This is a genomic window from Mesorhizobium norvegicum, from assembly GCF_004919685.1.
Classification (GTDB): Bacteria; Pseudomonadota; Alphaproteobacteria; order Rhizobiales; family Rhizobiaceae; genus Mesorhizobium; species Mesorhizobium norvegicum.
In genome coordinates, this window is record NZ_SMYZ01000041.1 from 114,588 (window position 1) to 172,258 (window position 57,671).

Here is a 57,671-nt window from a genome sequence, read left to right on the forward strand (position 1 = left end):
GTGACGCGCAAACAGGCGATGGCGCGCGCGGTGGAGTTGCTCCATCTGGTGGCGATCCCGCAGCCCGAGCGCCGGGTCAACCAGTACCCACACGAATTCTCCGGCGGCATGCGCCAGCGCGCCGTGATCGCCATGGCCGTCGCCAACGATCCAGACCTGTTGATCGCCGACGAGCCGACCACGGCGCTCGATGTCACGGTGCAGGCGCAGATCCTGTCGGTGCTGCGCTCGCTGCAAGAACGGCTCGGCCTTGGCCTTGTGCTGATCACCCATGATCTTGGCGTCGTCGCCGGTCACGCCGACCGCGTCGCGGTCGTCTATTCCGGCCGCGTCGTCGAACAGGCTGGCGTGTCCGAGCTGTTCGCCGATCCGCGCCACCCCTATACGCGCGGCCTCATCGCCTCGATCCCCAATCTCGAGGAAAGCCGTGAGCGGCTGTTCTCGATCGATGGCTCGCCGCCCGCACTTGGCCGCTTGCCGGGTGGCTGCGCCTTCCATCCGCGCTGCATCTATGCCGAGGCACGCTGCCGGACCGAGGATCCGCCTTTGCATGATATCGGCGGCCGGTTCTCGGCCTGCCATTTCGCGACGACCTTGCCGCCCTTCCACAGCGCCGCGCTGGCGGCGGCAAGCCTGGACAGTGGAAGCGTGGCCCCATGAGCGCAGCGGAGCAACTCCAGGCAGAAACCAAACCGGCGCCGGCATTGTCGGTTCGCCATCTCGTCAAGGATTTTCCGGTTCGCGGCGGTCTCGTCTTCGACCGCGCCGTTGCCCATGTCCGTGCGGTCGCCGATGTCTCGTTCGACGTAGCACCCGGCGAAACGCTGGGCCTCGTCGGCGAGTCCGGTTGCGGCAAGTCGACCCTCGGACGCTGCCTGATGCGGCTGATCGAGCCGACCAGCGGCGAAAGCTGGTTTCGTGGCCAGAACCTGCTCGCGCTCAACCACGAGGACATGCGCCTGATGCGGCGCTACATCCAGCTCGTCTTCCAGGATCCCTACGGTTCGCTGCATCCGCGCATGCGCATTGCCGACAACATTGCCGAGCCGCTGCGCATGAGCGACATGTCGGCGGCCGACCGCAGCGCGCGCGTCGCCGAACTGCTCGACCTGGTGCGGCTCAATCCCGAGCATGGCAAGCGCTATCCGCACGAACTGTCCGGCGGCCAGCGCCAGCGCGTCGTCATCGCCCGCGCGCTTGCGCTGAACCCGCAAGTGGTGATCCTCGACGAGCCGGTTTCGGCCCTCGACGTTTCGGTGCAGGCCGGCGTGCTCAATTTGCTCAGGGATATCCAGCAATCCTTCGGCACCTCCTATCTGTTCATCGCCCATGACCTCTCGGTCGTGCGCCACATCTCGCACCAGGTCGCGGTGATGTATCTCGGCAAGATTGTCGAGATCGCGCCGGCGGCCGAACTCTATTCGAGGGCGCTGCATCCCTACACCCAGGCGCTGCTGTCGGCGGTGCCGCTCGCCAACCCCGAGAAGGAGCGCAAGCGCGAGCGGATCGTGCTGACCGGCGATGTGCCGAGCCCGCTCAACCCGCCCTCCGGCTGCCGCTTCCGCACGCGCTGCTTCAAGGCGCAGGCGATCTGCGCGGCCGTCGAACCGCCGCTCGATCCCGCTGGCGGTTCGCATCGCGTCGCCTGTCATTTCCCGGAGTCGGTCAACACTTTCAAGGCTGTCTGACAACCTGCGAGACAACAGCCGAATTTACCCGTGAAGGATTCTGATTTGACCGAAAACCAACCCGAAAATGCTGGTACGGCAGGTCGCGCCCGCCTGCCGCTCGAAGGCATCAAGGTTCTCGATCTCTCGCGCGTGCTGGCCGGACCGTGGGCGACGATGAGCCTTGCCGATCTCGGCGCCGAAGTCTGGAAGATCGAGAACATCGACGGCGGCGACGACACCCGCGCGTGGTCGGTGCCGAGCTACAAGGGTGTCTCGACCTACTATCTCTGCGCCAATCGCGGCAAGCAGAGCATCGCACTCGACATGAAGAGCCCGCAGGGGCTGGCGATCGTGCGTGAGCTGGCGGCGAAGGCCGACATCGTCGTAGAGAATTTCCGCTCCGGCACCGCCGACCGCCTCGGCGTCGGTTTCAAGGAACTCAGTGCGTCAAACCCACGGCTGATCTACTGTTCGATCTCCGGCTACGGCCAGACCGGCCCCGATGCCGGACGGCCCGGCTATGATTTCGTCATGCAGGCCGAAAGCGGCCTCATGGCCATCACCGGCGAGAGCAATGGCGAGCCGATGCGTGTCGGCGTCGCCATCACCGATATCGTCTGCGGCATGGTCGCGACGCAGTCGATCCTGGCGGCACTTTTTGAACGCGCGACGACCGGCAAGGGCCAGTTCCTCGACCTGTCGCTGATCGACTGCGCGCTCAGCCTGTTGATCAATGTCGGCAGCGGTTATCTCAACACCGGCCGCGAGGCCGCCCGCTACGGCAACGCCCATCCGACGGTCGTTCCCTACCAGATCTTCGAAGCCGCCGATGGCGGCTTCGCGTTGGCCGTCGGCAACGATCGTCAGTTCGCGGCGCTGTGCGAGCAGGTCGTGCACCTGCCGCATCTCACCAAGGATCAGCGCTTTATCAAAGCAGGGGCGCGTGCCACCAACCGCGAGGCGCTGATCTCGCAGTTGGCGGCTGCCTTCAAGACCAAGCCACGTGACCACTGGATGGCCACCTGCGCCGCGGCAAGCGTGCCGGCCGGCACGGTAAAATCGATACCGGAAGTCTTCGACAGTCCCAATGTGCGCGAGCGTGGCCTTGTCCAGACCTTGCCGCATCCGCATCTCGGTTCCGTAGCCATGGTGCGCCCGGCGCAGGGACTGGCCGCGCAATTGACCGCCGACTTCACCGCGCCGCCGATGCTGGGCCAGGACACGCAAGCCGTGCTGGCCGACGTACTCGGCTATAGCGCCGAGACCATCGACCAGTTGATCGGCACCGGCGCCATAGGCGTCTATAGGCCGGCCGCCGAGCCCGTTCCCGCCTGATTTTCCACGGAGCCTGACATGTACAAAACCGTGCTGCTGCACATCGACGGCGCATGGCGCCCGGCCCGAGATGGCCGCACCATGGCAATCGTCAATCCGTCGACCGAGGCCGAACTCGGCTCGCTCGCCCATGCCGGCATCGGCGATCTCGACGAAGCGCTGGCGGCCGCCGCCAAAGGGTTCGAGACCTGGCGCCGCGTGTCGCCCTTCGATCGCTCCAAACTGATGCGCAAGGCCGCCGTCATCCTGCGCGAGCGCAACGAGCACATCGCCACGTTGATGACGTTGGAACAGGGCAAGCCGATTGCCGAATCGCGCATGGAGGCCTTTGCCGCCGCCGACATCATCGACTGGTTCGCCGAGGAAGCGCGCCGCAGCTACGGCCGCATCGTGCCGGCGCGCTTGGATGGTGTCAGCCAGTCGGTGGTCAAGGAACCTGTCGGCCCTGTGGCCGCCTTCACACCGTGGAATTTTCCGCTCAACCAGGCGGTGCGCAAATTGTCGGCGGCATTGGCCGCCGGCTGCTCGATCATCATCAAGGGCCCTGAAGAAACGCCCGCCTCGCCCGCCGAACTGGTGCGCGCCTTTGTCGACGCCGGCCTGCCCGACGGTGCCTTGAACCTCGTCTACGGCACGCCGTCCGAAATCTCCGCCTATCTCATTCCGCATCCGGTGATCCGCAAGATTTCCTTCACCGGCTCGACGCCAGTCGGCAAGCAACTGGCGTCGCTTGCCGGGCTGCACATGAAGCGGGCGACGATGGAACTTGGCGGCCATGCGCCGGTCATTGTGCTGCCCGACGCCGATCTCGACCGCGCCGCACGCTCGATGGTCGCATCCAAATTCCGCAATGCCGGCCAGATCTGCGTCGCGCCGACGCGCTTCCTCATCGACAATGCGGTCTATGACGATTTCGTCGGCCGCTTCGTTGAGGCAACCCGCCAGATCAAGGTCGGTGACGGTCTTGCCGAAGGCACCACCATGGGACCGCTCGCCAATCCGCGCCGCGTGCAGGCGATGGAGGAACTGGTCCACGACGCCGTGCAGAAAGGCGCTGAACTCGTCACCGGCGGCAAGCGCATCGGCAATTCAGGCTATTTCTTCGAGCCGACCATCCTGTCGGGTGTCGGGACCGACGCCCGCGCCATGAATGAGGAGCCGTTCGGCCCGCTGGCGCTGATGACCCCGGTGAGTGGCCTGGATGAAGCGCTGGCCGAAGCCAACCGGTTGAACTACGGCCTTGCCGCCTATGGCTTCACCCGCTCGGCGGCGAGTGCCGCGAAAATGTCGTCCGGCATCGCCAGCGGCATGGTGTCGATCAACCATTATGGTCTGGCGCTGCCGGAGGTGCCGTTTGGCGGCATCAACGATTCCGGCAACGGCACCGAAGGTGGCGCCGACGCGCTGGAGAGCTATCTCAACAGCAAATTCGTCTCGCACCTGCAGGTCGACTGAGCAGGCCGCTGTCGGGCGACATGCACTACTTCTGCTGACCGTAATTCTTGTAGCGCCCGCGAATGGCGGCAAGCTCGCTGCCCTCGATCAGCACCGGCGTGCCAGCGCTGCGCGCCAACAGATATTGCCGCGCCAGGGTTTCCAGCTTGATGGTGCGGATGAGTGCCGTGTCGAGATCCGCGCCGAAGGCGATCATGCCATGATTGGCGAGCAGGCAGGCCGTGCGGTCCTCGAGCGCCACGACGGCAACCCTGGCCAGCTCGCTTGATGCGAACAGCGCATAGTCCGAGCAGCGCACATCATCGCCGCCGAAACCGGCGACCATGTAGTGGAACAGCGGCAGCGGTTCGCGCAGGCACGATAGCGCCACGCAATGGTCGGGATGGGCATGCACGACGGCGCCGGCCTCGGGAAACGCCTTGTAGATTTCGGCATGCATTTCCCATTCGCTCGACGGCCGGAATGCACCATCCCAGCTGCCATCGAGTTGCATTGCCACCATCTGCTCCGGCCGCAAGGCGCTCGTGGCTATTCCCGTCGGCGTGATCAGCATGCCGCTTGTCGTGCGCACGCTGATATTGCCGGTGGTGCCGACATTCATCCCGCTGGCGTCCAGCGTCTCAGTCGCGGCGATCAGCCGGGCGCAAGCGGTCTCGGTATCCATCACGATGCTTTCCCTGTCGTGGCCTTTGCCGGGGGCCATGTGTCGATTGCCGGCGCAATGGTGCTCGGCCGTGTCATGTCTTGCAAAACGTCGGTGAAGATATCGGGGCCGCCGAGCTTTCCCGATTTCAGCATCAGCGCCAGCGGATCGGAGGGCAGGCCGGGGAGGTGGGCGATGGCGCGCGACAATCCCGGGCCTTCATAGGCGCCCATGGCGATCCGGTCGATGCCGAGCGCCTTGACCACCGAACCGGCGGTCTCGCCGCCGGCGACGACGAGCCGGCGTACGCCGAGTTCGCGCACCAGTATCCGGGCAATCACGGCCAGGGTCTCTTCCGCCTTTGCCGCCATCACATCGCGGCCATGCGCCTGCTGCAGCGCTTCGACCGTCGCTTGCGGCGCCGTCGTGGCAATCGCCATCATCGCGCCGGGCAAATGCCGCCGGGCGAAGGCACGCGCTTCGGCCACGACATCGGCGCCGGCAAAGGCGCTGGCAAGATCGATCGTCAGCATTGGATTGTGTTGAGCAAAACGTTCGAGCTGTTCGATGGTGCGGTCGGCGACGCTGCCGGCCAGCACCGCCGCCGGTCCGTTTACGGCCGGTAGGCTGGCGGCAACGAGCTCGCTGGATGTCAGCAGCCCATGCGCCAGCCAGGCCGGCGGCAAATGCGCCCCAACCGAGGAATTACCGGTCATCAGCGGCAGGTCGAAGGCGGCTTCCGCGATCGCCGCCAGGTCGCGCTCGCGGATCGTGTCGGTGACCAGAAGCGTCTCGCCTCGCGCGCTGTGCTCTCGAATGGCGTCGCGAATGGCCCCGGCTCCGGCGTCGACAGTGAGATAAGGCACCAACCCGACCTTGCCCTTGCTCTGCGCCTGCAGCACGCGAACCAGATTGGAATCGGTCATCGGCGTCAGCGGATCGAAGCGCTTGGGCGACTCTGCCAGCAACTGGGCGCCGCCGAACATATGCCCCTGATAGACGGTACGGCCGGTCTCACACAGCGCAGGGGCGAACAGCGTGACGCCGCCGCCAAGCCGCTCGAGCAGCGCTTCGGCGCAAGGACCGATATTGCCGGCGGGCGTCGAATCGAAGGTGGCGCAGTATTTGAAGAAAATCTGCCGCGCGCCCGCTTCCACCAGCCGGTCCGCAGCCTCCAGCACCTGGCGCACCGCATCGCTGGCCGCGATGACGCGGGTCTTCAGCAGGATAACATGGGCAAGATTGCCTGATGGGATCGGGGCGTTCAGCCCGACCGTGCATCCCGTCGGGATGCCGCGCGCGACCAGCATAGACGCCAGCTCGGTGCCGCCGGTCAGATCGTCGGCTATGGCGCCAAACAGCAGGGAAGGCATCGACGCGGTCATGCGGCCCGTCTCACATCTGCCCGTTTCATGTCGGCTTGTCTCATGTCGATGGTCAGGCCATTCGTGGTATCATATACACAGGCCACGCGACGCAGGCGACGCCTGCGCGACTGCAAGAACGGAGAGCGGATGTGACTGCTTCTATCGCGCCGATCGCGCGCGACAATCTGACGACGCGTGTCTACGAGGAGCTTCGCCGCGCTATGATGGAAGGCCGTTTCTGGCCGGGCCATCGCTTCAAGATCCGCGACCTCGCCGCCAGCCTTCAGGTCTCCGAGACGCCGGTGCGCGAGGCGTTGATGCAGCTGGTCCGCGAAAAGGGCCTGGAGATGGAGGCCGGTCGTTCGATCACCGTCGCCCAGCTGTCGCTGGCCCAGTATCTGGAACTGCGCAGCATCCGGCTGCATCTCGAAGGCATGGCCGGTGCCGCGGCGACGACACGCATCGAGCCGCGCGAGATCGACCGCCTGGCGGCGGTGCATGACAGGCTGATCGCCGACGAGGACAACGGCCGCTGGTTCGAAGCCGTCCGCGACAATTGGGAATTCCATCACTCGATCTACCAGGCGGCGCAAATGCCGGAGCTGCTGGCCATCATCGAGGGCATCTGGCTGCGCAACGGTCCGCTGGTGAACTATCAATACCCGCACGCCAGGCCGACCTATGACGGTCGCCACCGTCATCTCGACATCCTCGACGCGCTGCGGGCGCGTGACGAGAACGGCGTGCGCAAGGGCATTCAGCAGGACATGATCGAAGGCGGCCGCTTGCTGGTCAAGGTGCTCGAACGGCTCAACGATGGCGCGGTCACGCCGGAGGAACTGCGCCGCGCGGCGCAGAACGGCCGCCTGGTGTCGGCTGCCGGCTGAACGATTTGTTCTTTCCCACCGCATCGGCGCCGGTTCACGCCACCTGCGCCGCAGCGGCCATGCCGGCATCGGCAGCCTGCAGGGCGAGATCTATGTCTTTTGCGGTATGCGCGGCGCTCAGGAACATGTTGTGCCGGGGGTGGAAATAGGCGCCTTCGCGCAACGCAGCAGAGCAGAAGGCGTTGGCCAGCTTGAATTCGGCATCGTCGTCGAACAACACCATCGGCATCGACACCGGGCCGGTCTGGCGCAGTGACAGTCCATGCTTCTTCGCGGCCGCGTCGAGGCCTGAGCGCAGCCTGTCGCCGGCCTGCGTCATGCGGGCAATCGCATCGGTATCGCGCAGCGTGTTGATGGTGGCGATCGCGGCGGCCATGGCGACGGCGCCGTACCAGAACGACCCCGTCACATAGACCTTGGTCGCCGCTTCGCGAAAACGGTCGGTGCCGGTGATCGCGGCAAGCGGATAGCCATTGGCGATCGCCTTCGAGAAGGCAGACAGGTCCGGCCGTACGCCGAGCGGCTCCCAGCTGCCGGCGAGGTCGATGCGGAAGCCGGCCCTGACATCATCGACGATCAGAGCCGCATCGGCGGCGGTGGTGAGCTCGCGCGCTCGTCTGGCGAAGGCGGCGGTCGGCAGTTCCTGGTCGCGGGCTATGTCGTGCCGGAAGGCGGTGACGACGACCGCGGCAAGATCACCCCCGGCCTGCTCGACCGCAGCCTCCAGGCTGGCAATGTCGTTGTAGTCGAAATGGATCAGATGGGCGCGGTCCTCGGCGGTGACGCCGGCCAGTGATGGCGTGCACCACGGCACAGCGCCATGATAGGAGCCGCGCGCGACCAGCACCTTGCGCCTGCCGGTGCCGGCGCGTGCGATCGTCACGCATGCCGTGGTGGCGTCGGTGCCGTTCTTCTGCAGCATCGCCCAGTCGGCATGCGCGACCGTCTTGACCAGCAACTCCGCCAGTTCGACCAGCACCTCGCCCGGGCCGTTCATCGCATCGCCCAGGCGACGCTGCCGCTCGGCTGCGGCCTCGACCGCCTGGTGATGATGGCCGAGGATGTTGGGGCCCCAGCTGCACATCAGGTCGATATATTCGCGCCCATCGACGTCCCAGACCCGGCAGCCGTCGGCGCGCTCGAAGAACTGCGGATAGGCGGAGCCGAGATAGCGCGTCGCCATGTGTCCCCACATGCCGCCCGGAATGACCGAGGCCGCACGCTCGCGCAGCAACTGGTCCTTGGAGTTGATCAGGGAAGGCATAGCGAGGTCTCCGCTCATTGATATATCATATATTGAATTTGGTGCTGGAGGAACAGGATTTGCTGATCCAGGATGAGGAAGCGGGGGGCGGCTGGCCGCCTCCCGCATCTTTCGCTCAGTGGCTGAGTTCCGCCAGCGGCAGGTTGCAGCAGGCGCTGTAGCGCACGCCCTTGACGTCCGACTTGTAGGCCAGGATCAGGTTCGGGCTGATCAACGGCAGGATGATCCTGTCCTTGATCATTTCCTCGCCGGCCTGGTGCCACAGCTTGGCGGCCTCGTCGCCGCTTGCCGCAAGGGCTGCCTTGTAGATATCCGCTTCCTTCGGATTGAGCACCGACGGGTCGCGCTCCGCGCCGGCGCGGCGCGACCACGGGCTGCCCTTGGTCATGGCGAAATAGTCGATGTATTGCGAGGTGCCGTAATAGTCCGGCGCGTAGAACACCGCCGTCATCGGGATGCCGTCGCCATTGACGCGTTCGCGCCAATTGGCGAAGGGGATCGGCTGCAGGTCGAGCTTGATGTTGATCTTGGCCAGATCCTGCTGGACCTTCTGCATCAAGAGCGACAGGTCGACGCCATAGACATTCATGCCGGGGAACGCCGCTTCCATCTCGAAGCCGTCGGCATGGCCGGCCTTGGCCAGAAGTTCCTTTGCCTTGGCAACGTCATAGGGCTGCGCCTCGAAGCCCGAACCGCCGGGGAAGCCGAGCGGGATCGGAGCGCTGATCAGCTGGCCCTCGGAGCCGATGGTGAAATCGAGGATGCTTGGACGGTCGAGGCCGAGCGAGATGGCCTCGCGCACTTCGGGCGTCAGCGGAACCTTGTTGGCCTTGGCGCCCGGCGACAGCGCCACATAGATGAAGTTGTAGGATGGCACGGTCTCGATCTTCACGTCGCTGCCGGTCATCGTCTTGGCCGTGTCCGGGTCGATCTGCATGGCGATGTCGGCGGTGCCGCTCTGCAGCATCTGCGCCTGCGCCACCGCATCCTTGGTCTGGCGGATGACGACTTCGCTCAGCGCCGGCGCCGTGCGCCAGTACTTGTCGTTGCGCGCCAGCCGCAGTTCCGAATTCGGCTCATAGGATTTCAGCACGAACGGCGCGCTGCCGGCCGAATGCGCCAGGAACCAGGCCTCGGCATTGTCCGTCGTCGAAGCGTCCGCATCGGCCTTGGCGCCGGCTTCGGAAGCGACCTTGCTGTTGACGACCGCGGCGTAGGGCGCCGCCGCGATGTTGAGGAATTCGGAGCTTGGCGCGACCATCTTGACGACGACCGTATGCGCGTCCGGGGTCTCGATCGAGGCGACATTGTCCATCAGGAACGAAGCGCTGCCCTTGAGGTTCTTCAGCCGCTCCCAGGACCATTTGACGTCCTTGGCTTCGACCGGCGAACCGTCCGAGAATTTGGCGGCCGGGTCGAGCGTGAAGGTGAAGCTGCTCTGGTCGGCATTGCCTTCCCACTTCGAGGCGAGCAACGGGATCAGCTTGTTGTCCTTGTCCAGCGTCAGCAGCGATTCATAGACGCTGGAATTGTAGATCTGGCAGGTGTCGCAGAAGGCGCGGTGCGGATCGAGCGAGTTGAGGTCGATATTGCGCGCGATGACCAGCGGCTTGCTGTCCTGCGCGAAGGTGGCCGGTGCCCAGAAGGCGCTGGTGGCCAGCAGCACGGCTGCCAGCATCGTGGCCCTGGTCTTGTGTCTCGGTAGGATGGTCATGTCAGTTCTCCCATTTTCTTGTCGGATCTTTGTGGCAATGCGTTCGCTCTATCCACCCACGGCAGTGAGGGATTGAAGCGCGGCCTTGAGCTTTTCAGCGCCGCCCAGTGCGGCGCGGTTGAGCGGGGCCGATACGACGGGAGCCGAGAGGCTTCCCGTCACATGCAGGATCTCGTGATCGAGATAGTCGAACACGCGATCCTGAATCTCTTGTGTCAGTCGTCCGCCAAGCGACAGCCCACGCTGCACCTGTTCGACGATGGCCACCCGGTTGGTCTTGCGGATCGAGGCTTCCACCAGCGGCCAGTCGAGCCCGGTCGGATCGAGGCTGCGCAGGTCGATGATCTCGGCATCGACGCCGGTCTCCTCGACCACCTGGCTGGCGACAGCAACCATGCTGGCGCTGGTGAGCAATGTGCAGGCGCGGCCCGGCCTGACGATCTTCGCCTTGCCGAGCCTCACGCAATAGTCGCGGTCATCCGCAGGCACAGGGCCTTCGCTCGGGAACAGTTCGACATGCTCGATGACGACGACCGGATCGTCGCATTTCAGCGCCGAATTCATCAGGCCGATATAGTCGAAGGGCGTCGTCGGGGCGACGATGCGCCAGCCGGGGAACAGGGCGAACAGGCCGGACGGATCGCCCGAATGCTGCGAGCCGTAGCCGGTGTGCGGCGAAACGCGCACCCTGACCACGATCGGCACCGGAAAGCCGCCGCCGAACATGTGGCGCACCTTGCTGACCGCGTTGAACAGCTGGTCGGCGGCAACCAGGCAGAAGTCGCCGAACATGATCTCGACGATCGGCCGCAGGCCGCAAAGCGCTGCACCCAGCGCCACGCCGACAAAACCGTTCTCGGCGATCGGCATTGCCAGCACACGCTCCGGCCAACGCTCCAGCGCGCCCTTTGTGGCGCCCGAAACGCCGCCGCGCAGCCGGTGCACATCCTCGCCCATGATGATGATGCGCGCATCCCTTTCCATGGCGCGCGCAATCACCTCGGACGCGGCAACCATGAACTTGACCGGCTTGGTCTCGGCCGGCGGCACATCCTCGATCTCGAGGAAGCGCTCGTCCTTCAATTCCGACAGATCGCCGCGGATCTGGTTATCGACGTCACTTGGGTTCGGCCACAGATTGTCGGGAATGCGCAGCGCGTTGCCGCTCATTTCGGTCAGCGAATCGGCAGCACTGTTGACCACCTCCATGACGCGCTGGTCGAGTGTGCCGAGATCGGAAGCGTTCAGAATGCCCATCGTCTTCAGGCGAGCCGCCATCGTGGCAAGTGGGTCGCGCGCTTTCCAGGCATCCTCTTCGGCGCGTGTGCGGTAGCCGAATTCGCTGCCCGGGCGGGCGCCGCTCTGGTGCAGGAAACGGTAGCAGAGCGCCTCGACCAGCACCGGGCCGCCGTCTTCCTCGATCACCCGGCGCGCCTCACGCATGGCGTGATGGACCGCCACCACATCCATGCCGTCGCATTCGATGCCGCGAAAGCCGAGCATGGGTCCGCGCGAGGCCAGCCGCGTCTCGCGCGTCTGCTCATTGATGTGCGTCGAGACGGCATAGAGATTGTTTTCGGCGAAAAAGATCACCGGCAACCGGTAGAGCGCGGCGATGTTCATCGCCTCATAGGCCGGCCCCGCCATCATCGTGCCGTCGCCGAAGAAGGCGACCGAGACGGTGCCGGTGCCAAGCAGCTTGTCGGCCAGCGCATAGCCGGCGGCATGCGGCAGGTTGCCACCGATAATGGCGCTGGTGCCTGGGATGCCGGAGGCGTCGTCACGCATATGCATCGAGCCGCCACGGCCGCCACAATAGCCGACGTTAAGCCCCATGATCTCGGCCATCAGGCCGCGCACCGAGCCCTGCATGTTCGGGTTGAAGGCGTCATGCAGCGGGTCGTATCTCCCGGGCATCTGCGCGTTGACCAGCTTGGCCAACACCTGGTGATGGGCGCGGTGGGTGCCGTTGATGCGGTCACCGGTGCCGAGCACGGACATCGCGCCGACCGCCGTCGCCTCTTGTCCGATGCTGGCATGCGCCGGACCATGCACCAGCCCGGCATTGGCGAGATCGAGCGCTTTTTCCTCGAAGCGGCGGATGAGCAGCATCTGATGATACCAGCGCACCAGGCTAGACACCTCGGCGTCATTCCAGTCCGAATCGTCGACGTCTAGCCGCAACCAGGGCGCCGATGGCTGGATCGATGTCTGCTGGACCATGTCAGCTAATTCCGTTCTGGTAGATGATATATCAAATATTTTCTCAGTCGATTGCGGCCGGTCATTTTTCCTAGGCATGGCGCTTGCTGGGGGTGCTACACAAATGGAATTAAATTTCATTTTCTGCACGAAGCCGAGACTAAGCCGGGACGGCGGCGTTCCGCAAGAGGAATTTTGAGGCCCGCATTCGGGTCATTCCGGCGACAAAGCCGGAGCACCAATTCACGGAGGGAACGGCTCTGCGAGTCAGGCATTCGGCTGGCGGATCGGCAGGGTAGGCGAGCGGCTAGCGATCGGCCCGATGCTGGAAGAACTGCAAAAACAATTCTCGCTCCGTGGTGATGTCGAGCTTCTCGTAGATGCGCCGGCGATGGTTCTTGACCGTGCCGACGGTGATGCCGAGGCGCTCGGCGATGTTCGCCGTCGGATGGCCGGCAAGGATCAGCTGGACAAGTTCCCGCTCCCGCAGCGACAGCTCCGGCCACAGGCTGGCTGGAATGGTCGGCTCCTGCCGGGGCGAGGCGCCGGGGCCTGTCGGCGCCGACGTGCGGGAGAATTCGGTTCCGCGCGCCTTGATGTCGAGCGCGTGCAGCGCCTCGAACACCGGCAGCCGCTCATCCAGCAGGGCGATCTCGCTATCCTTGAATGTGGTGGTCGAGCGGTCGAGGAAGATGCCGAGGCAGCAGTCGCCGCCATCGGCCAGCATGATGCCGACCTCGTCGCAGATTTCCGACTGCGCCAGGAAGCCGGCTATGTACTGGCCGCGCTTGGCCTCGTCGTCGGCGAGCCGTTTCAGCGGCATGATGCCGAGCCTTCGCTCGCGCCGCCACGAGGCATAGAACGGATCGAACACGTAGTAATTGTCGAGATAGCGCCGGACCATTTCATCCGAGAAGCGTCGGTGCTTGATGAATTCCGGCGTCTGCGTCGCCGAGTAGCGCGTCACCGTGACGAGGTCGTGCTCGATATCCGCACCGATAAGGTCGATCAGGCAGTCGACATGCCTGTCCGTGCCGGTGGCGGCGATCGCCTTGGCGAGCGGCGCCCAGATATTGCCCATGCGCATGCCCTTTTCTCGGCGATGTCAGCCCAGCCGTCATTGTGTCTTTAGGCATATGGCGCAAGGCCACCCAATGAATCTAGCCTTGCGTCAACCTAGACCAGATCCGAGGCGACCGTGACCCAACCCAACCTCACCGGCCCCATCGTTGGCAATCCGCCAATCATTGGCAATCCAATCGTTATCGGTATCGACGCCGGCGGCACCATGACCGACACGATCCTTGTCGATCAGGACGGCCACTTCAAGATCGGCAAGTCGGCAACCACGCCGAAGAATGAAGCCGAGGGTTTCCTGGCTTCGGCCGAGGATGCGGCGGACGCCTGGGGCATCTCGCTGGAATCGCTGTTTTCCGGCGTCAATGTCGTGCTCTATTCCGGCACCGGCATGCTCAACACGCTGTTGTCGCGCACCGGCCGCCGGCTGGGCCTGATCACCACCAAAGGCCTCGAGGACATGATCCTGATGGGCCGCGGCCTGCAGGCCTGGGCCGACTATTCCTATGCCGACCGGCTGCATGCGGTCACCCACCATCATCCCGATCCGCTGGTGCCGCGCCGTCGCACCCATGGCGTGACCGAGCGCATTGACCAGTTCGGCGACATCGTGCTGCCGCTCTACGAACACGAGGTCTCCGCCGCCGCGAAAAAACTGATCGCCGACAAGGTCGAGGCGATCTGCATCATGACGATCTTCTCGCACGTCAATCCGGTGCACGAGAAGCGCATCGCCGAGATCTGCCGCGAGGAGGTCGAGAAGGCCGGCGCCGACATCATCGTCTACACCAGCCACGAGGTCCGCCCGGTCATCCGCGAGCAGTCGCGGCTGAACTCGGTGCTGATCGAAGCCTACGCCACTTCGCGCGGCCGCAAGCAGCTCAAGGGCATCGAGGACGTCTCGAAGAAATACGGCTTCAAGTACGGCGTGCAGACGCTGCTCTCCTTCGGCGGTCTGACCTCGATCAACCATCCGCGCCTGCATGAAACCATGATCTCTGGCCCGATCGGCGGCATCCTCGGCGCGGCCTATGTCGGCAAGCTGATCGGCAACGACTCGCTCATCTGCTCGGACATGGGCGGCACCTCCTTCGACATGGGCGTCATCACGCGCGGCCAGACGCGGATCGAGAACGAGCCGCTGATGGACCGTTTCAAGCTCAACGTGCCGACGCTGCATCTCGATACCATCGGCGCCGGCGCCGGCATGATCCTCAAGGTCGACCCGCTGACCAAGAAGGTCAGTCTCGGACCGGAAAGCGCCGGCTCCGACCCCGGTCCGATCTGCTTCGATCGCGGCGGCACCGAGCCGACCATAGCCGATTGCGACGCCATCCTCGGCCGCCTCAACCCGCACTACTTCCTGGGCGGCAAAGTCGTGCTGCAGGTCGAAAAGGCGCGCCGCGCCTTCCAGGAGAAATGCTCCGACATATTGGGCGTCGGGGTGGAGGAAGCCGCCGAAGGCATGATCGACATGCTGGAGTCCGATGCCAACAACGCGCTGCGCCGGGTCATTTCGGGTCAAGGCATCCACCCATCGGAGTTCACGCTGCTCTCCTATGGCGGCTCCGGTCCGCTGCATCTGGCCGGCTGCTCCAGGGGCATCGGCTTCAAGGACATCATCACCTTTCAGTTCGCCGCCGCCTTCTCCGCCTTCGGCTGCACCACGGCCGATTTCATGCGCCGCCATTCGGTGTCGACGCAGCACGACATTCCGTCGCGCGCCGACGAGGCGACGCTGGCCGCTTTCGGCGCCAAGGTCACCACGGTGTGGAACGACCTGACCAAGGCCGCGGTCGACGAGATGATCGACGACGGCCACACGCGCGAGAAGATCAGGACCGTGCCGTTCCTGATGATGCGCTACACCGGCCAGCTCGAGGATGTCGAGGTGATGGCGCCGCTGGCCGAGATCAATTCAGCCGACGACATGCGTAGGGTTATCGACGAGTTCGAGGCGGTTTATGCCAAGGTCAACCATCGCGTTTCACGCTATGGCGAAGCCGGCTTCACCATCACCGAACTCGGGCTGATCGCCACCGCCGACAAGGTCAAGCCGGTGCTGCTCAAGCGTCCGCTCGGCGCCTCCAATCCTGCTTCCGCTCACAAAGGGGTGCGCGAGGCCTATATTGGCGGCCGCTGGCACAAGGCCAATCTCTACGAGATGGATCTCTTGCAGCCTGGCCACGAAGTGATCGGCCCGGCCATCATCGAACATCCCGCCACCACGCTCGTCGTTCATCCGCAGGACCGCGTCCATGTCGATGAATGGACGCTGCTGCACTACACCCACGCTTGAGAGGGCGACCGCCATGTTGGACAAACCTGCTTCGGCCCTGCGCCTTCGCGAAAGACTGCTCGATTCCGAGCGGTTGATGGAAGAGACCGGCTGCTATGACGGCATCACCGAGCTCACGCTGCGCAACCAGGATCCGCTGAAATTCGAGACGCTGCACACCAAGCTGCGTGCCTATTGCGTCTCGGCACGCGAAATGGCCCGCCGCATCTCGGCTTCACCCGGCGTGCGCGAGGTCGGCGAGATGGTCGTCGCCATCTATACGCCCGAGGGCGACGCCATCGCGCTGTCCAACGGCATCATGGTGCATGTCCATACGATGAGCCGCTTCATCAAATGGATGATCAAAAACGGCTACGAGGACAACCCGCGCATCCGCGAAGGCGACATCTTCGCCAACAACGACGCCTTCATCGGCACCGTGCAGGTGCCCGACGTAATGGACGTGGTGCCGATCTTCCATGAAGGCACGCTGGTCGGCTGGGCCGGTGCTGTCTGCCACGAGCTGGAAGCCGGCGGCATCACGCCGGGTGGCGACGTCTGTCTCGCACAGGAGCGCTTCACCGAAGGCCTGTTCGTCTGCGCCGAGAAAATCGGTGAGAACGACGAGATCCGCCGCGACTACGTTATCCGCTGCGAGCGCAATCTGCGCATGCCGATCTACTGGGTGCTCGACGAGAAGGCCAAGGTCGCCTCCTGCATCGACATGCGCGAAAGCGTCAAGCAGCTGATCTCCGAAATCGGCCTCGATTACTGGATGAAGGTGTCGAAAGAGTTCATCGAGGAAGGCCGCCGCGCCCAGCTCGCCCGCACCCGCCAGCTCACCGTGCCCGGCATCTATCGCGGCCACACTTTCTATGGCCACGTCACCGCCGGCAAGCCCGGCTTCCAGCTGCTCGGCGATCCCGACTGGCTCTACAACATCCCGATCGAGATGGAGATCACCACCGACGGCAAGATCACCATGGACTTCGAGGGCACGCAGCCCTGGGGCTACCATTCGATGAACTGCACGCCGGCCGGCATGGATGGCGGCATGTTCGTCACGCTGACCCAGCACATGAATTTCGAAGGCCTGGTCAATGACGGCGCCTGGATGGCGACCGAGCTGAAACTGCCGCATGGCACCTGGACCAACCCCGACAACGAGATGGTGGCCACCGCCACCTCATGGGCCTTGCTGCTGCCGGCCTATGGCGTTTTCCAGCGGCTTTTGTCGCGCAGCTTCGTGGCGCGCGGCTTCGTCGAGGAGGCCTTTGTCGGCCAGGTCAACAGCCCGATGATCGAGATGGGCGGCGAAAGCCAGTACGGCACGCCGTTCGGCATGGCGCATTTCGAATGCGCCGCCGCCGGTTCCGGCGCGCTAGCCATCAAGGATGGTCTCGACACTGCCTATGTCGGCTGGAATCCGGAATCCGATATGGGCAACATCGAGGTCTGGGAACAGTCCATGCCGATGGTCTATATCGGCCGCTCGATCGTGCCGAACTCGGGCGGCGCCGGCAAATATCGCGGCGGCTGTTCCTTCGTCTCGACCTGGCTGATCAACAAGACTTCGCATCTGCGGCTCCACACCTCGGAACACTCTTCCAGGGTGTTCGATAATGGCGGCATGTGCGGCGGCTATCCGGCACCGACCTGCCAGAAGCATCGCGCGGTGCGCAACTCCAACATCCATGAACTGGCGGCCAAAGGCGAACCGCTGGCGCATGCGCCCGGCATCGACCCGCATGTCTCAGATTACGAGAGGAACATCGGTGGCGACCATGTCGTGGTCGAGGGGCCCTACATCACCTCGCCGCACAAATCCGGCGACATCTTCAGCCATTCCTACAATGGCGGCGGCGGCTATGGCGACGTGCTGGAGCGCGATCCGATCAAGACGGCCTGGGATGTCGAGAACGGCTTTCTCACCCGCGAAGCGGCGGACCAGGTTTTCGGCATCGTGTTGAAGGACGATGAAGACGGTTATCCCATCGCCGATATCGACGCCACGGTCGAGCGCCGCGCCGCCATGCGCAAGGAGCGTCTGGCCAAGGCGATCCCGGTGGCGGACTGGATCGCCAAGGAGCGTGGCCGCGTCGAAAAGGCCGACTTCGCGCCGGAAGTGAAGAAAATGTACGCCAGCGCGATCAAGCTGTCCTCGCGCTTCACCAGGGAATTCAGCGAGTTCTGGAACGTCGACGCCAGATCGATCTTCATGCCGGGAGCAAAGCCATGACCTCGTACAGCAAGGAAGTCCTCCGCGATCTGGCGGCCGGACAGCTGCCCTGGTCGCAGACGCGGCGCATCATGAGCGCCTACAAGGATGATGACCGCTTCTTCAAGATGGTCGCCGTCTATCAGGACCGTGTCGCCTGGAAGGACCCGATCCTGCTGCCGGTTTCCGATCATCTGTTCATCTGCCAGAGCGGCGATGAGCGCATCACCCGGTGCGAATGCGGCCATTCCTTCGGCGACTATCGCAAGAACTGGAAGCTCAAGGCTGCGATCAACGTGCGCAACACCGAGGAGGCTTTGCGCGAGATCTATCCGAACAGCGATCTCCCCGATCCCGAATGGATGGAAATCCGCGAATTCATCTGCCCGCAGTGCGGCACGCTGCATGAGGTGGAAGCGGCGGCACCCGGCTATCCCATCGTCCACGATTTCGAGCCCGACCTCGAGGGGTTCTATCGCGAATGGCTCGGCAAACCGCTCCAGGAAACATGAATCGCTCTCTATGGAGGCCGCGCCGCTGTGATTGCCAAATCCGGTCACGCCTGATTGCCTGCCTGGAACAAAGCGGAGACCGTGCGCCATGAACAATCTTTCCGGCCGCAGTGCCATCATCACCGGCGGTTTCTCGGGCATGGGCTTCGCCATTGCCACGGCTTTGGCTGAAGCCGGCGCCAACGTTGCCGTCGGCTCCTACATCGCGCCTGCCGGCGCTGACAGGTCCGATGCCGCCTACTATCCAGGCGCGGACGAGATCGAGCGCGTGCGTGCGGCTCTTGCCGCCCACGGCACCAAGGTCCACGCCGCCCATCTCGACGTGCGTGACAGCGACGTCACCAATCGTTTCGCGGCGGACGCCGAAGCCGCCATTGGCCCCGCCGACATTCTGGTCAACGCCGCCGGCACCACCGCCGAGCAGCCGGTCTGCGGCCATTCCGATGCGCTGTGGGACAAGATCGTCGACACCAATTTGACCGGCGCCTTCCGCGTCACGCGTGCCGTGCTGCCGGGCATGATCGAGCGTGGCTGGGGCCGCATCGTCAACATCGGCTCAACCGCCGCCTCGGTCGGCTGGAAGGACAACCCGGCCTACTGTGCCTCCAAGGCAGGGCTTCTCGGCCTCACACGCTGCGTGGCGCTGGAAGGTGCCGCGCATGGCGTCACCTGCGTCATGATCAGCCCGACCTGGGTCGAGACCGAACTGATGCGCCGCAATGTGGCGCAGGTCGTCGAGCGCGAGGGCAAGGGGCGCACGCCTGAGGAGGCGATGGCCGAAATCGCCAGGGGCAATCCGCAGCAACGCATGCTGCAGCCGCAGGAGATCGCGGCACTGGCCGTCTTCCTGTGCTCTGATCTGGCCAAGGGCATCACCATGGAAAACATTCAGATCACCGGCGGAGCCCTGTGGTAGCGTTTGCGCCGGCAGGGAACTGAGCCTGATCCAGGCCACCAGGTCGGACGGACCTCTCCTCAATCGCCTCGCTGTAAGACAAGGTGACCGGATTTGCCATTGAGCGCCGGGCACGATAGGCTATATTGCACTGCACAATGGAGACGCCGTTTATTGCACGCCCATGTTTGCGAAGTTTCCGGCCGGCTCATGACTTGCCGGCCCTGGGTCGTGTCGGCGGGACTCTGAGATGAAGATTCCAAAGTCCCTGCTGATCGATCCCGAGAAGAACTCGGTCTATGGCGCCTTTGCCGTAGCCGTCTCGATCTGGGCGTTTTCCTATTCGGTCATTTTCGGCCAGGTGCTGATCCTGGCCTACTATGCGGTCTGGCTTCCGCTCATCCTGGTCGACCACCGGCGGTTCCTGCGGCAGCTGTCCAGCGCCTGGCTGCCGCTGCTGTTTGCGGCCTATGTCTGCTTCTCGGTTTTCTGGTCGCAGGCGCCCGGCGTCACCGCAAGGACTTCGGTCCAGTATTTTTCCCATATCGCCTGCGCTTACGTAGCTGCGCGCACCGTCAGCGTGCGCACGTTGACCATAGGGGCGCTGATCGGGATATTCGTCGTCCTCATCTATTCGCTGAAGGTCGGGAACTATTCCGAGGATGTTCTCGACGGCACTGTCAACTTCGTCGGCGCCTTCGCCTCCAAGAACCAGATCGGCTTTGTCGGCTCTCTCGGCATCTATTTCTGCGTTGTCTTCCTTGCCTTTTACCGGCGCGGTCGGCTGAGCCTCATCCTGGCGGTGCCCGTCGTGCTGCTGTCGGCCTATGTGCTGGTCGTCTCGCATTCCGCCACTTCGATGGCCTCGATACCGGCGGTTCTGGCGCTTGTGGCGCTTCTTGCCATGAGCAAACTTCTGTCACGACGTTATCGCCGGGTGATCTTCCTGATCGGCGCCGGCCTGCTGGTCGTGACTGCCTTCGTCGCTTTGAATCTCGGGCTGATGGACTTCGTCCTCGGCCTCTTCGGCAAGGATTCGACACTCACCGGGCGGACCTATCTGTGGGAGCAGGGCTGGAACGCGGTGCAGAAATCGCCGATTCTCGGCGTCGGCTATGCCGCCTATTGGGTGCAGGGCTTCGCCGAAGCCGAGCGGCTGTGGAACGAGTTCTACATCACCACCCGCACCGGCTTCCACTTCCACAACACCTATATCGAGGCCCTCGTCGAGCTCGGCTTCGTCGGGGCGACGCTGGTATCGCTGATCATGCTGCGCACGCTCTACGGCCACGTCTCGGCGGTGATCTTCAGGACATGGCAGGCGGATTCGGTGATCCTCTTCGGCGTGATGGTGCTGCTGCTGATCCGCTCCTTCGTCGAGGTCGAGATTCTCAACCCCTACATCATGGGCTCTTTCCTGATGTATTTCAGCTTCTTCAAGCTGGCGCGGCTGCCCGTTACCCGCACGCGGCGGTCGCAGGCCCTGGAGCCGGCGGATGCGGCCAGGACTGAGGCTGACTGGCCCCGGCATGCCGGCCGTCCGGCGGCGGCCGGTCCGTCATGAGCAATCAGCGCGCGGCCTGAAGTGTAAGCGCAATCCGCCCCCGTGTTTCGCTGAGCGGTGAAGACGGCGACACTCGTGATGATTCTGCGCGGGAGGTTGATTGGTGAATTTTGCGCTCCGAAAGCGGCCCTTGATTACCGGACTTCAATAGACCTGCGTTGCAGCCGCTTGGGAGAGCGGCAACTTGCCTTCCGGGTACGGCCGGAGCACGTACCGGAAAAGCCGGCGTTTCCAGTGTATGCGGTGCGAGTACTCGTCGAGTGATTCCAGGCGCCAGGAAAAATCGTCCTTCCAAACATTCGTCGCCGAGACCTGCCGCAGGAACGCCGTTCGATAGACATGGGCTGATATGTTCTGCTGCTGGTGCGTCGGGTCTTTCGTATTGGCGAGGATGCGGATGCGCCTCTCCTTGCTTTCCGCAACCACGCCTGCAACCGCCTTCCTGTAGGCCGTCAGGTCGTGGGAGAGGTCTGTATTGCGATATGTCGTACCGCCGAAATCGAAGACCGGACGGATCTGGATCGTATCGGGGCTGTATTCGCCATAGACCTTGATCAGGTCTTTCACCTGCAGGAGGTTGTCCGGATTGACGGTGAAATTGAGACGCAACCGCGGTCTCCTGCCGCCCTCTCTCACCCTGGCGAGCATCCTCAGCACGGCGTGGTGCTGGTCGAAGGAAGCGCCCGGCATCAGCGCTTCATAGGTGGCCTTTTCCGTGCCATGCGTCGAGATGGTTATCTCGTCCAGGCCCGCTTCCGACAGGCGGCGGATCCCTTGCTCGGTAAGAAGCTGTCCGTTCGTCGTGAAGCCGATGAAGGGCACGCGGTGTCGCGTCGCGAGTTCGACTAGCCAGGGATAGTCCTTGAACATGGTCGGCTCCATGGATGCCCCGAAGTGCACCTGTAGCGCCTGCGGAAAGAACTCGGCGGCGATGCGCTCAAGGTCCTCTTTGGTAAGCCGGCCCTTCGCATTTTCCGCACGCCAGCGATCATTGGAAAAGAAGCACATGCCGCAACGCAGGTTGCAGGCGTTCACCGGGTCGAGCCTGATGATGGTATAGCGCAGCCCTAGAAATTCTGCGCCCAGAGCCGCTGCGAATTTGAGGCGAGGGCTCCTTACCAGATTGTTCAGGCGATGCAGTGTTTCTGAGCTTGCCATTTCGGCTCCCGCCTTGCCAAGGCATGGGATTCCTGCGGCCAAAGCGCGTAAAGCTTGCCGACACATTATTGAATTGATTTTTGGCCACGAAGCCTAGCCGAGCCGCTCGGACCGAGGAATACATCATTTGTGGCTAATACATAGCCCGTTTGCTGTCCGTTTCGCACCGAAGCCCCCCGTGCTCAGTCGTAAGGCGTATCGTTGCGCCTGCCAGTGCGCCATGGAACCTTCTTCTGGATGACCCACTCGCGGCCGCCTGAACAATCTACCCGAGCGCGTTGGCTGAGTGGACACAGTAACAGTAGCTGTCGTGTCCATTGATCGCGTCAACGAACGTCCCGCCGTAGGCCCACCGCAGCGGGTCAACCGGGACATCACCGATGAGGTTAGCAACGCGCCCGGCAAGCATGGCGCTCAGCAAAAAATCCGTCCCTCACGGGACGGATTGAAGCACTGGATGATACCGGGGTTCGCGAGCCTACTGGCTGGCCAGCGGCGCCAGCTTGACCTTGATCACATCGCCAGGCAGCACCGGCGTATCTTCCTTCGCGGCGATTTCGCTGGTCTTGCCGTCGACGACCCGCACCAAGGCGTAGATCAGGCTGGATTGCTGGTCGGTGTCGCTGGCGACTCTCGTCGCTGGATCGCTGGCCTGGGAGATCAGGCCTTTCTGCATATTCGCCTTCAGCGCGGCCTCGTTCAGGTCGGCTTCGGTTTGCTGCCGGTCGGTGGCAAGACTTGAACTCAAGGTGTTCTGGGCATCGATGGCGTCCTGCTTCGCCTTGCTGATCGCCTGCTTGGCGGTGAGGATGGCCGTTTCGTAGTCCAGGATCTTGCCCTGCAGGTCGGCGACGGACTGGCGCGAATCCAGCAGTCGGGCGTTGGCGATCAGGCCTTTCTGCGCCAGCGGGCCGATGCTGGCGAGTTGCTGCTGTGCCAGGTCGACCTGCTGCTGCTGGTTGACGATCTTCTTCTGCAGCGATTCGATTTCGGACTCCAAAACCCCTTTCAGGTCGTCGAGCGCCTCGAGTTTCAGCTTCAACGCCTTTTGGTCAGCCGTCAGGATCGTCATCTCGTCGGCGACGATGGCTGGCAGTCTCGGATCGCCCTCGACCTCCTTAGGCACGTCGAAACTCGCCTTGCCGGCCATGTCCGCGTCGATGCGGGCGCGCCGGACGATCAGCCGAATGCGCTGGTCGTCGGAGATATCGAACATGCCCGTGGCGGTGACAAGATCCTTGCCGAGCTGAGGGCCGTAGTCGGCGTTGCGCCTGATGCCGCCGGCGACGCTGATGGCCTTCAACACTGTCAGGTCGGGCACATAAGGAAACTGGCCGGGGTTCTGGACTTCGCCCGAAATGTAGAATGGCCGGAACTGCGCCATCTCGACCGAGGCTTCCGGTCTGTCCGACAAAGCGAGCTTGCGCTGCAGCGCCTCGCCGATCGCCGTTGCGATTTCGGATGTGGTCTTGCCGGATGCCGGCAGCTCGCCGGCGAACGGCACCGACAGCGTGCCGGATGGACCGACCGTGTACTCGCCATTCACCGCCGACCAGTCACGAAATGTGCCTTCCACGGTCTGCCATTCGGCAACGCGGATGGTGAGCTTGTCCTGCGACCCGAGGCGGTAGTCGCCAGCGGCGGCGATGTGGGGGACGACGAGCGACATGGCAAGGCATGTGGCCAGCAAACGCGCCCGCCGCAGGCGGCCGGAAACCGGGCCGCTGCGAAAGGCTTCGAGCATATCTGTTTTCAACTGAACGTTCCGATCCGCTTTAGCCCCATCGCCCGATGAGCTTGCGTCGAATGGCCGGCGCCAATGGCATTGGCCACCGGCTTGGTCAGTAAGAGCCGCGCGACATCCACACGGCCGGGACAGTCTTGATGATGATGCGAACGTCCTCGAACAGCGACCAGTTCTCGACATAGTGGCGGTCGAAGGCGACGCGGCTGTCATAGGATACATCGTTGCGGCCGCTGACCTGCCACAGGCCGGTCAGGCCCGGCCGCGATTTCAGGTAGTAGACGGCGGATGTGCCATAGATCTCCAGTTCGTCGCGCACGACCGGACGAGGGCCGACAAGGCTCATGTCGCCCTGCAGGATGTTGATGATCTGCGGCAGCTCGTCGAGGCTGAGTTTCCTCAGCACCGCTCCCACGCGGGTGACGCGTGGGTCGCTCTTCAGCTTGCGTGTCGCGATCCATTCCGCATTGGCGTCCGGGTTGGTGGCGAGATAGGCTGCCAGCACCTTGTCGCCGTCCGGAACCATGGTGCGGAACTTCAGGCAAGGAAAAATCCGCCCGCCGCGCCCGATTCGCCTGTGGCCGTAGAAAATCGAGCCGCCGTCGGAAAACTTGACGAGCAGCGCTATCATGACAAACAGCGGGCTGAGGGCGATCAAGCCAATCAGTGAACCGGTGATATCGAAGCTGCGTTTGAGCAGGCCGCCGATCGGCGGCGGAAAATCGATGTCAGCCTGCGAAAAGCTCGCGGTGGCCGACTTGGCAGCGTCCCTCATGCCGTAAACTCCATGCGTTGAACGAATGGTTCACCACACGATACCAAAAAAATGTTGCAGCGCAACACACAATTTACCACCCCGCTGAAATAGTCACGTCATGAATTGACTAAATAATAAGCTAGACATGCACAAATTTCGGGATGTTTAGCACATTTGTGACAATAAACGGGCACCATTGAAAAAATAGGGACCTTTTTGGGGCGGTTTTTAGGCGGGCCTACCTATCTGCCGGGATACGGCACACGTTAGTGCTTTAGCATGCCATGATACTTGGGAAAAACCATATAAAATACTACTTAATATTGCCCATTCTACTGAAAATCGTGGATGGCAGGAGGTCGGCTTGAATCCGGTCGCGTGCATTGCACCATGGCAGAGTCGATCGCAAAAGCTCAATCAAAAATATCCGCAGTTGCCCTTGCCGCCTACTGCTCGCCTTAATAGAATTGCAAATTATACCTGTCAGAGTAGCGACAGGTATCAAAGGCCGGAAGCAACCGGTCGAGAGTGGGCGACCTTAACAAGCCCACATGACAAGGGACGGCGCTCGGGTGGGGCAATCGTTAAATGTACCCGAGCCGGTTTATGGGCTGTTGGGTATGGCGCTTCCAAAATTCATCCTCGGGATGATTTTCGCTTTGGCGATCGTCGTCGGCTGGTCCTGGCTGGGCGGCGCGTCGATAGGCACGACGCTGGTGCGCGTCATCATCTGCGCGGTTGTTATCCAGGCGGGTTACTTCGTACTCGTCTATGCCATGATCGCCAGGAGCCCGCCGACGCCGGCCGACATGGCTCGTGACGCTGAGCGAAAACTGAATGCGCCCGAGGTGGCCGAAGGCGAGAAGCTGGGCAACGCCAGGCGCAGCCTGCACTAAGGATGCGTTGATATTCAGATGAGGCCGGCCTGCAAACGGCGGCTTCCTGCGCTTCCCCGTTCTACCGCGTCGCGGTAGAACGGTGCTCACGTACCCAAACGTACGCTCCGCTCCGGTTCTCGGTATCAGCCGTTTTCGACTCGGCCTGACCTGAATCTCAACACATCCTAACCCTCACGCCACGTTGGCGGGTTCGGTCTCCGACTGTTCCCCCGACAGCATCCTCGACAACCGGCTGCCGGCTTTTTCCTTTAGCCGCTGATATTGGCCGACTTCGACGATATGGCCATTTTCGATCGCCACCACCCAGTCGGCGAAGGCGATCATCGACGGCCGGTGCGCAATGGTCAGGATCGTCATCGTGCCGCGCAATCCGTCGATCGACCTGGCGATCAGTGACTGGTTCTGCCAGTCGAGCGCGCTGGTGGCCTCGTCCAGGATCAGCAGCGACGGCTTGCGCAGCAGCGCGCGTGCAAGCGCGATGCGCTGGCGTTCGCCGCCCGACAGCCGCACGCCGCGGTCGCCGACCACCGTCTCCAGCCCGAGGTCGAGCCGTTCGACGAACTCGCCGGCATGCGCCGAGCGCAGCGCGGCCCACAGATCGTCATCGCTGGCCTGCGGCGCGGCAAGGCGCAGGTTCGCCGCGATCGTGTCGTGCAGCAGGAACACGTCCTGCGGCACATAGGCCACCTGGTCGCGCCAGCGGCGGCGATTGGCGGCATCGATCTCGATACCGTCGACGAGCATCTTGCCGGCGCTCGGTTCGAGCAGGCCGAGCAGCATGTCGGCGATCGTGCTCTTGCCCGATCCGGAGGGGCCGATCAGCGCGGTGACCTTGCCGGCCGGCAGGCCAAAGGTGATGCCGGTGACCACCACCTTGTTGGGGTCGTCACCATAGAAGAAGGAAACATCCCTTACGTTGAGCCCGGTGGTGAGCGACAGCTTGTCGCCTTCCCAGGCTCCCGCCTCGTCTGGCTCGCGTTCGGCGTCGAACCGTGCCTGCAGGCTGCGCATCGCCGTATAGGCGGGCAGATTGATCAGCACTTGCTGAGCCTGCGTCTGCATGTCCATGAAGCGCGGCGCGATGCGCATGAAGACCAGCAGCAGGACGACGATCTCGGCCAGCGACAGGTTGAAGCGGACCAGCGCCACATAGATGAACAGGCTCAGGCCGACGACGCTCGCCACCTGGAACACCGCGGTGCCGATGGTGCTGTTGCGCACATAGTCGACATTGTCGGCCTTCATCTTTTCCAGCGTCGACTGCAACTGCGCGAAATAGCTGGCTTCGACGTTCAGGCTCTTGGCCACCTTGATGCCGCCGAGAAATTCCGAGACCGTCCGGTACTGATCCTGGCGATTGGCGGTCAGCACCCGGCCAAAGGCAGTGGCCCGCGTCCGGAAGGGCTGCAGCGCCACGAACATCAGGATGCCGATGACGACGGCAAACAGCGTCATGACCGGCGAGATGAACATGGAAATCAGCAGATAGCCGGCCAGAAGCACGGCGATCTGCACCAGCATCAACAGCGAGAACGCAGCGCCCTGGACGCGGTCGATGTCGCCGGTCAGGGCATGATCGAGGTCGGAACTCCGCATGCGCGTAAAAACGCCCCAGCGCGCCTTGCCTATGCTCTCGAACAGGTTCATGCGCACGCGGTTGATGAAATCGAACAGAAGTTTGGCCATGTAGACCGACTTGAAGCGGTTGAATGCCGCCTGCACCGCAACAAGCCCGACGAGTGCACAGAGCACCGTGGTCAGTTGCAGCGTGCCGTCCGGCACCAGCCAGCGCACGAAATCATTGTTAGGCAGCCTGACCGCGAAATCCTGGTCGGAGCGTCCGACCAGATGCAGCAGCGGGATGAGCAGCAGGATGGAGATGCCTTCGGTCAGGCTGCCCAGGATGAGGAAGATCAGTGCCGTCCAGGCGCGCCGACCGCCGATCTGGGCAATGGCGGCGCCGAATGCGGCAATTTCTCGAAACAGCGACAGGCGAAGGATTGAGGACTTCGACATGATTGCGCTCACAGCTGCCGGCGACCGGCAGCCAAATCCCTGGTGATCAACTCCACAGCCTCGCCGATCCTGGCCAGGCCCGTCGGGACTTCCAGCCGGCACACGCCGACATGGTTAGCAATCCATGAACATTGCCGAAGATGCGCCGCCGCGAAATCGTCGGGCAGGGCCGCCCGGCCGAAACGCGTCACATAGGAGAATTTGATGATGGCCGGCAGGGCGGCGATGGCGGGCAAGGGCGTGACATCGGCCCTGTCGCCGCGCTCGAGAACATAGATCCTGGTCGCCGGCACCTTGTCGCCGGAAAAGCCGCCGTTCAGGCGATGCTGCATCTTGTCGATCGCCGGATGCACTTGCGGCCGCACGTCCGCCTCGCCCAGCGAGATCGCCGCCGCGGCGTCGGCCGCCAGCTTGATCTGCGGAAAGCCCGGAACGATCATCGGCTCACCCGGATTGGCGAGGTCCAGCGCCACCACGTCATCGGTAAGCAGTTGATGTCCGGCCCGGATCATCGCGCTTGCCGTCGTCGACTTGCCCGCACCCTTGTCGCCCATGAAGATGGCGCTCCTGCCTGCGACGGCAATGGCGCTGGCGTGCAGGACGAGCAGGCCGCGCCGGTGCAAGAGCAGCGCCATGACCGGGCCGAGCAGCGGAAACGCGATCAGCGTGTCGTCGACGCCGGGCGCCGGCTCGATGTCGATACGGCGGCCATCGCTGATCAGGAACGCGCCGACGGCATGCCAGGCCAGATATTGCCAGTCCGGCTCGAAGCGGAAGTCGGTCGCGGCCTCGGGCGAGGGCTTTGGGAGGTCGATCGCGCCGACGGCGATCACGACGTCCGCCGCCCCAGGCGCCGCCGGCTCCAGTTCGGGCAACGTCACCTCGGACGCGATGGTCAAGCCATAGGCCCGGTAGAAGCGGCGTTCTCGCACGACCCGGCCATGCGGACGGGGACCATCACTGTATGCGGCGAGCGGCTCGTTGCGAGGCATCATGCGGGGCTCCCGCTGTGCTGGAGTTGCCGCAGCCAGAGCGACAGCGAGGCCGAGCGCCAGACATACTGGACATCCAGGGGTGCTGCCTGATCGGGTTGGCGCAAAAGCCGTGCATAGGCAGCACTCACCTGAGGCAGATTGACGTAGGGAGCGATGCGATTCGCATCCGAGACCAGCAGCTGTTCCAGGAGGTTGCGGTGGTTGCGCAGCATGCCGTTGACGAGATTGGCGGTGAAATCGATCTTGTCGCGCCGCCACTGCACCGCCGCCGGCAGGACGCCTTGCATGGCGCGGCGCAGCACATAGCGGCCAAAGCCGTGGCTCAATTTCTCCTCACCCGGCAGTGCCAGGCAGAATTCGACCAGCGGCTTGTCCCAGAAGGGGTAGCGCGGCTCGACGCCGAAATTGGCCGCGGCCTTGTCGAGAACCTCGAAAGCATGCGGGACATAGCCGTTTGACAGGATCCAGCGATGGCTCAAGGCGTCGCTGGCCTGGACGCCGGGCGGCATAGTGCCGGCCCGGTGAAACCGGTCGACAAGCTCGGTGCGCCTGGCCAGGTCCGGATTGATCAGGTCGCGCCAGCCGCGCGGCATCTGCGCGGGCTTGCGGATCCTGTTCAGGGCACGGTTCGCCAGATGTCTCAACCTGGCGACGCGCCAGGCCGGCCCGTAGAGAGTCAGGAACTGGAAATACAGGCCAAGCGTGCTGTCGCCATAGGTGTTGGAAGCGCTGCGGATCTCGCGCCACAGATCCATCCATCGGCCGGCATTGGCAAGCTCATGCAGATGGCCGTGGCCTTGTGAAACGACCTCGTCGCCGCCATGGCCGTCCAGCAGCACCTTGATGCCCTTGGCGCCGGCCGTCCGGTAGATGCCGCGGGTGAGCGTCAGGCCCGGAGCCAGGAACGTTCCTTGCTGTTCTTCCAGCACGCGTTCGAATTCGGCGAACGGCGCATAGTTGCCTACTGGTATCAGCGTTGGGTCAAACTGCTGCTGGTCGAGAACTGCATCGATGAAGGGCCGCTCGTCCATCGGCGAGCCCTTCTCGAAAATCAGCGAGAAGGTGGGCAGCTTCGGCTTGCGCGCGGCGGCATTCTGCAGGCCGGCGACACAGGCGATTGACGAGGAATCGAGGCCGCCGCTCAGCATTGCGCCGACCGCCTGACTTCCCCGCATGCGATTGCGCACCGATTGCGAGAACAGGTGGGCGAACTCCTCCGATGCATCCGACCGCAAGGGCCGCGCCGACGGCTCGATCTGCCAGTAGCGGCGCAGCACCACCTGTTGCGCGGTGACGGTGAGGCTGTGGCGGGCCGGCAGGCTGAATACATCGCCGTAGGGAGTAGACTGCGGGTCGTCGGGAAGCCCGGCCAGGAAGCCGGAAATCTGGTGCTCGCTGATACGTGTGCCGACCCCCTCGACGCCCAGGATCGGCCCGATCTCCGAGGCAAAGGAAAAACGCTGGTCCGCTGCGTGATAGTAGAACGGCTTGACGCCGAAATGATCGCGCGCGCAAAACAGCGATTGCCGCTCGCCGTCCCAGATGGCGAAGGCGAAATCGCCTTGCAGGTGCACCGGGCAGGTTTCGCCCCAGCGCAGATAGGCCCGCATCAGCACGATCGCGTCGGCGACCGACTGGTCGCGGATGCCGAGCCTGGCCAGCAGCTCGTCACGGTTGTCCAGCCGGCAATCGGCGGTGATGGCGAGTCTGCCGCCAGCCATCGTCAGTGGACCCGGACCGGCTTCATCTAACGTGTTGAGCCAGGCGTGGCCAAGCGCGATGCTGGCGTCCAGCCACCACGAACTGCCGTCAGGGCCGCGATGGCGCATGCGCGCCAGCATTTGCTGAATGTCCGCCGCCGCAACCGCCGGTGCGGATTCCCGGACCGCTGATGCGTGTCTTCCGCGCAGCAGAATTCCGGCGACGCCGCTCATCGGCTGCCGTGATCGACGAGATGAGCGAAACCGTCGATCGATCCGCCAAGTACGATATGGTTGTCGCTGACCAGCCAGGCATGTGCTTTCAGTTGCTCGCCCGTGCCGCGTTCGATGCCGATGCGTATCTTCGATTCATTGCCCTGGCGGGCGAGAATGTATTGACCCGAAAGCGCCTGGGTCAGGCACGTGGCATAGGGGACGAAACGGGCCGCGGCGGCAACGCCCCAGGCGACACGCCGCAACTCGCCCATCGAGGCGCACTGACGCGCGTCGAGCCGCGTCACCAGGCTGCGAACGCGGTTGTAGGAGAGCAGCGTTAACCCCAGCCGAACCGCCGCGACCACCAGCAGGCAGCGGCCAAGAAAGATCTTTTCCGAGCCGCTCAGGGAGAAAACCCTGAACAGACTTCGCCGGCTTCCCCGACGTTTCGTCTGCCTGGGGCTTCTTTCCGTCGCGGGTTCCTGCCGCAAAACCATGGCCTTGTGCGGGGCCGGCCTAGACAAGTGCCTCATGATGCAGCCTCGCAAGCCCGTTGTCGGCCAGGCCCTTCAGCAATGCGTCGACGTCGGCCCGGCAGCGCTCCGGGTCGACATTGTAGCGTGCAAGCACGGCGCCGCGGATGTCGGCGATCGACCTGGGTTCCTGGATCAGCTCCCAGATGAAGGCACCGACGCCGTTCAGGCTGTAATAGATGTTGGATTTGAGATTGAGCAGCGCCAGGCCATTGCCGAACTCGCAAGCCACGGCATCCTTGGTCGCACTCACCAAATCGTGGTCGGCCAAATCATGGCCGGATAGCTTCCAGTTCATCCCAAAACCTCGCTTACGATACGCACGGGCAGTTCCAGGCAATGAAAATGGAGTCGGAGGTTTTGGCCCCCGACCCTCTTACTTTTTTGGATCCAGAGTCCCAACGTGTCACTCTGGAAAACTGCGATAGGCTCAGGAGAACGTCAGGTCGCCGATCGGCGTGTGCGCGGGGAACGATGCGTCGATCGCCGTGCTGCCGCCGCCGCCCTGGGTGATGGTTTCAATCGAACCATGCACCGTCAGGCTTGGCGTTTCGTATTCATGCTTTTCAACATTCTGTTCCATTTTACTCTCCGATAAGGACTGGAAACGGCTTGTCGAGTGCCGTCAGCAGGTACATGCTGCAGCGCAATAGCTGCATGGCAGCATTTATGAGTCAAGCCTGATTTACCAAGTGTTAATCAATTACGGGTTGCGGACGTCAGCCTAGGTGTGAGCCATGCCCAAAACCTGACTTCTTTCGAGCCTATTCCTTGCACACAAGGGCGATAACGATGTCGATTCTTTAAGCATTTGATTTTGCTTGCATAAAGCGTTCATTCAGGTGTTTCTTTTTTAGGCATTGCTAATGCGAAGAATCCTGCTTGGCAAATCCTGGCTGAGGATCGGCTGAAACGCCTTGGTGAGGGGGGTGTTTCAACTGCGGTTTTCGTCGCCTTTCAACCGAGGTCGGTAAACGCTCTGGTTGCAAAATTGTGCACTGCAAAAGGAAAAGCTTTACGGCATCAAGGTTTTTGGTGATGCTTGCTTCGCACTTGCAGCATAAGCGCCGCGCAAACCGCTACCTTTGGGAGACTGTGCGCTAAATGGCCTTGCCGGATGGTTCATACGAACGATTGCGCGCCGCCGGCTCTGCCGACGAGGTCGCCTATGTGCAGGCCTGCCTGCGGTTGTATTTCGCCGGGCCGCGCGCCGCCGTGGGCGACGTGTCGATGCCTGGTCTTGGCGGTGCCAACATTGCCGACATTGCCAGGCTGAACAAGGTCGCGACCTTTGTCCTCAAGGCGCTTTCGCGCGCACCTGCGCATGAGAGGCCGCCCGAGCTTCTCCAGTGGCTCGACACCTACCGCAGGAGAACGGTTTCGATGAACGCGTCCTGCATCATGGATTCGATGGCGATCCATGATGTGCTGCGCGCCAGCGAGATCGATTTCGTCTTTCTGAAGGGCCCGTTCCAGCAGCAGCTGCTCTATGACGACCACTTCATGAAGCCCTCGGGCGACGTCGACATCCTGGTTTCGCCGGTCGGGTTTTTCAGGGCGCGTGATGCGCTTCGCACGATCGGCTACGAGGTATCAGGCAAGTCGCGCTCCGTCTGGTGGGTCCGCTTCCTCGGCGAACAGCATATGACCCGCGGCGACGGGCCGAGGCCGTCCACGGTCGATCTCCACTACCGCCTCCAGCAGCCCGGCTCGCCGAGCCCGCGCGACGCGGACGGGTTTCTGCGGCGCAAACGACAGGTTGAAATCGCCGGCGGGGCAGTGCCGTTCACATCGATCGCGGACACTTTGCTTTTGTCCTGCATCAGTGTCGCCAAGGCGCTTTTCAACCGGGAACCCTGTGCGGGTTACGTCTGCGATATCAGAGCCAGCGCCAGCCGCCTCGACGAGGCGGATCAGCAGCATGTGCTCGATGCCGCAACCGCGCAGGGACTGGATGACACGCTGCTGCTTGGCCTGCGCGCCGCCGATGTGCTACTTGGCGGCGCCGGCACGCTGCTGTCGGAGCGGGCGACCCGGATCCTGTCGCGCATCGGCAATGAGGATCTGCTCAGCATGGTCATCGCGCCGTGGCTGCCGTCGCTGCGCTGGCCGCAGCGGCGAACGGTGCTGTGGGAACTGTGCGGCCGCGCGCCGGTCCGCTATCTGGCCGAAGCCGGCTGGGCGGCGTCCGCCGACATCAGCCGCCGCATCTTTGAACGGCCAGGCAATCGCTGATGAAGACAGATTGGGCGCTGATGGCAATTCTATCGGGCATCGAACGAGTACGGGGCGAGGGCAAATCGATATCACCTGTACGAGAGGCAAATCCATGTCGATGACGAAATCCGAGGTCTGCGTGATCATCGCGGCAAAAAACGCGGCAGCGACAATCGCTGTCGCCATCGCATCCGCGTTGCGCGAACCGGAAGTGGCGGAGATCGTCGTCGTCGATGACGCCTCCACCGACGACACCGCTGATGTCGCGCGATCCGCCGACGATGGCAGCGGGCGGCTCACGGTGATGCGCCTCGACGTCAATCGCGGCCCCTCCTTTGCCCGCAATGCAGCGATCGCCGGCTCGAAATCACCGTTCATCAGCATTCTCGATGCCGACGATTTTTTCCTCGAAGGCCGGTTTGGCAGCCTGTTTGCCGGCGCCGATTGGGATTTCGCGGCGGACAACATCATGCTGATCAGGGACGATGCGACAGGCGATGCGACGAAAATCGTTGCGCCTAAATTTGCCGCCGATCCGGAATTCCTCGATTTCGAGCGCTTCGTCGAAGGCAACATCTCGAGGCGGCGCGTGCAGAGGGGCGAATTGGGGTTTTTGAAGCCGGTGATCAGCCGTGCCTTCCTCGACCGCCATGGCTTGCGCTACGACGAGAGCCTGCGGCTGGGCGAGGACTATGAGCTCTACGCCCGCGCGGTCGCCCGCGGGGCGCGGTTCAAGGTCATTCGCTCCTGCGGCTACGGCGCCATCGTCCGTGCCGATTCGCTGAGCGGCCGCCACAAGACCCAGGACCTGAAGCGTCTGGCCGATGCGGATCTGGCGCTGCTGGCGATCGACAGCCTGCCGGAAGGTTCGAAGGCGGTGCTGCGGCGACACGAGCGGCACGTGCGCGACAAGTATCGGCTGCGCAACTTCCTCGACGTCAAGGCCGAGCGCGGGCTGGCATCGGCCGCGGCTTACGCTTTCGCCAGTCAATCCAACCTCGTTCCCATCGTCCAGGGCGTGGCTTCCGACAAGCTCGAGGCGCTGTTTCGTCGTGTCGGCCTCGTGTCCAGGCAAAAGCATGTGCCGCCGCTGCGTTTTCTAATGGCCGGAACCAGTACGGGCAAGGAACGTTAAGAGCGGGGACCGATGCGTGCGGTTTGCCCGCCAGGGACACGTTGATCACGCAAAATCATTTCGGCATCATGCAAACCATTTCGGCCGGATTTATGAGTTTACGAATTGGGTGGTTGCCTCGCGGCCCCGACGATGGCAGTCTATGTTGCGGTGCAGCAAATTGGACGACCAGCCGAACTGGCCCCCGATCGGATTGGTCTGAATGTCTCTCCTTCAGAGGAGCAGGACAATGCAACACGAGTTTTTGAGCCCCGGCTGCGGGGATTGGCCAGAAAGCCCGGCCCACAAGCCGGCGATGACAGGAATCTGAGTTCATGGCCTCGATATTCGGTTTCAGATCAAGGGATCCGGCCCGCGACCGGCAGGCCGATGTTTCACGTCTTGATCGTCTGGCAAAGCTGTTCGAGCAGATCGCGACCGAGATCGAGGCCGAGAGGGCAGGGCTTGAGAATCGCTACCGGACGACGGCGACCAACGCCGCCTTCCTGGTCGAAGCGATGGAAAACGGCTCCGCCTCCGACCGTCGGTCATCCGAAGTCAGCGCACTGACGACGTCGATCCTGAATTGCGAACGCCGCATCGCGGCGCTGTCGCGCCAGGACGGCATGATGAAAGAGCTCCGTCATTCGCTGGATACGGTCTTCGACGAGAATGCCGATTCGGCCGCTACGGCCGAATTCTCCAGGCCGGCAGGCGCCGGCAGAGGTTGAAAGTGAAGGCACGGAGCTGTTGCAACGGATTTGATGCGAGGCAGGGAAAAGCAATTCGAGAGGGTCACAGAGGAGGTCAAGGTTGGCCCGTTCAGGAGCGGTTCGAACGTCGACTTTGGGTTGGGGACGCACAGCGCAAAGGTGAGTTTGGTATGAATTCGAATCCGAGAACTACGTCCACAACTGCAATTGACGCATCGCCGTTCGCGCAGCGGACCGGGCAAGCCGCCCGGCGGCGGTTGGGTTCGCTCAGTATGTTGCTGCTGGCCGCTCTTGGCAGTTTCCTGGCAACCTCGTCCTATGCCCAGGACATTCCCACATCGCCGTCCTTTGTCGACGATTTCAAAAGCTTCGATCGTGCGCGCTGGTATGTTTCCGACGGCTGGAACAATGGCAGCCATCAGAATTGCACCTGGTCGAAGGGACTGGTCAGCCTGTCGGACGGGGTGCTGTCGCTCGGTTTCGAGAAGCAGAAGCTGAAAGACCGTGAGTTTGCCTGCGGCGAGATCCAGACCAAGCAGCGCTTCGGCTACGGCACCTATGAGGCACGGCTGAAGACCGACACCGGCTCCGGCCTCAACGCGGCGTTCTTCACCTATATCGGCCCCACGGACAAGCAGCCCTGGGACGAGATCGACTTCGAGATCCTCACCAAGGACACCTCCAAGGTGCAGGTCAACGCGTATATCGCCGGCAAGGGCAAGAACGAGAAGCTGGTCGACGTGCCGGGCGGCACCGAGAACGCCTTCAACGACTACGCCTTCGTCTGGAAGAAGGACAGCTTGAGCTGGTACGTCAACGGCAAGCTGGTCAACACGATCACCGATCCGGCGAAATTGCCGACGCATGCGCAGAAGATCTTCTTCAGCTTTTGGGGCAGCGATACGATGAAGGGTTGGATGGGAGCTTTCGCCGATCCGGGCCGCAAGCTTTCGCTGCAGGTCAAGCGCGTTGCCTTCACGGCGCTCGGCGAACCCTGTCAGTTTCCGGAATCGCTGGTATGCAGCGTAAAGTAGTCGGGAAAGTCGATTTGAACTGGCCGGGCCGAAAGCGGTCCGCTGCCTTGCATGGGAATGAAACCGAATGAATTTGACGGTGTTTGGAATTGGCTATGTCGGCCTCGTGCAGGCGGCGGTGCTTGCCGAAGTCGGGCACCAGGTGGTGTGCGTCGACATCGACGCCGCCAAGGTCGAGCGGCTCAACCAGGGTCTGGTTCCCATTTTCGAACCTGGACTGGAAAACCTCGTCAAGGAGAACCATGCCGCCGGCCGCATCAAGTTCACCACCGATGCGGCCGCCGCCGTCAGGCACGGCGAGATCCAGATGATCGCGGTCGGCACGCCGCCCGGCGAGGACGGCTCGGCCGATCTAAAATATGTGCTGGCCGTCGCCGAGACCATCGGCCGCGAGATGGACAAACCCAAGATCGTCGTCGGCAAGTCGACGGTGCCGGTCGGCACCTGCGAAAAGGTGAAGGCCAGGATCGCCGAAACATTGAAGAAAAGAGGCCGAGAGGACCTCAGCTTCGACGTCGCCTCCAATCCGGAATTCCTCAAGGAAGGGTCCGCGGTCGCTGATTGCATGAAACCGGACCGCATCATCGTCGGCACCGACAGCGAGGGCACCGAGGCGGTGATGCGCGAACTCTACGCGCCGTTCAACCGCAACCACGAGAAGATGATCGTGATGGACGTGCGCAGCGCCGAATTCACCAAATATGCCGCCAACTGCATGCTGGCGACCAAGATCAGCTTCATGAACGAGATGGCCAACCTGGCCGAGCAGCTCGGCGCCGACATCGAGGAGGTCCGCAAGGGCATCGGCAGCGATCCGCGCATCGGCTACCATTTCATCTACCCGGGTCTTGGCTATGGCGGCTCGTGCTTCCCCAAGGACGTGCGCGCGCTGATCAAGACCGCCGAAGGCGTCAAGTTCGACGCCAAGCTGCTGCGCGCCGTCGAGGAACGCAACAACGACCAGAAATCCGTGCTGTTCGACAAGGTGAACCGCTATTTCAAGGGCAACCTCAAGGGCAAGACCTTTGCGCTGTGGGGTCTGGCCTTCAAGCCCAACACCGACGACATGCGCGAGGCGCCGGCGCGTGTGCTGATGGAAGCGCTGTGGAAGGCCGGTGCCAATGTGCAGGCCTATGATCCCGAGGCGATGCAGGAATGCCAGGCCATCTACGGTCTGCGCGACGACCTGCTTCTGTGCGGCACCAAGGAGGCGGCCCTGCGCGGCGCCGACGCGCTGCTGATCGCCACCGAATGGAAGAGCTTCCGCGCGCCCTCCTTCGACGCGCTGAAGGACGCGCTGACCACGCCGGTGATCTTCGACGGCCGCAATTTGTATGACCCCAAGGTCGTCGCTCGTCATGGCATCGAATATCACTCGATCGGCAGAATGGCGGCATGAGACCGGGCCGGGACAAACGGATGCAAGACCGGTCCGGACATGGCCTGCTGGCGCTGGGGCTGTGCGCATATTTCTGTGTGGAGTTGTAGCTGATGGTGCTGGATGTAAAGCCGGAACAAATCACCAAGGATCATTTCGATCTCGTCGCGATCGGTTCCGGCTTCGGTTCGGCCTTCTTCCTGCATGAGTTCGCCAAGCGGCGAAAGGCACGCATCCTGGTGCTGGAGTGGGGCCGCCACAACACCCATGAATGGCAGCTCGAGCAGAACGTCAACACCGACATCGACGACGAGACGACCTACAAGACCAACTCCGACAAGCCGTGGAACTACACGATCGGACTGGGTGGCGGAACGAACTGCTGGTTCGCGCAGACGCCAAGGTTCCATCCCAACGACTTCAGGCTGAAAAGCACCTACGGCATCGGCAATGACTGGCCGATCAGCTATGACGACGTCGAGCCGTTCTACTGTGACGCCGAAGACATCATGTCGATCTCCGGCGATCCCGACATGGCGGCGATGCTGCCGCGCTCGAAGCCGTTTCCGCAACCGCCGCATCGCATGTCGACACCGGACAAGATGATGAAGGCGGCGCAGCCCGGCCAGCATTTCGTCATGCCGACCGCGCGGGCGCGGCTGCCGACATCGCAGCGCACCTCGTGCTGCGCCAATCTGCGCTGCTGGCTGTGTCCGGTCGACGCCAAATTCACCGTCAACAACGGGTTGATGCATGTCTTCGAGCATCCCGACATCTCGGTCTGTCTCGGTGCGGAAGTGCGCCGGCTCGATCACGTCGGCGGCGCGGTCCGTTCGGTCACGTTCATGCATGACGGTAAGGAATACCAGGTCAGCGGCGACCTCTTCATTCTCGGTGCCAATGCCATCCAGAGCGCGGCGATCATGCTGCGATCCGGCCTCGGCGGCGAATTCGTCGGCAGCGGCCTGCACGAATCCTACGGCTGGAATTTCGAGGTCTATCTCGACGGCGTCGACAATTTCGACGGCAGCACCATCACCACCGGCTTGAATTTCGGCCTCTATGACGGCCCGCACCGATCGGAGCACGCGGCGGCACTGGTCTATTTCGAGAACCGCTGGCAGCACGGAATGCGTGCCGAAGAAGGGCGGCTGCGCCAGGCGCTGCCGCTTGTCGTGGTCACCGAAAACCTGCTCGATCCCGAGAATTTCGTCACGCTTGACGCGGATGAGAATGCCTTCGTCAGCTTCAAGGCGCCATCGGACTACGCGGTGAAGGGCATGGCTCGTGCGTTGGAGAAATTGCCTGACCTTTTGGCTCCGCTGCCGGTCGAAAAGCTCTTCGACCGTGGCATCCGGCCGACCGAATCGCATGTCCAGGGCACGCTGAGGATGGGCACCGGCCCGGCCGATTCGGTGATCGACAGCGGCATGATCCACCACCAGCTCAGAAACCTGGTCGTCGTCGGCACCAGCACCTATCCGAGCTGCTCCTGCGCCAACCCCAGCCTGACCGCGGCAGCGCTGTCCTTGCGGGCGGCGAGCCGGATCGCGTGAAAGGAGGTACCGGATGATCGAGATTTCCAGACGCTCGGCCCTGGCCCTCATGGCGGGCGGAGTGGTTTCGACGGGGGTCGCCTACGCCGCCGTTTCCTCATTCTCGGACGAGGATCTGGTGCGCGTCACGCTCGAAAAATACCTTGGCAGGCTGAACATCCGCATCGAGCATCTGCAGCAGTTCGTGCTGGAGTTCCGCAACCGCAATCCGTGGATCTTTCCAAGCGAAAAACTAAGCGACGCCGTCACTCTGGTGGAGGAGCTCAAATTGGGCGTCGCGCGCCGTCTGCTGCCCCAGCAGAAGCGGGAAGATCTGGTGCATTTCGACCGCTGGGTCATCGCCGAGTTCCATATGCTGACGGACTACGCCTGGCGCAGCTCGCCCAACGACCCGATCCGGTTTACCGGCTGGCAGTCCTGTACCAATCCCTTCGCGAATCTGGAACCGCCGAAACTTGCCTGACGTCGGAAGCGAGGCGGCGGACTACGCCTGTTGCCTCTGAGCGAAGAATACGAGATGCGACAAGGAGCCCGATCCCATGAAAGTTCTTTTTGCAAGCGGCAACGGCTACCCACCAGAGTTCAGTGGCGGCGTTCAGTCGAGCACGCACCATCTGGCCGAACAGCTGATCGAACATGGGCATGAAGCCGCGGTGCTCGCCGCCCTGTTCGGCGATGGTGTCTTCGGCTTCAAGGCGCGCGCCAAGATGAAGCTGTTGCGGCAGCCGGCGGTTGTCGACAGCTATCCCGGCTATCCGGTGGTGCGGGCCTGGTTTCCCTGGGAAGCGGCGGCCTTTGCCGTCGACAGGCTGAAGCCGGATGTGGCCGTGGTCCAGTGTCACAAATCGGTTCCGGTCGGCAAGGCTCTGCAGGCCGAGGGCGTGCCTCTGGTCGTCTATCTGCGCAATGTCGAGTTCCACGAACTGGACGGCGATCTGCGCGAATTGCATTCAGCGCTTTACATCGCCAATTCGGATTTCACCGCGCGTGCCTACAGACAAGAGTTCGGCATCGAGGCGGCGGTGATCCCGCCGACCATCAACCCGGCGCATTACTCGACGCCGACGACGGGCCAGTTCGTCACGCTGATCAATCCTTACGAAGAAAAGGGGTTTGAGCTCGCGGTGCGCATCGCCGGCGCCTGTCGCGAAATCCCGTTCCTGTTCGTCGAAAGCTGGAAGCTCGAGGAGGATCATCGGGCGCGGATCGAGCAGACGATCGCCCCTTTGGGCAATGTCGTGCTGGAGAACCGCACCAGCGACATGAAGACGGTCTATGGCCGCACCAAGATCCTGCTTGCTCCCAGCAAGTGGGAAGAGGCCTGGGGCCGCGTCGCGTCGGAGGCCCATTGCAGCGGAATCCCGGTTGTCGGTTCGCGGCGCGGCGGTCTGCCCGAGGCCATCGGTTCAGGGGGCGTGGTGCTCGACTATGATGCTCCGCTTGCCGACTGGGTCGCGGCCGTCAGGCGGCTGTGGAACGACAACCAGGAATATGACCGGCTCTCAAGCCTCGCGCGCAGCTTCGCCGGGCGCCCGGAACTCGATCCCGATCGCCAGTTCATGACCTTCTTTTCGATACTCGACAGGGCCGTACAGCAGCGCGCGCGGCAGGCGGCTTAGCCAGGGCGCGCGGCAAGCTGCCTGGCGTGCGGATCAGGCCGGGCGTTTGACCCGGCTTTTCAGCGTCTCGTAGCCGCGGGCGCCAAGCAGGGCGCGGGCAATGGTCTTGGCAGCGCTCTTGCGGCCCTCTTGCGACTTGATCTGCCGCAACCGTGCCGGCAGGTTGCGGGCTGCCTGGCCAAGTGCCGGCAGAGACAGCGTGTCGGGAAAGCTGACCATATGCGTTTCGACGCACAGCACCGGCTTGCCGGACAGTTCGGTTATCCTCAGCGCCTGTTCGTGCTCGCTCTCGATGAACAGGATGGCATCGGATTTGCGATAGAAATCGGCCTTGAAACTGCCATGCGCGCCAAGCCGCTGCCGTTCCGCCTTGCTCGGCAGATCGAGCATGATCAGCTGGTCGTATTTGATCTCGTGCTTGGCGAGCCATGCCTCGGTCAGCGCGCGGTATTTCTCCAGCCGGCTGGTGACCAGCCAGCCGATCTTGTGGGTCGCAACATGGAGCGGCCGCGCCTCGCTGAGGAATTTCTCATAGGCCGGGCCGTCGTCGTTTTCCGCCTCTGTCGGGTCGAGGCACAGTACGCCATCGATGTCGACGCAGCATTGCGCCAGGAATTTGTGATGCATGAAGTTCCACTGGAACATGCGCGGATGCGGCACGACCTCGAAGACGAGGTCGGTTTCCTGGTGCTGCGGCTCAAGGCCGAACACGGCGGCAAAGGTGAAATCCGCCTCGATGCCGGCAGCCTGGATGCGGGCGCGTGCGTCACGCATGGCGTTGCCGCCGGCGACGCTGTCGTCGATCACCAGCACCTTGCGCATCTCGGAGACCTTGCGGTCGAGAGCGGCACGGCGCTTGGTGATGCCCGAGGTGTAGATCCGCCCCGTCAGGAAGCTGTCGAGATCGGTCATCGGGATGTTCGCTGACAAGCTCACCAGCGTTGCCGCCAATATGCCGCTTCTCGGCACGCCAACGACCAGGTCGATGTCGCGCGGCAGCCGGTGCAGGCCCCTGACAATGGTGTCGTTCATATCGGAGATCGATCGGTAGTGCATGGTTCAGACCTGGTCCTGTAGGAGATGTCCGTAGCGGTCGAAGGCGCCCAAATTATTGCGCTTCGCGCGGCGCTGCCTCGGGCAGCCTTGCCGGTAGCATCTTGAGCGCCTCGCGCAAGGCTTCGCGGCCGGAGGCGAATGCCAGTGCGATGATGATGGTGATGAGGTAAGCGAGCACGGCGCCGCTGGCCAGGGCAACGATATGCTGCTGCGGCAGCAGTGGCTTGATGAACCAGACCGCGGCCAGCGCCAGATGGGCGCCAAGCACGAACGGCGTTGCCGCGCGAAGCACGTGGTGCGCCTGCAGCGGTCCGCTCTTGCCGACATAGAGCCACAGGAACGGCGTCCGCAGATATTCGCTGATCGCATAGGCAATCGCCACGCCCAGCGCGCCATAGGGCAGGCCGAGCATGAAGGCCAGCATCGATGTCACGGCCGTTACGATGCCCCAGCGCATGAAGTCGCCGGAGCGGCCCTGGCTGACGAAAAGCCACCCGGCCGGATTGTTGAGCGGCTGCAGCAGCCCGGCAAAGCCGAGCGCCAGGAAAATCGAGGCGCTTGCGCGCCATTGCTCGCCGAGCACGAAGGGGATCAGCACATCCGACATCGCCGTGGCAAAGGCGACGCCGGGAAGCGCCACCAGCAGGATCAGCGGCATGACGCGCAGATAGGCGCTGCGGTAGCGATCCGGCTCGTCCTTCAGCCTGGAAAGCGCCGGCACCATCACCTTCGACAAGGGATTGGTGATCTGGCTCAGCGGGAACAGAAGCAGCTTGTAGGCGCGGTCATAGAGGCCGAGCTGCGCTTCGCCCCAGTATTTGCCGATCAGCACATTGTCGAGGTTGCGGGCAAAGAAATTGGCGAAGTTGAAGCCGGTGATGCCGGCGCCGAAATTGATCAGCTCGCTGATGCCGGCAACCTTGCGCGGCAGGCCCGGACGCCAGCGCGAGCTTGCCCAGTAGCAGAGCGTCGGCAGCACGGCACCGGTCAGCGTGCCGGCAAACAGCGCCCAATAGGAGCGGTCGATGAAGGTCCAGGCGATCGACGCGGCGAGCCCGGCGATGGCGCTGGCGACGTCGATGACGGCCAGCCGGCCGAACTGCATGCGGCGCGTCAAGAGCGCCAGATGCTGGGCGCCAAGCCCATAGGCCATGATTTGCAGCCCGAATGCGGCCACCAGGCCGGTCACGCGCGGCTCGCCATAGAAAGCGGCGACCAACGGTGCTGCACCCGCAAGCACGCAAGCCAGGATCGCGCTGACGGCGACATTGATCCAGAAGAGGTAGTTCACCTCCTCATGCCGGATGCCGCTTTTCTGGATTGTCGCCTGGGTCAGGCCGAAATCCTGGAACAGTGCGATGAAGGCAAGCACCGGCGCGCACATCGCCACGACACCGAAATCCTGTGGCGACAACAGCCGCGACAGCACGATGACGGACAGGATCTGTGTCGCGACCCGCACCGATTGCGCCATGGCCGTGACGACCGCGCCGCGCCCAACCGATTTGCGCAAGGAGCCTTCTGGCGGATCGAATGCATTGGCTTCCAAATTCAGGATTCCTGATTTTTTACGCGGATTTCCAAGCTCGAAAATCCACGACCGCCGCCGACCACAAACTACGGCAATAATTTTGCAGTGCAACAGAAAACGTCGATCGGCGCAGCAAAAATGTTGCGATGCAGCAAGAGCTGTACTAGCATTCCCTTGGGTGGGCCAACAGCGGTCGAGTTTTATGCTGCATGTCTTGTACCTTGTGCACGACGTTTCCGACCCGGCCGTGCGCCGGCGGATCACGATGCTCAAGGCAGGTGGGGCCCAGGTCACTCTGGCCGGCTTCCGTCGCACCACGAATCCGATCGCGGATATCGAGGGATTGCGGCCGATCGACCTTGGCGCGACACGAGACGGGCGATTCGGCCAGCGCCTCGCGGCCGTCGCCAAGGCTGCCCTATCGATCGGCTCGAAGCTTGGCGGTATGCCAAGGCCCGATCTCATCATCGCGCGCAACCTGGAAATGCTGGCGCTCGCCCGCCGCGCCAGGTCAGCCTTCAGTGCGTCGGTTCCGATCGTTTACGAGTGCCTCGACATTCATCGCCTCGTGCTGCGCAACGATGTCCTGGGCAAGGCGTTGCGTGCCACCGAGCGCTTTCTGGCCAGGGACGTGAAGCTGCTGGTGACCAGTTCGCCTGCTTTCATCGCCAATTACTTCGAGCCGTTCGGCCAGGTCGCAGCACCCATCGATCTGGTCGAGAACAAGTATTTCGAGGCCGCGGCGATTTTGCCCGGCGCCCCCGAGGCCGAAGAGAGTCCGGTCGGCCCGCCATGGCGGATCGGCTGGTTCGGCGCCTTGCGCTGCCGCCGTTCGCTCGAGCTGCTGGCCGATTTCTCCCGCCGCATGGAGGGGCGCTTCGAGATCGTGCTGCGCGGCCGTCCGGCTTTGTCCGAATTCCCGGATTTCCATGGCTTTGTCGAAGCCGAACCATGGCTGTCGTTTCGCGGGCCCTACCGCAACCCGGAGGACATGGCGGCGATCTATAACGACGTCCATTTTTCCTGGGCGATCGATTTCTTCGAAGCGGGGCAGAACTCCGAATGGCTTCTGCCCAACCGGCTCTACGAAGGCTGCCGTTTCGGCGCGGTGCCGATCTCGATGGGCAACACCGAGACCGGGCGGTTCCTCAAACAGCAGGATATCGGCGTGCTGTTGCCGCAGGCCTCCCCCGAGGCGCTCGAAGCCGCGCTAGGCAAGATGGAGGAGCATCGCTTCGCTAGGCTGAAGGGGCGTGTTCTTGCTCGCAACCCGAGGACCTGGAGCTACGATCGCAGCGATTGCCGGGCGCTTGTCGAGCGACTGCGCAGCCTGACCGCCTTGCCCGGCTCCTTTGCAGCCGAGGCATTGGCGTAGGATGGCCAGAGATGGACAGAGGCAAGATGGACAGAGGCTGATGACGCAAACCGAAAAACCCTCATCCAGCCTGATCGTTATTCCGTGCCTGAACGAAGCCGCCCATATCGGTGCGCTGCTCGATCAATTGCGGCCCGCGGCCGCTCGGCTTGGCGCCCGGATCATCGTCGCCGATGGCGGCAGCACCGACGGCACGCTGGCCATCGTCGAGGACATCATTGCCAAGGATTCGCGGGTTATCCTGCTTCACAACAAGCGGCGCATCCAGAGCGCGGCGATCAATCTCGCCGTCGGCACGTTCGGCGAGGGTGCCGACTATCTCATCCGCATCGATGCGCATGGCGGCTATCCCGACGACTATTGTGACCGGCTGGTCGAGGAGGCGTTGGCTACCGGAGCCGATTCGGTTGTCGTTTCGATGCTGACCAGCGGCAGCGGCACCGTGCAGAAGGCGGCCGCCGCGGCGCAGAATTCCAAGCTCGGCACCGGCGGCTCGAAGCACCGGCACCTTTCGGGGGGAGAGTGGATCGACCACGGCCACCATGCGCTGATGCGGATATCGGCCTTCGGGGCCGTCGGCGGTTATGACGAGACATTCAGCCACAACGAGGACGCCGAGCTCGATTACCGCCTCCGCAAGGCCGGCTACAAGATCTGGATGAGTGGCAAGACGCAGATGGTCTACTATCCGCGCGCCTCGCTCCGCGGCCTCTATTTCCAGTATCTCGGCTATGGCCGTGGCCGCGCCAAGAATGTGCTGAAGCACCGCGTCATCCCGAAGGTGAGGCAGATGGTGCCGCTGGCGGTCTTCCCGGTGGTTCTTCTCGCGGCCTTCTCCTTCGTGCATTGGATTGCGGCGGTGCCATTGTTGCTGTGGGCGTCGGTGTGCCTGGGCTACGGACTGGTGACGGCGCTCCGCCAGCGCAATGCCGACATCGCGCTTGCCGGCGTCTCGGCGATGGTCATGCATCTTGGCTGGTCGGTCGGCTTCTGGCTGCAGCTTTTGGGCTTTGGCTCGCGGCGCGGGGTGGCGTGATGGCGGTGTCGGCCAGGAACCTCAGCATCGACATCGGCGTCTGCACGTTCCGCCGGCCGGAACTGGCCGACACGCTGCGCTCGCTCGACGCCATGGAGATGCCGGCGGGATTCGATATCCGCATCATCGTCGCCGACAATGACGACACGCCGACCGCAAGCGACCTGGTGACGGCGCTGTCGCAGGAATTGACGGTGCCGATCCACTATCAGCATGCCCCGGCGCGCAACATCTCGATCGCCCGCAACGCCTGCCTCGACGCCAGCACCGCGGATTTCGTCGCCTTCATCGACGACGACGAGACGGCAAGACCGTCATGGCTCGCCGAGCTGGTCGCGATGGCTGGAGCCAGCGGTGCCGCCGCCGTGCTCGGCCCGGTCAGGGCGCGCTATCGCCCGGATGCGCCGGACTGGATGCGGCGTGGCGATTTCCATTCGACCTTGCCCGTCTGGGTGCGCGGTGAGATCCAGACCGGCTACACCTGCAACGTTCTGTTGCGGATGGGATCGGACAGCCTGCGCGGCCGCCGCTTCAGCCTGGCGCGCGGCCAGACCGGCGGCGAGGACACCGAATTCTTCGACCAGATGCACAAGGCCGGCGGTCGCATCGCCTTTTCACCCGAGGCCTGGGTCGACGAGGTGGTGCCCCGCTCAAGGGCGGCATTCGACTGGCTCGGCCGCCGCCGCTTCCGTGTCGGCCAGACGCATGGCCATCTTCTGGGCAGTAGGGCCCGCGGTATCGGCCTGGTCAAGCAGGTCGGCCTGGCATCGGCCAAGGCGCTCTATTGCTTCGCCTCGGCACTTCCGGTCGTCGTCAGTCCGGTTCGCAGGAACCGCAGCGTGCTGCGCGGCATCATGCATGTCGGCGTCGTCAGCGGCCTCGTCGGCATCCGCGAAATCCGCCTCTACGGCCAGCCTTCCCCACAGGAAGGAGGCAAGCGTGCAGCCTGACGTCTCCTTTGTCCCCGATGTTTCCTTTGTGCCCGATGTTTCCTTCGTGATTGCCGCCTACAACGCCGAGGCGACCCTCGACCGGGCAATCGCCAGCGCCATCGCCCAGAAAGGTGTCAGCGTCGAAATCATTGTCGTCGACGACAAGTCGCGCGATGCGACGCTGGACGTGGCGCGGGCCTATCCCAGGGGTATCGTCCGCGTCGTCGCCCTGGCCAGCAATCGCGGCCCCGGCGGCGCCAGGAATGCCGGCCTCGACGCCGCCCGCGGCAGATGGATCGCGGTTCTCGATTCCGACGACGCGGTCTTTCCCGATCGGCTCGCTACGATGATCGCGCGTGCCGAAACGGCCGGTGCCCAGATCGCCATCGACAATCTGCAGGTCATCCGCGAGGACGGTGTCGTTGAGGACGCGATGTTCCCGCGGCACTATCTGGAAGGCTTGCGCGAAATTTCGCTGGCCACCTACATCGCCGGCAACGTCGTCTTCGAATCGAAGTTCAACCTCGGCTATCTCAAGCCGATTTTTCAGCGCGAGTTCCTGAACGAGAACCGGCTTCGCTATGATGAGAAACTGAGGATCGGCGAAGACTATATCCTGTTTGCCGAAGCCCTGGCCAAGGGCGGCAAATGCGTGGTCGAGCCTGATATCGGCTATGCCTATCATATCCGCAGCGGCTCCATCTCGCGCGTGCTCGAGCTTCATCACGTCGAAGCGATGCGCCAGGCAGATGCCGTGTTCGCTCAAACCCATCAGATGGATGAGGCCGCGCAAGCGGCGTTCGCCCGGCGCAGCCGCAGCCTGCGCAAGGCCGCCTCGTTCCTGTCGATGGTTCAGCACATCAAGGCGCGGTCCCCGCTCAAGGCGATCCGGACAGCGCTCAGCGACCCGGCGGCGGTCAGGCATATGGGCATGCCGATCGCCGTGCGGTTGCGAAGAATGGCGGCACAGTTTGCCGTTGGGGTGGGGAGGTGAAGATGCAGGCACATGGAGGGATTTTTCGTGGCCTGTGAATGGACTGAAGTCGATCTCCTCAGAAGGAATTTGCGATGAAGAAAATCAGGAAGGCCGTGATACCGGTGGCGGGGCTTGGAACACGGTTCCTGCCGGCGACCAAGTCGATGCCGAAGGAAATGCTTCCCGTGGTCGACAGGCCTGTCGTGCAATATGCGGTGGACGAGGCCTTCGAGGCCGGCATCGAGCACATCGTGTTCGTGACCGGTCGCAACAAGGCGGTGATCGAGGACTATTTCGACCTGCATCCGGAATTGATCGGCACCCTGGAGCAAACCGGCAAGAAGACCCAGTTGGAGGCGCTCGAAAGCATGCTGCCTGTGGCTGGCGCCACCAGCTTCATCCGCCAGCAATCGCCGCAAGGCCTCGGCCACGCCGTCTGGTGCGCGCGCGAGGTTATCGGCAACGAGCCCTTCGCCTTGCTGCTGCCGGACATGGTGTCCTTCGGCGGGCGCGGATGCCTCGCAGAAACCGTCGACCTTTATGAGCGTACTGGCGGCAATGTGATCGCCGTCGAGCGTTGTGAACCGAGCGAGACCAACAAATACGGCATCGTTGGCCGTGGCGCCGATATCGGCGGCGGTTTCGAGGTGACGGCCATGGTTGAAAAGCCGGCGCCGGCCAACGCGCCGTCGAACTTCTACATCAACGGCCGCTACATCCTGCAGCCCGAGATCTTCGCGCTTCTGGGCAATCAGCAGCGCGGCGCCGGCAACGAGATCCAGCTGACGGACGCCATGGTCCGTCTGTCGAAGGAGCAGCCGTTCTTCGCCCAGCCTTTCAAGGGTCGCATGTTCGACTGCGGTTCCAAGGAAGGGTTCATCCAGGCCAACATCGCCTTCGCGCTGGCGCGCGACGACATGAAGGGTCCGGTTTTGGAGATGCTTCAGGAGTTCGTCCGGTCGCATGAACGCCAGGAAGAAGCCGCATAATGCCCATCTTTCGGGAGCATTGTCGGATGGCTGGCGAAGAGGGGCCGGCAGGCCCTCGCCGTCTGGCACGGCGCTTGCCTCGCTTCTGGCGATGCTCCCGATCTTCGAGGCGTCTGCAAGCCAAAGCATGATCCCGGAGAGTGGGTCCCGGTTTCCGGAAAAGATCATGCTCAAACAGTGAGATAGAGCCCATTGCGATCAATCGGAATGGGACCGGCTCTAGAATTGGACCGAAGATGAATTATGCCAACTTTCCTCTCGACAAGAGGATGCCATTGCCGAATTCGGACGCAGGAGACGGTGAAGACTTCATCGATATCGAGCGGCTGCTTGGCATGGCCGCACGGCAAGCCAAGGTGGTTGCGGTGTGTGCTGTCATCGGTGTCTTTCTGGGTCTGCTCTATTTGCAGACAACGCCGCCCAAATATCAGTCGGTCGCGAGCGTGCTGATCGACGAAGGCTTGAACAAGATTGTCGATGATATCTCGGCGGCGTCGACAACCATGCAGACCGATTCCGCCATCCTGAGCCAGATCGAGATCCTGACCTCGACGCGGCTTGCCGCCGTGGTCGTCGACAAGCTGAAGCTCGACCAGAACGATGCCTTCATGAATCCGCCCGTATCGGCTCTGGCGAAGGGGGTAGGCCTGGTCCGGAGCGTGATCCAGTATGTCCGCCCCAGCCCTTCCATGCCGGGCGGTGCTGACTTCAGCAAGCTCGACCCGGCCGCTCGCGACGCGCTGATCGCCACGTCGCGTCGCGACTATGCGATCCTCAAGCTGCAGAACGAGATCCAGGCGGAGCGCATCGGCCGAAGCTACGTCATCGCGCTCGGCTACCAGGCCACGGATCCGGCCCTGGCAAACGCCATCACCAAGGCCTATGCCGATGCCTATCTTGCCGATCAGCTCGATGCCAGCTTCGACGCCACCGAGCGGGCTGCGGTCTGGCTGCAGGGCCGGTTGACCGAATTGCGCCAGAGCTCGCAGGTAGCTTCGCTCGCGGTCGAGAAATTCAGGGCCGAGCACGGGCTCGCCGCCAACAGCGACGGCCAGCTGATGAGCGACAAGCAGCTTTCGGATCTCAACGCCCAGCTCATCGTGGCGCAGGCGGATACCGCGCGCGCCAGCGCCCGCTACCAGCAGTACAAGGCGATTGTCGACAGCGGCTCGGACAATGCCTTCAAGGATGCCGCCATATCGAGCGACCAGCCGAGCAGCTCGGTCATCGCGGCGCTCAAGACCCGCTATCTCACGGTGGCCAAGCGGCTGCAGGACGTCGAGGCGAATTTCGGCCCCGAGCATCCGCAGGCGGTGGCGCTTGCCAAGGAGAAGGCCGACATATCGACGCAGATTTTCGGCGAACTGAAGCAGCTGACCGAAAGCTATCGCAACGAATATGAGGTGGCGCTGGCGCGCGAGACCGCGCTCAGGGCCAATGTAGCGGCCGCACAGGGCAAAAGCTCCGTCGACAACCAGACGCAAGTCAAGCTGCGCGAACTCGATCAGCAGGCGACGGCGCTCACCACGCTCTATCAGACATTCCTCGGCCGCTATGAGGAAGCCGCGCAGCAGCAATCCTTCCCGGTCGGCAAGATCCGCATCATCTCGGACGCTTCGATGCCGATGGCCGCGTCAAGCCCGCGCACGATCGTCGTGCTTGGACTTTCGCTGGTTCTTGGCATGCTGATGGGCGCCGGTTTCGGCGGCCTCAACGAGTTCAACGAACGGTTCTTCAGGACCGGCGAGGATGTGCGCGACCGCGTCGGCCTGAAATTCCTCGGCTATCTGCCGGCGATCGGCGGCAAGCTCGGCAAGGAAGAAAAGCCGGGCGAGACCCAGGTGGATGCCAAGACCGCCAAATCGCTGTCGGCCGCGGAAAAACGGGCGCGCATGCGGGTCAGCATCGATTCGCCCGCCTCGATGTTCTCCGAAACGCTGCGCAGCGCCAAGATCGCCTTCGACGTCGTCCTGGAAGGGCAAGGCAGCCGCGTCATCGGCGTCATCTCGGTGCTTCCCGGCGAGGGCAAGTCGACGGTCGCGGCAAATCTCGCCGGCTTGCTTGCCGCCAACGGCGCCAAGACGCTGCTGATCGACGGTGACCTGCGCAATCCCGGCCTCAGCCGCGGCCTTGGCATGGAAGCCGAGCAAGGCTTGATGGAAGCGGTGGTCAACGGCCAGACCTGGCAGTCCGTCGGCAAGATCGACCGGCAGACGAAGCTGGCGATCATCCCGGCGGTGCTGCGCGGGCACTTCTCGCATACCAGCGAACTTCTCTCCTCGGCCGGCATGCGGCGCTTCATAGAGAACGCCAAGGAGACGTTCGAATACATCGTCGTCGACCTGCCGCCGCTCGGACCGGTGGTCGACGCCAAGGCCTTCGCGCCGCTGGTCGACGGTTTTGTGCTCGTCACCGAATGGGGACGCACGCCGCGCGCGATGGTCAGGTCGATGCTGGAATCCGAACCTTATGTCGCCAACAAGATCGTCGGGGCGGTGCTGAACAAGGTCGACCTGAAGAAGCTGGCCAAATACGGATCGTTAGGCGGCTCGGAAAAGTTCTTCGACAAGTACTCGAGCTACTATCTGGAAAAGTCGGAAGTGCGCGGCAAGGCTCCGGTCTGATATCGGCCGTTGCCCAAGCAGGTCCTTTCGAAAACGCATCGCGTTGAGACGGAGTCGACCGCTCTGGATGAACGGTGGTGTCGAGCCGGTCTCGGTGGTCGATCAGTTTGAAATCTGGCCGGGTTTCGCTGCCAGCGTGATCGGGTCGGTTTCGATGAGCCGAAGTGACCGCACCATATGCGCCGTTTGCGTCTTGTATTTGAGAAAATGCGGCGTGGTCAGATGGGCTTCGTAGGCCGCCTGATCAGCGTAGCATTCGATCACGCGCACCTTTTCAGGCGCGCCTTTTTCCGACACGGCATGAAGGAAAAGCACGCCCGGCTCGATTCGCACGGAGGCCTCGATCTCTTCGGCAAGCAGGGTTTTATAGCTGTCGATCCGGTCAGGATCGATTTCCAGTTCCGCCATCCTGACAATCAGCATCAATCGGCCTCTTGCATTTTGTACCGGCCGCGAACCATCGGCGTCTTTTCCGGCTGAATTTCAAAACTACCCACGATCCGGGCCTCGGAATCCTGCGGCTGGACAGTACGGCTCCTGCGCAAACCGGGCACCGAAGTGCCCACTGATTAACCCCATTTGGTCAACAAGGTCGGCGGCTACGCGGCCTTGAGCCGATAGCGGAAAACGGTGTGGTCGAGCAGCAGCCGGATGCGTGGTTCGGCCTCGGTCGCCACCAGCCAGCTTGCGGCGATCATTGTCGCGCCGACGACCACCATCGAGACGAGATGCGGCAGTCCGGCGCGGACCAGGACGCCGAGCAGGGCGGCGCCGACGACGTCGTGGAGCAGGTAGAGCGGATAGGTCATCAGTCCGATCCGCCGCCAGCCGCTCCAGGACAGGTCGAGCCGCAGCGACCATGCCATCAGCGCGATGGCGGCGAGGAAGATGAGGATCGGCGGCGCGAACGGCATCTCTCGCCCCACCTTCAGGATGTGAACGTCGACCGAACTGGCGATCTGCAGCACGCCGCCGCCCAGGAACAGAGCACAGAAGGCAAGGCGAGCGGCCGTCACCGCCTTGAAGCGCATCAGCCACAGCATGACGCCGGTCGCGAAGAAAACGCCGTGATGCACCAGAAGCAGGTCGAGCGTGCGTGTTTCGGCAAGGTCGGCCCAGTCGAGCGGATAGTACAGGCACCAGAACAGCGTGCTGACCAGGCCGATGGCGATAGCCACCATTTCCATCTGATGGAAGCGGCCAAGCCTGAGCAGGACCCAGACGATGGCATAGAAGGCGATCTCGATGCCGAGCGTCCAGTAGACGCTGTCCACCCAAGGCGCGTAGGGGGCGAACAGGCCGGTGCGGACGAGCCGGATAACGGCATCCGTCGGCCAGCTGAGGCCGACAAGCAGCAGCACCATCGCCGTGACCGGTGCGCAGATCCACACCGCCGGCGCCAGCCGTTTCACCCGCGCCTCGAAAAACCGCAGCGGCGTCGATGTCTCGGCGCTGAAGGCGATGACGAAGCCGCTGATGACGAAGAAGATCTGGACGCCGACCCAGCCGGATTCGACCCAGGCGCCTATTGCCGGTTGCGGGGGAACGCCACCCGTGGCGCGCGCCGAAACGCCGTCCGGATACGCCCACACCCAGAAGCCATAGTGGTAAACCATGACCATGACGGCGGCGAGAAACCGCAGGATGTCGACGCCGCCAAATGTGATCTTCTTTTGAGCCATGCGACCTTGTCGATGGCCCCCCGCGAAAGACTGTAGGGTGCATTGCTGCGTTGCACAATAAAAGATTGCTAGTCGATCCGAAAAGCCGCCTCGGCAAGCCAACCGCCTTCAGCGGCTCAAAGGCCGATTCCGCGCTCCTTCAGGGCGGCGGTGATCTCGTCGAGGATGATCGGATCGTCGATCGTCGCCGGCATGGCCCATTCTTCCTTGTCGGCGATCTTCTGCATGGTGCCGCGCAGGATCTTGCCCGACCGCGTCTTGGGCAGGCGTTTGATCGTCACCACCGTCTTGAAGGCGGCGACCGGGCCGATGCGTTCGCGCACGAGGCCGACCACTTCGCTCTCGATGAGGCCGATTTCGCGCGTTACACCCGCATTCAGCACCACGAAGCCAAGCGGAACCTGCCCTTTCATGGCGTCGGCAATGCCGATGACCGCGCATTCGGCGACATCGGGATGGGCGGAAAGCACCTCCTCCATGGCGCCGGTCGACAGCCGGTGGCCGGCGACATTGATGATGTCGTCGGTGCGGGCCATGACATAGAGATAGCCGTCCTCGTCGACCATGCCGGCATCCGCCGTCTTGTAGAAGCCGGGGAACTCGTCGAGATAGGCTTGGCGGAACCGTTGATCGGCGTTCCACAGCGTCGGCAGGCAGCCGGCGGGCAGCGGCAGCTTGACCACCACATTGCCCAGTGTGCCGCGGGGCACTTCGTGGCCTGCATCGTCGAGCACGCGGATATCGTAGCCGGGCATTGGCACGCCGGGCGAGCCGTACTTCACCGGCAGCAGGCCAAGGCCGGCGGGATTGATCGTCATCGGCGAGCCGGTCTCGGTCTGCCACCAATGGTCGACCACCGGCACGTTGAGCTTCTGCTCCGCCCATTTGATGGTTTCCGGGTCGGCGCGCTCGCCGGCCAGGAACAGCGTGCGGAATTTCGACAGATCGTATTTCGCAACGAACTCGCCTTTCGGGTCCTGCCCCTTGATGGCGCGGAACGCGGTCGGCGCGGTGAAAAGTGCGACGACGCCATGCTCCGATATCACCCGCCAGTAGGTGCCGGCATCGGGCGTGCCGACAGGCTTGCCCTCGAACAGGATGCTGGTGCAGCCATGCAGCAGCGGCCCGTAGACGATGTAGGAATGGCCGACCACCCAGCCGACATCGGATGCCGCCCAGAACACCTCGCCCGGCTTGACGCCGAACTCGTTTTCCATCGTCCATTTCAGCGCAACCATGTGGCCGCCATTGTCGCGCACGATGCCCTTGGGTTGGCCGGTCGTGCCCGATGTGTAGATGATGTAGAGCGGGTCGGTGGCAAGCACCGGCACGCAGTCGACATTGGCGCCGGCTGCCCGTTCGCGGGCGACGGCATCGGCGTAATCGATGTCGAAATGCTCCCTCAGCTCGCAGCGCAACTGGTCGCGCTGCAGGATCAGGCAAGCGTCCGGCTTGTGGCGGGAGATCTCGATCGCCTTGTCGAGCAGCGGTTTGTAGGCGACGACGCGGCCCGGCTCCAGGCCGCAGGACGCGGAAATGATCAGCTTCGGCCTGGCATCGTCGATGCGGGTGGCAAGTTCATGCGAGGCAAAGCCGCCGAAGACCACGGAATGCACCGCGCCGATGCGGGCGCAGGCCAGCATGGCAATGGCCGCCTCGGCCACCATCGGCATGTAGATGATGACGCGGTCGCCCTTGCGAATGCCGCGGTTCTTCAGCACGGAGGTGAGCGCGACGACCTCGCGCTTCAGCTCGGCATAGGTGAATTTCCTGACTGTTCCGGTGATGGCGCTGTCGTGGATCAGCGCGATCTGGTCGGCGCGCCCGCCGGCGACGTGGCGGTCGACGGCATTGTAGCAGGTGTTGCAGGTAGCGCCGGTAAACCAGCGGCCATAGACACCGGCCGTGGCATCGAACACTTTGTCCCAGGGCGAATACCAGTCGATGGCGCCGGCCGCATCCGCCCAGAATTGTTCCGGATCGCGTTTCCAGCCGTCATAGACCTCGTGATAGCGTGAAGCCATCTGGCTCCTCCTCCCCAGGAATGATTTTCTTCCCTCCAGATAGCGCGCTCTAACCTTGGCCGCAAATAGACGCCATTGTGCTGGATGACATCGACCTGGCGCTTGGGGGCAAGCAGCTATGAAATTGCGATACGGGATTGGAGTGGCGATGTTTGCTGCTGTGCGGATCATCGGGCGCTTTGCGCTCCCGTCGGTCATGGGCGCGGCACTTACGATCTCCGCTGGAACCGCTCAGGCTGGCGATGCGGCGGCACGGCGTATCATCGGCTTTTCGCCCGATGGCGCCTATTTCGCCTTCGAGCAATATGGAACGCTCGACGCCGGCGCCTCGGACTCCGGCTGGTCTGAGATCGACGTCATCGACACACGCACCGATGAATTTGTCGGCGGCAAGCCGATCCTCGTCGTCGACGAAACGGAGGAGGCGACACTGACGCTGGAGCAGGCAAGGGCGCAGGCCGCCGCGCAGGCGGCGCCCGTTCTCGCCAGATATGCCATCGCATCACAGGGCGAGCAGACCGCGTCCGACAAATTCACCTTTCCGGGTGAAATGGTTGCCTACAACGACATTTCCCGCCTCGAACAGGTGTCGCAGAAATGGCTGTCGGCGCTCTTTGATGAAACAGGCATTTCGACCATCCAGCTCGACCAGATCCTGGCAGCCAGCACGAGCGATTGTTCGGCGAGTTTCGATGCGACGCAGCAAGGCGACCAGGCACTTCAGGGTGAAAAGGCCGGCAAGGCGCTCGGCTTCCGGCTGACGCTGCAAGGGCAGGACGGCAAGCCGTTCAAGATCCTGAACGAGGACAAGACCGTGCCGGGATCGAGAAGCTGCCCGACCTCCTACAGCCTGTCGGAATCCTACGAATTCACCCCGGCCGGCAAGCCGGCGGTGATTGTCGTGCTGGTGCAGCGTTTCAGCCAGGGTTTCGAGGGGCGCGACCGCCGCTTCCTTGCCGTGACCGGCCAGCCGCGTTGACAACGCCACGGCCGAAAGCTGTCCCTGTCGATTATTGTCGATTGCTCTAGATCGGCAAGGCCACAAGCATGAGGCCAATGCCGCCAGCGATCAAAATAGCTGTCGCCAGCGCTTTTCTGTGACGTTCGAAGCTCGTCGGAGCCCGTTCCCAATTGTAACGCATACGCTATATCCCCAAGACCCAAACAGGTTTTACCTTACTCTAGGGAAGAAATGCAACGCCCCCTGCCGACAGGTGCGTTGCTTGTTGCCTCGCGTTGACGACTATTTCTGGGACGATTCCGGCCGGAGAAGGCAGCCGTGCCACTTTTCGCGACCGGGACGAGGGCCTATCGGAACGCATCGCCGCACGAGCCCGCTCGCCGGTCTCCATAATCGGCTGATAGACAGCGTTCCCTCGCCGCGCTATCTGAATTCCGGGTTTTGCATGGCTTGGTGGGTTCGTGATGGAAATTGCCTCTGGAACGGTTCTGCGGCTGGCGGAAGACGCTTCGGTCCAGCATGTCGGCGATGGCGCCGTCGTGCTTTTGGCGCGCAGCGGCCAGCTTTACACATGCAACGGCACGACCGAAGCCTTTCTCGACAAGGTGGACGGCGCGCGCAACCTCGACCAGATCGTCGACCTGCTTTGCGAGGAGTTCGAGGTCGACAAGGGGACGCTCGACCAGGACATCGCGGCACTGGCCACGGATCTGGTCTCGGAAGGTATCCTCGCTGCGCCAGCTGCTTGATGTGTAAAGGTGCTTGATGGCTGAAGGTACCGCCTGATGGCCGACGGTCCTCTTCTGCGCGCTTTGTTTCGCTGCCATCTCTGGGCGAACGCGCGGCTGATGCCGGTCATGGTCGCCAACCGCAGCTTCGAGGACCTGCTCAAATGGGCGCCGCTCGCCTCGTCGATGCCCTATCGCGGCTTGCCGTCCGCCTACATCGTAGCCAGCGTCAACCGCACCGTGCGCCATCCCTGGCTGATGCGCGACCGCCGGTGCCTGAGAGAGGGCCTGCTCGGCCATCGTTTCCTGCGCCTTGCCGGCTTCGATCCGGACCTGCGCTTCGGCGTCGATCCGAAGTCGATGCAGGCGCCACGCATGTCGGCGCATTGCTGGGTCTGCCTCGACGGCAGGCCGGTGGTCAGCGACAGCCTTCCCGGCATGGTCGAGATCTACCGTCACCATGCCGATGCCACAAAGGTGCGTCCCGCTTGACCAGACCTTCAGCGTGCTATGGCCTCAACGGCCAGATCCTCGGCATATCAGCCGAGCGCCCTGCGTTGTGGCAGGATTTCGACAGGATGCTCGCCGGCTTGCGTATCGCGGAACCGGTCGAGCCGGGCTTTCGTCTTGGGATCACAGAAACAGAGACCCTGGATGAGACACCCCACGGATTGCTCGTCTTCGATGGCGAGGTGCCGGAGGATGGCTCCTGCCGGATGATCGAGGACGGCGGCACCATCCATCTGGTCTTTCCTGGGCGTCAGACCGTTGCGATCAATGGCGGGGAGGGTTGGGCCGAACTCCGGATTCGCCCCGGTACGAAAGCCGCCTGGACGCCGTCGATGCTGGTCCTCGACGCCGCGCTCGACGCCGGTGGCCAGCATATGCTGCACACGGCCGGGCTGACCCTGCCTGACCACGATGCGGTCGTGCTGATCCATGCCCCGAGCGGCACCGGCAAGACCACGACGTCGCTGGCGCTGGCAACGCAAGGCTTTGGCCTCTGCTCCGACGACGCCATGATCGT

At 63.1% G+C, this 57,671-nt stretch carries 49 protein-coding genes (2 of these 49 cut by a window edge); 29 read left to right on the forward strand and 20 right to left on the reverse strand.

From position 1 onward, the window contains the following. The 4 genes in view from FCU66_RS17230 to FCU66_RS17245 are tightly spaced (at most 45 nt apart) and all read left to right on the forward strand, a layout consistent with a single transcriptional unit that may run on beyond the window. Positions 1–660, forward strand: partial view of an ABC transporter ATP-binding protein gene (locus FCU66_RS17230; RefSeq protein WP_136618279.1) — the 3' portion only. It extends 417 nt beyond the left edge of the window; only the last 660 of its 1,077 coding nucleotides appear in the window; its start codon lies off the left edge, out of view; its stop codon occupies positions 658–660. After that, positions 657–1,688 carry an ABC transporter ATP-binding protein gene (locus tag FCU66_RS17235; RefSeq protein WP_136618278.1) on the forward strand — a complete coding sequence of 344 codons (1,032 nt, stop codon included), beginning with the start codon at positions 657–659 and terminating at the stop codon, positions 1,686–1,688. The genes FCU66_RS17230 and FCU66_RS17235 overlap by 4 nt, the downstream gene beginning before the upstream one ends. A 45-nt stretch (positions 1,689–1,733) precedes the next feature. Next, entirely contained in the window at positions 1,734–3,005 is a 1,272-nt protein-coding gene (locus FCU66_RS17240) for a CaiB/BaiF CoA transferase family protein (RefSeq protein ID WP_136618277.1), read from the forward strand. Positions 3,006–3,023: 18 nt separating this feature from the next. Further along, positions 3,024–4,460, forward strand: a complete 1,437-nt coding sequence (locus FCU66_RS17245; RefSeq protein WP_136618276.1) for an NAD-dependent succinate-semialdehyde dehydrogenase — start codon at positions 3,024–3,026, stop codon at positions 4,458–4,460. Between the two features lie 25 nt (positions 4,461–4,485). On the opposite strand, the gene FCU66_RS17250 is transcribed toward FCU66_RS17245, so the two are convergent. Both FCU66_RS17250 and otnK read right to left on the reverse strand, forming a co-directional pair. Next, a complete protein-coding gene (locus FCU66_RS17250) occupies positions 4,486–5,124 on the reverse strand; it encodes a class II aldolase/adducin family protein (protein ID WP_136618275.1) in 639 nt (212 codons plus the stop codon). Then, positions 5,124–6,488 (reverse strand): 3-oxo-tetronate kinase, encoded by a 1,365-nt coding sequence (gene otnK / locus FCU66_RS17255; protein WP_136618274.1) that lies wholly within the window; start codon positions 6,486–6,488, stop codon positions 5,124–5,126. The genes FCU66_RS17250 and otnK overlap by 1 nt, the downstream gene beginning before the upstream one ends. Positions 6,489–6,619: 131 nt before the next feature. On the opposite strand from otnK, the gene FCU66_RS17260 reads away from it, so the two are divergent. After that, positions 6,620–7,357 (forward strand): GntR family transcriptional regulator, encoded by a 738-nt coding sequence (locus FCU66_RS17260; RefSeq protein ID WP_082525546.1) that lies wholly within the window; start codon positions 6,620–6,622, stop codon positions 7,355–7,357. 34 nt (positions 7,358–7,391) lie between these two features. Here FCU66_RS17260 and FCU66_RS17265 read toward each other — a convergent pair whose 3' ends face one another. The 4 genes from FCU66_RS17265 to FCU66_RS17280 all read right to left on the reverse strand — a co-directional run bounded on the left by FCU66_RS17265 (position 7,392) and on the right by FCU66_RS17280 (position 13,624). Continuing rightward, positions 7,392–8,621, reverse strand: coding sequence for an aminotransferase class III-fold pyridoxal phosphate-dependent enzyme (locus FCU66_RS17265; RefSeq protein ID WP_136617503.1), 1,230 nt, complete (start codon positions 8,619–8,621; stop codon positions 7,392–7,394). 115 nt (positions 8,622–8,736) lie between these two features. Then, positions 8,737–10,299 carry an ABC transporter substrate-binding protein gene (locus tag FCU66_RS17270; RefSeq protein ID WP_162252264.1) on the reverse strand — a complete coding sequence of 521 codons (1,563 nt, stop codon included), beginning with the start codon at positions 10,297–10,299 and terminating at the stop codon, positions 8,737–8,739. A gap of 84 nt (positions 10,300–10,383) precedes the next feature. Then, positions 10,384–12,558: a dehydrogenase E1 component subunit alpha/beta gene (locus FCU66_RS17275; protein WP_136617501.1), complete on the reverse strand. Its 2,175-nt coding sequence runs from the start codon at positions 12,556–12,558 to the stop codon at positions 10,384–10,386. 286 nt (positions 12,559–12,844) lie between these two features. Continuing rightward, complete coding sequence (locus tag FCU66_RS17280; protein ID WP_136617500.1) at positions 12,845–13,624, reverse strand: helix-turn-helix transcriptional regulator; 780 nt, start codon at positions 13,622–13,624, stop codon at positions 12,845–12,847. A gap of 159 nt (positions 13,625–13,783) precedes the next feature. On the opposite strand from FCU66_RS17280, the gene FCU66_RS17285 reads away from it, so the two are divergent. The 5 genes from FCU66_RS17285 (at position 13,784) to FCU66_RS17305 (ending at position 21,081) form a co-directional block, all read left to right on the forward strand. After that, positions 13,784–15,913, forward strand: a complete 2,130-nt coding sequence (locus tag FCU66_RS17285; protein ID WP_136617509.1) for a hydantoinase/oxoprolinase family protein — start codon at positions 13,784–13,786, stop codon at positions 15,911–15,913. 13 nt (positions 15,914–15,926) lie between these two features. After that, positions 15,927–18,131 carry a hydantoinase B/oxoprolinase family protein gene (locus tag FCU66_RS17290; RefSeq protein WP_136617499.1) on the forward strand — a complete coding sequence of 735 codons (2,205 nt, stop codon included), beginning with the start codon at positions 15,927–15,929 and terminating at the stop codon, positions 18,129–18,131. Next, positions 18,128–18,622, forward strand: a complete 495-nt coding sequence (locus tag FCU66_RS17295; protein WP_136617498.1) for an acetone carboxylase subunit gamma — start codon at positions 18,128–18,130, stop codon at positions 18,620–18,622. The genes FCU66_RS17290 and FCU66_RS17295 overlap by 4 nt, the downstream gene beginning before the upstream one ends. Before the next feature lie 88 nt (positions 18,623–18,710). Further along, positions 18,711–19,538 (forward strand): SDR family NAD(P)-dependent oxidoreductase, encoded by an 828-nt coding sequence (locus FCU66_RS17300; RefSeq protein ID WP_136617497.1) that lies wholly within the window; start codon positions 18,711–18,713, stop codon positions 19,536–19,538. Positions 19,539–19,767: 229 nt separating this feature from the next. After that, positions 19,768–21,081, forward strand: a complete 1,314-nt coding sequence (locus FCU66_RS17305) for an O-antigen ligase family protein (protein WP_136617496.1) — start codon at positions 19,768–19,770, stop codon at positions 21,079–21,081. A gap of 144 nt (positions 21,082–21,225) precedes the next feature. Here FCU66_RS17305 and FCU66_RS17310 read toward each other — a convergent pair whose 3' ends face one another. From FCU66_RS17310 to FCU66_RS17320, 3 genes are all read right to left on the reverse strand, one after another. Further along, positions 21,226–22,281, reverse strand: coding sequence for a radical SAM protein (locus FCU66_RS17310; RefSeq protein ID WP_168991831.1), 1,056 nt, complete (start codon positions 22,279–22,281; stop codon positions 21,226–21,228). A gap of 436 nt (positions 22,282–22,717) precedes the next feature. After that, on the reverse strand, positions 22,718–23,983 hold the full coding sequence (locus FCU66_RS17315) for a polysaccharide biosynthesis/export family protein (protein WP_168991832.1): 1,266 nt from the start codon (positions 23,981–23,983) through the stop codon (positions 22,718–22,720). 97 nt (positions 23,984–24,080) lie between these two features. Continuing rightward, a complete protein-coding gene (locus FCU66_RS17320) occupies positions 24,081–24,758 on the reverse strand; it encodes a sugar transferase (RefSeq protein WP_136617493.1) in 678 nt (225 codons plus the stop codon). A 602-nt stretch (positions 24,759–25,360) separates the two neighbouring features. On the opposite strand from FCU66_RS17320, the gene FCU66_RS17325 reads away from it, so the two are divergent. Continuing rightward, on the forward strand, positions 25,361–25,636 hold the full coding sequence (locus FCU66_RS17325) for an exopolysaccharide production repressor exox (protein ID WP_136617492.1): 276 nt from the start codon (positions 25,361–25,363) through the stop codon (positions 25,634–25,636). A 174-nt stretch (positions 25,637–25,810) separates the two neighbouring features. On the opposite strand, the gene FCU66_RS17330 is transcribed toward FCU66_RS17325, so the two are convergent. The 6 genes from FCU66_RS17330 to FCU66_RS17355 all read right to left on the reverse strand — a co-directional run bounded on the left by FCU66_RS17330 (position 25,811) and on the right by FCU66_RS17355 (position 31,682). Further along, entirely contained in the window at positions 25,811–27,655 is a 1,845-nt protein-coding gene (locus FCU66_RS17330) for an ABC transporter ATP-binding protein (protein ID WP_136617491.1), read from the reverse strand. Positions 27,656–27,663: 8 nt separating this feature from the next. Beyond that, entirely contained in the window at positions 27,664–28,650 is a 987-nt protein-coding gene (locus tag FCU66_RS17335; RefSeq protein ID WP_136617490.1) for a phosphoenolpyruvate carboxykinase (ATP), read from the reverse strand. Further along, positions 28,647–30,584 (reverse strand): lasso peptide isopeptide bond-forming cyclase, encoded by a 1,938-nt coding sequence (locus FCU66_RS17340; RefSeq protein WP_136617489.1) that lies wholly within the window; start codon positions 30,582–30,584, stop codon positions 28,647–28,649. Before FCU66_RS17340 ends, FCU66_RS17335 begins: the two co-directional genes overlap by 4 nt. After that, positions 30,581–30,931 (reverse strand): lasso peptide biosynthesis B2 protein, encoded by a 351-nt coding sequence (locus FCU66_RS17345; protein ID WP_246093932.1) that lies wholly within the window; start codon positions 30,929–30,931, stop codon positions 30,581–30,583. The genes FCU66_RS17340 and FCU66_RS17345 overlap by 4 nt, the downstream gene beginning before the upstream one ends. A gap of 151 nt (positions 30,932–31,082) precedes the next feature. After that, positions 31,083–31,397, reverse strand: coding sequence for a PqqD family protein (locus FCU66_RS17350; RefSeq protein WP_136617487.1), 315 nt, complete (start codon positions 31,395–31,397; stop codon positions 31,083–31,085). 132 nt (positions 31,398–31,529) lie between these two features. After that, complete coding sequence (locus FCU66_RS17355; RefSeq protein ID WP_010913078.1) at positions 31,530–31,682, reverse strand: lasso peptide; 153 nt, start codon at positions 31,680–31,682, stop codon at positions 31,530–31,532. Between the two features lie 521 nt (positions 31,683–32,203). Between FCU66_RS17355 and FCU66_RS17360 the strand changes: the two genes are divergently transcribed. From FCU66_RS17360 to FCU66_RS17395, 8 genes are all read left to right on the forward strand, one after another. Then, positions 32,204–33,334: a nucleotidyltransferase family protein gene (locus FCU66_RS17360; RefSeq protein WP_136617486.1), complete on the forward strand. Its 1,131-nt coding sequence runs from the start codon at positions 32,204–32,206 to the stop codon at positions 33,332–33,334. Positions 33,335–33,428: 94 nt separating this feature from the next. After that, complete coding sequence (locus FCU66_RS17365) at positions 33,429–34,451, forward strand: glycosyltransferase family 2 protein (protein ID WP_136617485.1); 1,023 nt, start codon at positions 33,429–33,431, stop codon at positions 34,449–34,451. 314 nt (positions 34,452–34,765) lie between these two features. Continuing rightward, positions 34,766–35,161 carry a single stranded DNA-binding domain-containing protein gene (locus FCU66_RS17370; RefSeq protein WP_136617484.1) on the forward strand — a complete coding sequence of 132 codons (396 nt, stop codon included), beginning with the start codon at positions 34,766–34,768 and terminating at the stop codon, positions 35,159–35,161. Between the two features lie 152 nt (positions 35,162–35,313). Continuing rightward, on the forward strand, positions 35,314–36,177 hold the full coding sequence (gene exoK / locus FCU66_RS17375; protein WP_136617483.1) for an endo-1,3-1,4-beta-glycanase ExoK: 864 nt from the start codon (positions 35,314–35,316) through the stop codon (positions 36,175–36,177). Between the two features lie 67 nt (positions 36,178–36,244). Further along, entirely contained in the window at positions 36,245–37,576 is a 1,332-nt protein-coding gene (locus FCU66_RS17380) for a UDP-glucose dehydrogenase family protein (protein WP_136617482.1), read from the forward strand. 92 nt (positions 37,577–37,668) lie between these two features. Next, on the forward strand, positions 37,669–39,111 hold the full coding sequence (locus FCU66_RS17385) for a GMC oxidoreductase (protein WP_136617481.1): 1,443 nt from the start codon (positions 37,669–37,671) through the stop codon (positions 39,109–39,111). Between the two features lie 13 nt (positions 39,112–39,124). Next, complete coding sequence (locus FCU66_RS17390) at positions 39,125–39,574, forward strand: hypothetical protein (RefSeq protein ID WP_136617480.1); 450 nt, start codon at positions 39,125–39,127, stop codon at positions 39,572–39,574. A gap of 76 nt (positions 39,575–39,650) precedes the next feature. Next, a complete protein-coding gene (locus FCU66_RS17395) occupies positions 39,651–40,730 on the forward strand; it encodes a glycosyltransferase (protein WP_136617479.1) in 1,080 nt (359 codons plus the stop codon). Between the two features lie 33 nt (positions 40,731–40,763). Here FCU66_RS17395 and FCU66_RS17400 read toward each other — a convergent pair whose 3' ends face one another. Further along, on the reverse strand, positions 40,764–41,786 hold the full coding sequence (locus tag FCU66_RS17400) for a phosphoribosyltransferase (protein WP_136617478.1): 1,023 nt from the start codon (positions 41,784–41,786) through the stop codon (positions 40,764–40,766). Between the two features lie 52 nt (positions 41,787–41,838). Beyond that, positions 41,839–43,335 (reverse strand): lipopolysaccharide biosynthesis protein, encoded by a 1,497-nt coding sequence (locus FCU66_RS17405; protein ID WP_136617477.1) that lies wholly within the window; start codon positions 43,333–43,335, stop codon positions 41,839–41,841. A gap of 184 nt (positions 43,336–43,519) precedes the next feature. On the opposite strand from FCU66_RS17405, the gene FCU66_RS17410 reads away from it, so the two are divergent. From FCU66_RS17410 to FCU66_RS17435, 6 genes are all read left to right on the forward strand, one after another. Continuing rightward, positions 43,520–44,692, forward strand: coding sequence for a glycosyltransferase (locus FCU66_RS17410; protein ID WP_136617476.1), 1,173 nt, complete (start codon positions 43,520–43,522; stop codon positions 44,690–44,692). A gap of 40 nt (positions 44,693–44,732) precedes the next feature. Beyond that, on the forward strand, positions 44,733–45,728 hold the full coding sequence (locus FCU66_RS17415) for a glycosyltransferase family 2 protein (RefSeq protein WP_136617475.1): 996 nt from the start codon (positions 44,733–44,735) through the stop codon (positions 45,726–45,728). Further along, entirely contained in the window at positions 45,728–46,678 is a 951-nt protein-coding gene (locus FCU66_RS17420; RefSeq protein WP_136617474.1) for a glycosyltransferase family 2 protein, read from the forward strand. Before FCU66_RS17415 ends, FCU66_RS17420 begins: the two co-directional genes overlap by 1 nt. Continuing rightward, a complete protein-coding gene (locus tag FCU66_RS17425) occupies positions 46,668–47,654 on the forward strand; it encodes a glycosyltransferase family 2 protein (RefSeq protein ID WP_136617473.1) in 987 nt (328 codons plus the stop codon). The genes FCU66_RS17420 and FCU66_RS17425 overlap by 11 nt, the downstream gene beginning before the upstream one ends. Before the next feature lie 74 nt (positions 47,655–47,728). Further along, positions 47,729–48,625: a UTP--glucose-1-phosphate uridylyltransferase gene (locus FCU66_RS17430; RefSeq protein ID WP_136617472.1), complete on the forward strand. Its 897-nt coding sequence runs from the start codon at positions 47,729–47,731 to the stop codon at positions 48,623–48,625. Between the two features lie 236 nt (positions 48,626–48,861). After that, entirely contained in the window at positions 48,862–51,249 is a 2,388-nt protein-coding gene (locus FCU66_RS17435; protein WP_136617471.1) for a polysaccharide biosynthesis tyrosine autokinase, read from the forward strand. Positions 51,250–51,351: 102 nt separating this feature from the next. Here the strand turns inward: FCU66_RS17435 and FCU66_RS17440 are convergent, their stop codons facing one another. The 3 genes from FCU66_RS17440 to FCU66_RS17450 all read right to left on the reverse strand — a co-directional run bounded on the left by FCU66_RS17440 (position 51,352) and on the right by FCU66_RS17450 (position 54,955). After that, entirely contained in the window at positions 51,352–51,672 is a 321-nt protein-coding gene (locus FCU66_RS17440; protein WP_136617508.1) for a putative quinol monooxygenase, read from the reverse strand. Positions 51,673–51,848: 176 nt separating this feature from the next. Beyond that, complete coding sequence (locus tag FCU66_RS17445) at positions 51,849–52,931, reverse strand: acyltransferase family protein (protein WP_136617470.1); 1,083 nt, start codon at positions 52,929–52,931, stop codon at positions 51,849–51,851. Between the two features lie 116 nt (positions 52,932–53,047). Next, positions 53,048–54,955 (reverse strand): propionyl-CoA synthetase, encoded by a 1,908-nt coding sequence (locus FCU66_RS17450; protein WP_136617469.1) that lies wholly within the window; start codon positions 54,953–54,955, stop codon positions 53,048–53,050. A gap of 148 nt (positions 54,956–55,103) precedes the next feature. Between FCU66_RS17450 and FCU66_RS17455 the strand changes: the two genes are divergently transcribed. The 4 genes from FCU66_RS17455 to FCU66_RS17470 form a co-directional block, all read left to right on the forward strand. After that, positions 55,104–55,934 (forward strand): DUF2259 domain-containing protein, encoded by an 831-nt coding sequence (locus tag FCU66_RS17455; RefSeq protein ID WP_246093934.1) that lies wholly within the window; start codon positions 55,104–55,106, stop codon positions 55,932–55,934. Between the two features lie 446 nt (positions 55,935–56,380). Beyond that, a complete protein-coding gene (locus FCU66_RS17460; protein WP_136617468.1) occupies positions 56,381–56,665 on the forward strand; it encodes a PqqD family protein in 285 nt (94 codons plus the stop codon). Between the two features lie 36 nt (positions 56,666–56,701). Continuing rightward, positions 56,702–57,136, forward strand: a complete 435-nt coding sequence (locus FCU66_RS17465) for a lasso peptide biosynthesis B2 protein (RefSeq protein ID WP_136617467.1) — start codon at positions 56,702–56,704, stop codon at positions 57,134–57,136. Then, positions 57,133–57,671, forward strand: partial view of a phosphoenolpyruvate carboxykinase (ATP) gene (locus FCU66_RS17470; RefSeq protein ID WP_136617466.1) — the 5' portion only. 448 nt of this gene lie beyond the right edge of the window; only the first 539 of its 987 coding nucleotides appear in the window; it begins with the start codon at positions 57,133–57,135; the stop codon falls past the right edge of the window. Before FCU66_RS17465 ends, FCU66_RS17470 begins: the two co-directional genes overlap by 4 nt.

Excerpts from the sequence above, each read along its gene's own strand:
- FCU66_RS17340 (WP_136617489.1), bottom strand. The coding sequence starts at position 30,584 with ATGAGCGGCGTCGCCGGAATTCTGCTGCGCGGAAGACACGCATCAGCG.
- FCU66_RS17380 (WP_136617482.1), top strand. The coding sequence starts at position 36,245 with ATGAATTTGACGGTGTTTGGAATTGGCTATGTCGGCCTCGTGCAGGCG.
- FCU66_RS17275 (WP_136617501.1), bottom strand. The coding sequence starts at position 12,558 with ATGGTCCAGCAGACATCGATCCAGCCATCGGCGCCCTGGTTGCGGCTA.
- FCU66_RS17455 (WP_246093934.1), top strand. The coding sequence starts at position 55,104 with ATGTTTGCTGCTGTGCGGATCATCGGGCGCTTTGCGCTCCCGTCGGTC.
- FCU66_RS17350 (WP_136617487.1), bottom strand. The coding sequence starts at position 31,397 with ATGAACTGGAAGCTATCCGGCCATGATTTGGCCGACCACGATTTGGTG.
- FCU66_RS17435 (WP_136617471.1), top strand. The coding sequence starts at position 48,862 with ATGAATTATGCCAACTTTCCTCTCGACAAGAGGATGCCATTGCCGAAT.
- FCU66_RS17430 (WP_136617472.1), top strand. The coding sequence starts at position 47,729 with ATGAAGAAAATCAGGAAGGCCGTGATACCGGTGGCGGGGCTTGGAACA.
- FCU66_RS17465 (WP_136617467.1), top strand. The coding sequence starts at position 56,702 with ATGGCCGACGGTCCTCTTCTGCGCGCTTTGTTTCGCTGCCATCTCTGG.
- FCU66_RS17420 (WP_136617474.1), top strand. The coding sequence starts at position 45,728 with ATGGCGGTGTCGGCCAGGAACCTCAGCATCGACATCGGCGTCTGCACG.
- FCU66_RS17360 (WP_136617486.1), top strand. The coding sequence starts at position 32,204 with ATGGCCTTGCCGGATGGTTCATACGAACGATTGCGCGCCGCCGGCTCT.
- otnK (WP_136618274.1), bottom strand. The coding sequence starts at position 6,488 with ATGACCGCGTCGATGCCTTCCCTGCTGTTTGGCGCCATAGCCGACGAT.
- FCU66_RS17305 (WP_136617496.1), top strand. The coding sequence starts at position 19,768 with ATGAAGATTCCAAAGTCCCTGCTGATCGATCCCGAGAAGAACTCGGTC.
- FCU66_RS17295 (WP_136617498.1), top strand. The coding sequence starts at position 18,128 with ATGACCTCGTACAGCAAGGAAGTCCTCCGCGATCTGGCGGCCGGACAG.
- FCU66_RS17265 (WP_136617503.1), bottom strand. The coding sequence starts at position 8,621 with ATGCCTTCCCTGATCAACTCCAAGGACCAGTTGCTGCGCGAGCGTGCG.
- FCU66_RS17235 (WP_136618278.1), top strand. The coding sequence starts at position 657 with ATGAGCGCAGCGGAGCAACTCCAGGCAGAAACCAAACCGGCGCCGGCA.
- FCU66_RS17290 (WP_136617499.1), top strand. The coding sequence starts at position 15,927 with ATGTTGGACAAACCTGCTTCGGCCCTGCGCCTTCGCGAAAGACTGCTC.
- FCU66_RS17450 (WP_136617469.1), bottom strand. The coding sequence starts at position 54,955 with ATGGCTTCACGCTATCACGAGGTCTATGACGGCTGGAAACGCGATCCG.
- FCU66_RS17315 (WP_168991832.1), bottom strand. The coding sequence starts at position 23,983 with ATGCTCGAAGCCTTTCGCAGCGGCCCGGTTTCCGGCCGCCTGCGGCGG.
- FCU66_RS17250 (WP_136618275.1), bottom strand. The coding sequence starts at position 5,124 with ATGGATACCGAGACCGCTTGCGCCCGGCTGATCGCCGCGACTGAGACG.
- FCU66_RS17365 (WP_136617485.1), top strand. The coding sequence starts at position 33,429 with ATGTCGATGACGAAATCCGAGGTCTGCGTGATCATCGCGGCAAAAAAC.
- FCU66_RS17390 (WP_136617480.1), top strand. The coding sequence starts at position 39,125 with ATGATCGAGATTTCCAGACGCTCGGCCCTGGCCCTCATGGCGGGCGGA.
- FCU66_RS17395 (WP_136617479.1), top strand. The coding sequence starts at position 39,651 with ATGAAAGTTCTTTTTGCAAGCGGCAACGGCTACCCACCAGAGTTCAGT.
- FCU66_RS17445 (WP_136617470.1), bottom strand. The coding sequence starts at position 52,931 with ATGGCTCAAAAGAAGATCACATTTGGCGGCGTCGACATCCTGCGGTTT.
- FCU66_RS17400 (WP_136617478.1), bottom strand. The coding sequence starts at position 41,786 with ATGCACTACCGATCGATCTCCGATATGAACGACACCATTGTCAGGGGC.
- FCU66_RS17460 (WP_136617468.1), top strand. The coding sequence starts at position 56,381 with ATGGAAATTGCCTCTGGAACGGTTCTGCGGCTGGCGGAAGACGCTTCG.
- FCU66_RS17355 (WP_010913078.1), bottom strand. The coding sequence starts at position 31,682 with ATGGAACAGAATGTTGAAAAGCATGAATACGAAACGCCAAGCCTGACG.
- FCU66_RS17300 (WP_136617497.1), top strand. The coding sequence starts at position 18,711 with ATGAACAATCTTTCCGGCCGCAGTGCCATCATCACCGGCGGTTTCTCG.
- exoK (WP_136617483.1), top strand. The coding sequence starts at position 35,314 with ATGAATTCGAATCCGAGAACTACGTCCACAACTGCAATTGACGCATCG.
- FCU66_RS17330 (WP_136617491.1), bottom strand. The coding sequence starts at position 27,655 with ATGTCGAAGTCCTCAATCCTTCGCCTGTCGCTGTTTCGAGAAATTGCC.
- FCU66_RS17415 (WP_136617475.1), top strand. The coding sequence starts at position 44,733 with ATGACGCAAACCGAAAAACCCTCATCCAGCCTGATCGTTATTCCGTGC.
- FCU66_RS17270 (WP_162252264.1), bottom strand. The coding sequence starts at position 10,299 with ATGCTGGCAGCCGTGCTGCTGGCCACCAGCGCCTTCTGGGCACCGGCC.
- FCU66_RS17325 (WP_136617492.1), top strand. The coding sequence starts at position 25,361 with ATGGCGCTTCCAAAATTCATCCTCGGGATGATTTTCGCTTTGGCGATC.
- FCU66_RS17320 (WP_136617493.1), bottom strand. The coding sequence starts at position 24,758 with ATGAGGGACGCTGCCAAGTCGGCCACCGCGAGCTTTTCGCAGGCTGAC.
- FCU66_RS17335 (WP_136617490.1), bottom strand. The coding sequence starts at position 28,650 with ATGATGCCTCGCAACGAGCCGCTCGCCGCATACAGTGATGGTCCCCGT.
- FCU66_RS17440 (WP_136617508.1), bottom strand. The coding sequence starts at position 51,672 with ATGCTGATTGTCAGGATGGCGGAACTGGAAATCGATCCTGACCGGATC.
- FCU66_RS17385 (WP_136617481.1), top strand. The coding sequence starts at position 37,669 with ATGGTGCTGGATGTAAAGCCGGAACAAATCACCAAGGATCATTTCGAT.
- FCU66_RS17410 (WP_136617476.1), top strand. The coding sequence starts at position 43,520 with ATGCTGCATGTCTTGTACCTTGTGCACGACGTTTCCGACCCGGCCGTG.
- FCU66_RS17245 (WP_136618276.1), top strand. The coding sequence starts at position 3,024 with ATGTACAAAACCGTGCTGCTGCACATCGACGGCGCATGGCGCCCGGCC.
- FCU66_RS17280 (WP_136617500.1), bottom strand. The coding sequence starts at position 13,624 with ATGCGCATGGGCAATATCTGGGCGCCGCTCGCCAAGGCGATCGCCGCC.
- FCU66_RS17370 (WP_136617484.1), top strand. The coding sequence starts at position 34,766 with ATGGCCTCGATATTCGGTTTCAGATCAAGGGATCCGGCCCGCGACCGG.